The organism is Hydrogenophaga sp. PML113, from assembly GCF_001777155.1.
Classification (GTDB): Bacteria; Pseudomonadota; Gammaproteobacteria; order Burkholderiales; family Burkholderiaceae_C; genus Hydrogenophaga; species Hydrogenophaga borbori.
In genome coordinates this window covers 147501-204368 of the sequence record NZ_MIYM01000009.1, presented here as the reverse complement: position 1 = coordinate 204368, position 56868 = coordinate 147501, and the positions used below count along the sequence as shown (strand labels likewise).

At 71.5% G+C, this 56868-nt stretch carries 46 protein-coding genes and 1 tRNA gene (2 of these 47 running past the window's edge); 19 read left to right on the top strand and 28 right to left on the bottom strand.

Annotated elements, in window-relative coordinates; genetic code table 11:
• The 9 genes from rpoC to BHU06_RS17520 form a co-directional block, all read left to right on the top strand.
• Positions 1-3930 carry the 3' portion of a DNA-directed RNA polymerase subunit beta' gene (rpoC, locus tag BHU06_RS17560; RefSeq protein ID WP_070400494.1) on the top strand. Its footprint begins 282 nt before the window's first position, so 3930 of the gene's 4212 nt are visible here — the last part of the coding sequence; the start codon falls outside the window, past its left edge; the stop codon is at positions 3928-3930.
• 130 nt (positions 3931-4060) lie between these two features.
• Complete coding sequence (locus BHU06_RS17555) at positions 4061-4654, top strand: LemA family protein (RefSeq protein WP_070400493.1); 594 nt, start codon at positions 4061-4063, stop codon at positions 4652-4654.
• Positions 4655-4777: 123 nt separating this feature from the next.
• Complete coding sequence (locus tag BHU06_RS17550; RefSeq protein ID WP_070400492.1) at positions 4778-5803, top strand: M48 family metalloprotease; 1026 nt, start codon at positions 4778-4780, stop codon at positions 5801-5803.
• Complete coding sequence (gene rsmB, locus BHU06_RS17545) at positions 5800-7155, top strand: 16S rRNA (cytosine(967)-C(5))-methyltransferase RsmB (RefSeq protein ID WP_070400491.1); 1356 nt, start codon at positions 5800-5802, stop codon at positions 7153-7155. Before BHU06_RS17550 ends, rsmB begins: the two co-directional genes overlap by 4 nt.
• Before the next feature lie 91 nt (positions 7156-7246).
• Positions 7247-7864: a DUF4390 domain-containing protein gene (locus tag BHU06_RS17540; RefSeq protein ID WP_070400490.1), complete on the top strand. Its 618-nt coding sequence runs from the start codon at positions 7247-7249 to the stop codon at positions 7862-7864.
• Positions 7865-7898: 34 nt separating this feature from the next.
• Positions 7899-10145, top strand: coding sequence for an ATP-binding protein (locus BHU06_RS17535; RefSeq protein ID WP_070400489.1), 2247 nt, complete (start codon positions 7899-7901; stop codon positions 10143-10145).
• Positions 10146-10173: 28 nt separating this feature from the next.
• Entirely contained in the window at positions 10174-10896 is a 723-nt protein-coding gene (locus BHU06_RS17530; RefSeq protein ID WP_070400488.1) for a response regulator, read from the top strand.
• A 38-nt stretch (positions 10897-10934) separates the two neighbouring features.
• Positions 10935-11010 (top strand) — tRNA-Phe (locus tag BHU06_RS17525).
• Between the two features lie 68 nt (positions 11011-11078).
• Positions 11079-12128: an acyltransferase gene (locus tag BHU06_RS17520; RefSeq protein ID WP_070400487.1), complete on the top strand. Its 1050-nt coding sequence runs from the start codon at positions 11079-11081 to the stop codon at positions 12126-12128.
• 44 nt (positions 12129-12172) lie between these two features.
• On the opposite strand, the gene BHU06_RS17515 is transcribed toward BHU06_RS17520, so the two are convergent.
• The 14 genes from BHU06_RS17515 to BHU06_RS17450 form a co-directional block, all read right to left on the bottom strand.
• A complete protein-coding gene (locus BHU06_RS17515) occupies positions 12173-12628 on the bottom strand; it encodes a RidA family protein (protein ID WP_070400486.1) in 456 nt (151 codons plus the stop codon).
• A gap of 14 nt (positions 12629-12642) precedes the next feature.
• Entirely contained in the window at positions 12643-13992 is a 1350-nt protein-coding gene (locus tag BHU06_RS17510) for an FAD-binding oxidoreductase (protein WP_070400485.1), read from the bottom strand.
• A 109-nt stretch (positions 13993-14101) separates the two neighbouring features.
• A complete protein-coding gene (locus BHU06_RS17505) occupies positions 14102-14911 on the bottom strand; it encodes an ABC transporter permease (protein WP_070400484.1) in 810 nt (269 codons plus the stop codon).
• Positions 14908-15735, bottom strand: coding sequence for an ABC transporter ATP-binding protein (locus BHU06_RS17500; RefSeq protein ID WP_070400483.1), 828 nt, complete (start codon positions 15733-15735; stop codon positions 14908-14910). Before BHU06_RS17500 ends, BHU06_RS17505 begins: the two co-directional genes overlap by 4 nt.
• A 74-nt stretch (positions 15736-15809) precedes the next feature.
• Entirely contained in the window at positions 15810-16808 is a 999-nt protein-coding gene (locus tag BHU06_RS17495) for an ABC transporter substrate-binding protein (RefSeq protein ID WP_070400482.1), read from the bottom strand.
• Positions 16809-16858: 50 nt separating this feature from the next.
• Positions 16859-17719 (bottom strand): creatininase family protein, encoded by an 861-nt coding sequence (locus BHU06_RS17490; protein WP_070400481.1) that lies wholly within the window; start codon positions 17717-17719, stop codon positions 16859-16861.
• A gap of 29 nt (positions 17720-17748) precedes the next feature.
• Positions 17749-19071: an amidohydrolase family protein gene (locus tag BHU06_RS17485; RefSeq protein ID WP_070400480.1), complete on the bottom strand. Its 1323-nt coding sequence runs from the start codon at positions 19069-19071 to the stop codon at positions 17749-17751.
• 21 nt (positions 19072-19092) lie between these two features.
• Positions 19093-20100, bottom strand: a complete 1008-nt coding sequence (locus tag BHU06_RS17480) for a PDR/VanB family oxidoreductase (RefSeq protein WP_083293292.1) — start codon at positions 20098-20100, stop codon at positions 19093-19095.
• A gap of 107 nt (positions 20101-20207) precedes the next feature.
• A complete protein-coding gene (locus BHU06_RS17475; RefSeq protein ID WP_070400479.1) occupies positions 20208-20849 on the bottom strand; it encodes a TetR family transcriptional regulator C-terminal domain-containing protein in 642 nt (213 codons plus the stop codon).
• Between the two features lie 45 nt (positions 20850-20894).
• Positions 20895-21296, bottom strand: a complete 402-nt coding sequence (locus BHU06_RS17470) for a RidA family protein (protein ID WP_070400478.1) — start codon at positions 21294-21296, stop codon at positions 20895-20897.
• 13 nt (positions 21297-21309) lie between these two features.
• Positions 21310-22314: a tripartite tricarboxylate transporter substrate binding protein gene (locus BHU06_RS17465; RefSeq protein WP_070400477.1), complete on the bottom strand. Its 1005-nt coding sequence runs from the start codon at positions 22312-22314 to the stop codon at positions 21310-21312.
• Positions 22315-22342: 28 nt separating this feature from the next.
• Entirely contained in the window at positions 22343-23923 is a 1581-nt protein-coding gene (locus BHU06_RS17460; RefSeq protein ID WP_070400476.1) for a hydantoinase B/oxoprolinase family protein, read from the bottom strand.
• Entirely contained in the window at positions 23920-25875 is a 1956-nt protein-coding gene (locus BHU06_RS17455) for a hydantoinase/oxoprolinase family protein (protein ID WP_070400475.1), read from the bottom strand. Before BHU06_RS17455 ends, BHU06_RS17460 begins: the two co-directional genes overlap by 4 nt.
• A gap of 8 nt (positions 25876-25883) precedes the next feature.
• On the bottom strand, positions 25884-27122 hold the full coding sequence (locus BHU06_RS17450; protein WP_070400474.1) for an FAD-binding oxidoreductase: 1239 nt from the start codon (positions 27120-27122) through the stop codon (positions 25884-25886).
• 161 nt (positions 27123-27283) lie between these two features.
• Between BHU06_RS17450 and BHU06_RS17445 the strand changes: the two genes are divergently transcribed.
• Both BHU06_RS17445 and gdhA read left to right on the top strand, forming a co-directional pair.
• Positions 27284-28195 carry a LysR family transcriptional regulator gene (locus BHU06_RS17445; RefSeq protein ID WP_070400473.1) on the top strand — a complete coding sequence of 304 codons (912 nt, stop codon included), beginning with the start codon at positions 27284-27286 and terminating at the stop codon, positions 28193-28195.
• A gap of 176 nt (positions 28196-28371) precedes the next feature.
• Positions 28372-29715, top strand: coding sequence for an NADP-specific glutamate dehydrogenase (gene gdhA / locus BHU06_RS17440; RefSeq protein WP_070400472.1), 1344 nt, complete (start codon positions 28372-28374; stop codon positions 29713-29715).
• A gap of 31 nt (positions 29716-29746) precedes the next feature.
• On the opposite strand, the gene BHU06_RS17435 is transcribed toward gdhA, so the two are convergent.
• Positions 29747-30211 carry a hypothetical protein gene (locus tag BHU06_RS17435; RefSeq protein WP_070400471.1) on the bottom strand — a complete coding sequence of 155 codons (465 nt, stop codon included), beginning with the start codon at positions 30209-30211 and terminating at the stop codon, positions 29747-29749.
• Positions 30211-32271, bottom strand: a complete 2061-nt coding sequence (locus BHU06_RS17430) for an ATP-dependent helicase (RefSeq protein WP_070400470.1) — start codon at positions 32269-32271, stop codon at positions 30211-30213. Before BHU06_RS17430 ends, BHU06_RS17435 begins: the two co-directional genes overlap by 1 nt.
• Positions 32272-32371: 100 nt before the next feature.
• Between BHU06_RS17430 and BHU06_RS17425 the strand changes: the two genes are divergently transcribed.
• The 4 genes from BHU06_RS17425 to BHU06_RS17410 all read left to right on the top strand — a co-directional run bounded on the left by BHU06_RS17425 (position 32372) and on the right by BHU06_RS17410 (position 36888).
• Positions 32372-33334 carry an AEC family transporter gene (locus BHU06_RS17425; protein WP_070400469.1) on the top strand — a complete coding sequence of 321 codons (963 nt, stop codon included), beginning with the start codon at positions 32372-32374 and terminating at the stop codon, positions 33332-33334.
• A gap of 315 nt (positions 33335-33649) precedes the next feature.
• Entirely contained in the window at positions 33650-35809 is a 2160-nt protein-coding gene (gene katG / locus BHU06_RS17420) for a catalase/peroxidase HPI (RefSeq protein ID WP_070400468.1), read from the top strand.
• A 168-nt stretch (positions 35810-35977) separates the two neighbouring features.
• A complete protein-coding gene (locus tag BHU06_RS17415) occupies positions 35978-36478 on the top strand; it encodes a GAF domain-containing protein (protein WP_070400467.1) in 501 nt (166 codons plus the stop codon).
• Positions 36475-36888, top strand: a complete 414-nt coding sequence (locus BHU06_RS17410) for a response regulator (RefSeq protein ID WP_070400466.1) — start codon at positions 36475-36477, stop codon at positions 36886-36888. The genes BHU06_RS17415 and BHU06_RS17410 overlap by 4 nt, the downstream gene beginning before the upstream one ends.
• Before the next feature lie 59 nt (positions 36889-36947).
• Here the strand turns inward: BHU06_RS17410 and priA are convergent, their stop codons facing one another.
• The 3 genes from priA to BHU06_RS17395 form a co-directional block, all read right to left on the bottom strand.
• Positions 36948-39011, bottom strand: a complete 2064-nt coding sequence (priA, locus tag BHU06_RS17405) for a primosomal protein N' (protein ID WP_070400465.1) — start codon at positions 39009-39011, stop codon at positions 36948-36950.
• 403 nt (positions 39012-39414) lie between these two features.
• Entirely contained in the window at positions 39415-40518 is a 1104-nt protein-coding gene (gene hemE, locus BHU06_RS17400) for a uroporphyrinogen decarboxylase (RefSeq protein WP_070400464.1), read from the bottom strand.
• Positions 40519-41211: 693 nt separating this feature from the next.
• Positions 41212-43449 carry a protein-disulfide reductase DsbD gene (locus tag BHU06_RS17395; RefSeq protein WP_070400463.1) on the bottom strand — a complete coding sequence of 746 codons (2238 nt, stop codon included), beginning with the start codon at positions 43447-43449 and terminating at the stop codon, positions 41212-41214.
• A 199-nt stretch (positions 43450-43648) separates the two neighbouring features.
• On the opposite strand from BHU06_RS17395, the gene BHU06_RS17390 reads away from it, so the two are divergent.
• Both BHU06_RS17390 and BHU06_RS17385 read left to right on the top strand, forming a co-directional pair.
• Positions 43649-44866 (top strand): cyclopropane-fatty-acyl-phospholipid synthase family protein, encoded by a 1218-nt coding sequence (locus BHU06_RS17390; protein ID WP_139147097.1) that lies wholly within the window; start codon positions 43649-43651, stop codon positions 44864-44866.
• A 35-nt stretch (positions 44867-44901) separates the two neighbouring features.
• On the top strand, positions 44902-45744 hold the full coding sequence (locus BHU06_RS17385; RefSeq protein WP_070400461.1) for a creatininase family protein: 843 nt from the start codon (positions 44902-44904) through the stop codon (positions 45742-45744).
• A gap of 271 nt (positions 45745-46015) precedes the next feature.
• Here the strand turns inward: BHU06_RS17385 and BHU06_RS17380 are convergent, their stop codons facing one another.
• Positions 46016-46687, bottom strand: coding sequence for a histidine phosphatase family protein (locus tag BHU06_RS17380; protein WP_070400460.1), 672 nt, complete (start codon positions 46685-46687; stop codon positions 46016-46018).
• A gap of 232 nt (positions 46688-46919) precedes the next feature.
• Here BHU06_RS17380 and BHU06_RS17375 point away from each other — a divergent pair, with 232 nt between their 5' ends.
• Positions 46920-49232: an ATP-binding protein gene (locus tag BHU06_RS17375; RefSeq protein ID WP_070400459.1), complete on the top strand. Its 2313-nt coding sequence runs from the start codon at positions 46920-46922 to the stop codon at positions 49230-49232.
• Here BHU06_RS17375 and BHU06_RS17370 read toward each other — a convergent pair.
• The 7 genes from BHU06_RS17370 to BHU06_RS17340 are packed head-to-tail and all read right to left on the bottom strand — an operon-like array spanning position 49216 to position 55168.
• On the bottom strand, positions 49216-50187 hold the full coding sequence (locus BHU06_RS17370; RefSeq protein ID WP_070400458.1) for a threonine dehydratase: 972 nt from the start codon (positions 50185-50187) through the stop codon (positions 49216-49218). The two genes, BHU06_RS17375 and BHU06_RS17370, sit on opposite strands and share 17 nt — an antisense overlap.
• Positions 50188-50197: 10 nt before the next feature.
• Positions 50198-50872, bottom strand: a complete 675-nt coding sequence (locus BHU06_RS17365; RefSeq protein WP_070400457.1) for a VOC family protein — start codon at positions 50870-50872, stop codon at positions 50198-50200.
• Positions 50869-51735 (bottom strand): PhzF family phenazine biosynthesis protein, encoded by an 867-nt coding sequence (locus BHU06_RS17360; RefSeq protein ID WP_070400456.1) that lies wholly within the window; start codon positions 51733-51735, stop codon positions 50869-50871. The genes BHU06_RS17365 and BHU06_RS17360 overlap by 4 nt, the downstream gene beginning before the upstream one ends.
• A gap of 4 nt (positions 51736-51739) precedes the next feature.
• Positions 51740-52369: a glutathione S-transferase family protein gene (locus BHU06_RS17355; RefSeq protein WP_254668198.1), complete on the bottom strand. Its 630-nt coding sequence runs from the start codon at positions 52367-52369 to the stop codon at positions 51740-51742.
• Between the two features lie 59 nt (positions 52370-52428).
• Positions 52429-53628, bottom strand: a complete 1200-nt coding sequence (locus tag BHU06_RS17350; RefSeq protein WP_070400455.1) for a PLP-dependent aminotransferase family protein — start codon at positions 53626-53628, stop codon at positions 52429-52431.
• Positions 53625-54557, bottom strand: a complete 933-nt coding sequence (locus tag BHU06_RS17345; RefSeq protein ID WP_070400454.1) for a DMT family transporter — start codon at positions 54555-54557, stop codon at positions 53625-53627. The genes BHU06_RS17350 and BHU06_RS17345 overlap by 4 nt, the downstream gene beginning before the upstream one ends.
• Positions 54554-55168 carry a LysE family translocator gene (locus tag BHU06_RS17340; RefSeq protein WP_070400453.1) on the bottom strand — a complete coding sequence of 205 codons (615 nt, stop codon included), beginning with the start codon at positions 55166-55168 and terminating at the stop codon, positions 54554-54556. The genes BHU06_RS17345 and BHU06_RS17340 overlap by 4 nt, the downstream gene beginning before the upstream one ends.
• 146 nt (positions 55169-55314) lie before the next feature.
• Between BHU06_RS17340 and BHU06_RS17335 the strand changes: the two genes are divergently transcribed.
• Positions 55315-56727: a PLP-dependent aminotransferase family protein gene (locus BHU06_RS17335; protein ID WP_070400452.1), complete on the top strand. Its 1413-nt coding sequence runs from the start codon at positions 55315-55317 to the stop codon at positions 56725-56727.
• Between the two features lie 30 nt (positions 56728-56757).
• Here the strand turns inward: BHU06_RS17335 and BHU06_RS17330 are convergent, their stop codons facing one another.
• On the bottom strand, positions 56758-56868 hold the 3' portion of the coding sequence (locus BHU06_RS17330) for an ATP-binding cassette domain-containing protein (protein WP_070400451.1). The gene runs 1764 nt beyond the window's last position; only the last 111 of its 1875 coding nucleotides appear in the window; its start codon lies beyond the right edge, outside the window — the gene reads right to left on this strand; its stop codon occupies positions 56758-56760.

The window sequence follows — 56868 nt, the reverse complement described above, 5'->3', positions numbered from 1 at the left end:
ACCAAGGTGCGCCGCGAGCGCATGGGCCACATCGACCTGGCCGCGCCCTGCGCGCACATCTGGTTCCTGAAGTCGCTGCCGTCGCGCCTGGGCCTGGTGCTCGACATGACGCTGCGCGACATTGAGCGCGTGCTGTACTTCGAGGCCTACGTGGTGACCGACCCCGGCATGACCCCGCTGAAGAAGTTCGGCATCATGTCCGAGGACGACTTCGACGCCAAGCGCAAGGAGTACGGTGACGAGTTCGTCGCCAAGATGGGCGCCGAGGGCATCAAGGAGCTGCTGGAGAACATCGACCTCGACATCGAGATCGAGAAGCTGCGCAACGACCTGACCGGCTCGGAACTCAAGATCAAGAAGAACGCCAAGCGCCTGAAGGTGCTCGAGGCCTTCAAGCGCTCGGGCATCAAGCCCGAGTGGATGGTGCTCGACGTGCTGCCCGTGCTGCCGCCGGACCTGCGTCCGCTGGTGCCGCTGGACGGCGGCCGCTTCGCGACCTCCGACCTCAACGACCTGTACCGCCGCGTCATCAACCGCAACAGCCGCCTCAAGCGCCTGCTCGAACTCAAGGCGCCCGAGATCATCGCGCGCAACGAGAAGCGCATGCTGCAGGAAGCCGTGGACAGCCTGCTGGACAACGGCCGCCGCGGCAAGGCCATGACGGGCGCCAACAAGCGCGCGCTCAAGTCCCTGGCCGACATGATCAAGGGCAAGAGCGGCCGCTTCCGCCAGAACCTGCTGGGCAAGCGCGTCGACTACTCGGGCCGTTCGGTCATCGTGGTGGGCCCGACGCTCAAGCTGCACCAGTGCGGCCTGCCCAAGCTGATGGCGCTGGAGCTGTTCAAGCCCTTCATCTTCTCGCGCCTGGAAGCCATGGGCATCGCGACCACCATCAAGGCCGCGAAGAAGGAAGTGGAAGCCGGCACCCCCGTGGTGTGGGACATCCTCGAAGAGGTCATCAAGGAGCACCCGGTTCTGCTGAACCGCGCGCCCACGCTGCACCGCCTGGGCATCCAGGCCTTCGAGCCCATCCTGATCGAGGGCAAGGCGATCCAGCTGCACCCGCTGGTCTGCGCGGCCTTCAACGCCGACTTCGACGGTGACCAGATGGCCGTTCACGTGCCGCTGTCCGTGGAAGCCCAGCTGGAAGCCCGCACCCTGATGCTGGCCTCCAACAACGTGCTGTTCCCGGCCAACGGCGAACCCTCCATCGTGCCCTCGCAGGACGTGGTGCTGGGCCTGTACTACGCCACGCGCGAGAAGATCAACGGCAAGGGCGAAGGCATGATCTTCGCGGACCTGCCCGAGCTGCAGCGCGCGCTGGACAACGGCGTGGTGGAACTCACCGCGCGCGTGAGCGTGCGCCTGGTCGAGTGGACCAAGGACAAGGCCAGCGGCGAGTTCGTCGCGGGCCTCAAGCTGGTCGACACCACCGTGGGCCGCGCGCTGCTGTCCGAGATCCTGCCCAAGGGCCTGCCCTTCTCGGTGCTGGACAAGCCGCTCAAGAAGAAGGAAATTTCGCGCCTCATCAACGCGAGCTTCCGCAAGTGCGGCCTGAAGGAGACCGTGGTCTTCGCCGACAAGCTGCTGCAGAACGGCTTCCGCCTGGCCACGCGCGCGGGCATCTCGATCGCCGTCGACGACATGCTGGTGCCCAAGGAGAAGAGCGGCATCATCGAGCGCGCCGAGTCCGAGGTGAAGGAGATCGCCCAGCAGTACGCCTCCGGTCTGGTGACCGCCGGCGAGCGCTACAACAAGGTGGTCGACATCTGGGGCAAGGCCGGTGACGAGATCTCCAAGGTCATGATGGCCCAGCTGGCCAAGCAGAAGACCACGGACCGCAGCGGCAAGGAAGTGGACCAGGAGTCGTTCAACTCCATCTACATGATGGCCGACTCGGGCGCCCGCGGTTCCGCGGCGCAGATCCGCCAGCTGGCCGGCATGCGCGGCCTGATGGCCAAGCCCGACGGCTCCATCATCGAGACCCCCATCACGGCGAACTTCCGTGAAGGCCTCAACGTGCTGCAGTACTTCATCTCCACGCACGGCGCCCGCAAGGGCCTGGCCGACACGGCGCTGAAGACCGCGAACTCGGGTTACCTGACGCGCCGCCTGGTGGACGTGACGCAGGACCTGGTGGTCACCCACCAGGACTGCGGCACCTCCAACGGCACGCTGATGCGCGCCATCGTCGAGGGCGGTGAGGTCATCGAGTCGCTGCGCGACCGCATCCTGGGCCGCACCACGGCCGAGGAAGTGATCCATCCCGAGACGCGCCAGCAGCTCGTGCCCGCGGGCGAAATGCTCGACGAGGACACCCTCGACCTGCTCGAGGCCGCCGGCGTCGACGAGGTCAAGGTGCGCACCGCGCTCACCTGCGAGACCCGCTACGGCCTGTGCGCCAAGTGCTACGGCCGCGACCTCGGCCGCGGTGGCCTGGCCAACATCGGTGAGGCGGTGGGCGTGATCGCCGCGCAGTCGATCGGCGAGCCCGGCACGCAGCTGACCATGCGCACCTTCCACATCGGCGGTGCGGCCTCGCGCGCGGCGGTGGCCTCCAGCGTGGAAGCCAAGTCCAGCGGCGTGATCGGCTTCAACGCCACCATGCGCTACGTGACCAACTCCAAGGGCGAGCTGGTGGTGATCGCGCGTTCGGGCGAGATCATCATCCAGGACGAACACGGCCGCGAGCGCGAGCGCCACAAGGTGCCCTACGGCGCCATCCTGGCGATCAAGCCCGACCAGCAGATCAAGGCCGGCACCATCCTGGCCAACTGGGACCCGCTGACCCGACCCATCATCACGGAATTCGCCGGCACGGTGAAGTTCGAAAACGTGGAAGAGGGCCTCACGGTCGCCAAGCAGGTCGACGACGTGACCGGTCTGTCCACGCTGGTGGTGATCGATCCCAAGCGCCGCGGCGCCACGAAAGTGGTGCGCCCGCAGGTCAAGCTGATCGACGCGTCCGGCAGCGAGGTGAAGATCCCCGGCACCGACCACGCCGTGACCATCGGCTTCCAGGTCGGCGCCCTGATCCAGGTGCGCGATGGCCAGGACGTGGGCCCCGGCGAGGTGCTGGCCCGCATCCCGGTCGAAGGCCAGAAGACCCGCGACATCACGGGTGGTCTGCCGCGCGTGGCCGAGCTGTTCGAGGCGCGTTCGCCCAAGGACGCCGGCATCCTCGCCGAGATGACCGGTACCGTGTCCTTCGGCAAGGAGACCAAGGGCAAGATCCGCCTGCAGATCACCGACCCCGAGGGCAAGGTCTGGGAAGAGCTCATCCCGAAAGAGAAGAACATCCTGGTGCACGAAGGCCAGGTGGTCAACAAGGGCGAGAGCATCGTCGACGGCCCGGCCGACCCGCAGGACATCCTGCGCCTGCTGGGCATGGAAGAGCTCGCGCGCTACATCGTCGATGAGGTGCAGGACGTCTACCGACTGCAGGGCGTGAAGATCAACGACAAGCACATCGAGGTGATCGTTCGCCAGATGCTGCGCCGCGTCGTGGTCGAGAACCCCGGCGATTCGTCCTACATCGGCGGCGAGCAGGTGGAGCGCTCGGAGATCCTCAACACCAACGACGCCCTGCGCGCCGACGGCAAGATCCCCGCGACCTACAGCAACGTGCTGCTCGGTATCACCAAGGCCTCGCTGTCGACCGACTCGTTCATCTCCGCGGCCTCCTTCCAGGAGACCACGCGCGTGCTGACCGAAGCGGCCATCATGGGCAAGCGCGACGAGCTGCGTGGCCTCAAGGAGAACGTCATCGTCGGCCGCCTGATCCCCGCGGGCACCGGCATGGCCTACCACGAGGCGCGCAAGGTCAAGGAGAAGATGGACGACGAAGAGCGCCGCGCCATCGCCGAGGCCGACGCCCTGTCGCTGGCGGCCGACCAGGCCGACGCGGCGGCTGGCGAGTCCGCCGAGTAAGCGGTCCGACGCCCGTCACCGCCGACAAGCCCCCGGTCGACAGGCCGGGGGCTTTTTCTTTGGGCGCGCATACCCCGCGCGCTATAGTCCCCCGCCCGCGAATCACGGGTGAGCGAGGAGGAAACACACAATGGGTGTTCTGCAATGGGCGCTGCTGCTGGTGGCGCTGGTGGTGTTCTTCTGGGCGGTCGGGGCCTACAACCGGCTCGTGCGCCTGCGCAACGGCATCGCCAATGCGTTCGCGCAGATCGACGTGCAGCTCAAGCGCCGGCACGACCTGATCCCCAACCTGGTTGAAGTGGCCCGCAAGTACCTCGAGCACGAGGCGCAGACGCTGGAGGCCGTGATCGCCGCGCGCAACCAGGCGCGCAGCGCCGAGCAGGCCGCCGCCAGCGCGCCGCTGGCGCCGGGCGTCATGGGCACCCTGTCGGGCGCGGAGCAACTGCTGGGTGGCGCGCTTGGCCGCCTCATGGCGGTGGTGGAGAACTACCCCGAGCTCAAGGCCGACCAGAACATGCGCGAGCTCAGCGAAGAGCTGGCCAGCACCGAGAACCGCATCGGCTTCGCGCGCCAGGCCTACAACGACCAGGCCAACGACTTCAACGACGCCGCGCAGCAGTTCCCCACGCTCATCGTCGCGCGCCTGTTCAACTTCCAGCCCCAGGCCATGCTGGAAGCGACCACCAGCGAGGCCGAGCGCGAGCCGGTCAAGGTGCGGTTCTGAAGCTCACCCCCACCGCGCTTCGCGCGACCCCCTTCATGGGGGCGGCACCAACGGCCCGGCAGAGCCGATTCCGTGGTACCACTCGGTTCGACCGGGGCGCGCCAGCATCCTCACCCGACAGCCATGCGTTTTATTGACTCCCAGCGCGACGCGCGGGCCCAAAGCCGGCGCCTGGTGGTGGCCTTCGGCCTCACCGTGCTGTTGCTGGTGCTGGCCGTCAACGCGGCCCTCGCCGTGGGCTGGCTGCTGTCGGGGCCGCTTTGGCTGACGGGCGGGTGGTACTTCCCGCGCCACTTCTGGGCCGTGAACACCGGCGTGACCCTGCTCTTCGTGCTGGGCGGCTGGTGGCTCGAAACCTCGCAGCTGAAACACCAGGGGGGCGTGCGGCTGGCCGAGCGCATGGGCGCGCGCGCGGCGCGGCCCTCGGGCCAACTCGACGAGCAGCGCTTCGTCAACATCGTCGACGAGCTGTCCATCGCCTCGGGCCTGCCGCGCCCCACCGCCATGGTGGTGGCGCGCGACCAGGCCATCAACGCCTTCGCCACCGGCTGGACGCCGCAGGACGCGGTGGTGGCCGTCACCCAGGGCGCGCTCGACCACCTCACGCGGGAGGAGCTGCAAGGCCTGGTCGCGCATGAACTGGGCCACATCGGCGAAGGCGACACGCGCCTGAACCTGCGGCTGGCGGGCATGGTGTTCGGGCTGGAGATGGTCTATCGCCTGGGCCAGCGCCTGGCCGAACCGGGCGAGGACGGCCGCCGCTTCATGGGCGCGCTGATGGGCCTGTGCCTCATGGGCGTGGGCTGGCTCGGCTGGGTCGCGGGCCATGCGCTGCAGGCGGCGGTGTCGCGCCAGCGCGAGTACCTGGCCGACGCGCGCGCCGTGCAGTGGACGCGCAGCCGCGACGGCCTGGGCGGCGTGCTGCGCAAGGTCATGACGCAGCAGCGCGAGGGCCTGCCACCGCGCGCGGTGGGCCCCTCGCTGCAGCACCTGCTGCTGGTGGGCCACGGGCACGGCGCGCTCGCGCGCCGCTTCGACTCGCACCCGCCGCTGGCCGAGCGGGTGCGCCGCATCTACGGCCGGCACATGGGCCCCTTGCCCCTGCCGGCGCAGCGCCCGGTGGGCGACCCCACCGTGGTGCACGCATGAACACGGGCTCCCACGCGCGACCGCCGCGCGGGTCGCTGCCGGCCCCCGCGCTCAGCGAGCAGCTCGCGCTGGCGGCCCAGGCGGTGCTCGCGGTGCGCCAGGGCCGCTCGCTGGGCGACGCGCTCGCGGCCGTGCCCGCGCCGCTGCGCCCGGGCGTGCAGGCGCTGGCTTTTCACAGCCTGCGCCAGCTCGGCAGCTGCGAGGCGCTGGTGGCCCGCCTGGCCGACCGCGCGCCGCCGCCGCCGCTGCGCGCGCTCATGTGCGTGGCGCTGGCGCTGCTGCTGGTGCCCGACGCCCCCGGCGCCAGCTACTCCGCGCACACCGTGGTCGACCAGGCCGTGCGCGCGGCCCAGAAGGACAAGCGCTGGCAGCGCCAGGCCGGTTTCCTCAACGCCTGCCTGCGCCGCTACCTGCGCGAGGCCGCTTCGCTGCAGGCCCCGCTGGCCCAGGACCCGGTGGCGCGCTGGAACCACCCGGCCTGGTGGATCGAACGCCTGCGGCGCGACCACCCGGCGGACTGGGAGCGCCTGCTGCTGGCCAACAACCGGCCCGGGCCCATGACGCTGCGGGTCAACCGCCGCCGTGCCGATCGCGAGGCCCTGGCCCGCGCGCTCGCCGAGCAGGGCGTGGCCAGCCGGCCCGTGGGCGAGGACGGGCTGGAGCTGGCGCGCCCGCTGCCGGTCGACCAGATCCCCGGTTTCGCCGAGGGTCACTGCTCGGTGCAGGACGAGGCCGCGCAACTGGCAGCGCCCTTGCTGCTCGACGGGCTCGCCGCGCGCCCGCGCGTGCTGGACGCCTGCGCCGCGCCCGGCGGCAAGACCGCCCACCTGCTGGAGCGCGCCGATGCCGAGCTGCTGGCGCTGGACGTCGACGCCGAGCGCTGCACCCGCATCAGCGACAACCTGCACCGCCTGGGCATGGTGGCCGAGGTGCGCCACGCCGACGCCGCCCGCCCCGCCGACTGGTGGGACGGCCGGCCCTTCGACGCCATCCTGCTCGACGCCCCCTGCACGGCCTCGGGCATCGTGCGCCGCCACCCGGACGTGCGCTGGCTGCGCCGCGACAGCGACGTGGCGGCCCTGGCGGGCACCCAGCGGGCCCTGCTCGACGCCCTGTGGCCGCTGCTGCGGCCCGGTGGGCGCCTGCTTTACGCCACCTGCTCGGTGTTCCGCGCCGAGGGCAGCGAACAGGCCGAGGCGTTTCTTCAGCGCCACACCGACGCCCGGGCAGGCGCCGCTCCCGGCCATCTGTTCCCCGGTACACCCGGGGGTGCCGGGCAGTTCAACGACAATGCCCCGGGTGGACCGGACGGCTTTTTCTACGCACGCTTCGACAAGGCCCGCGGCGTCTGATCGGGTCCGAGGCCTTCTTCGCCCCCGGCATTGGCTGCTGCTGGCGCTGGCCGTCCTGGCCCTTGCGCTGGCCCGCGCCCAGCCGCCCCAGGTGCAGCAGCTTGCCCTGCAGCGCACCTCCGACGGCTTGTTCCTGAGCGCTCGCTTCGAGCTCAGCCCGCATGGCGCCGTGCAGGACGCCCTGATCAAGGGCGTGCCGTTGTACTTTGTCTGGCAGGCCGACGTGCTGCGCGAACGCTGGTACTGGACCAACAAGCGCGTGGCCGGCGCCACCCGCACCCTGCGCCTGGCCTACCAGCCGCTGACCCGCCGCTGGCGCGTCAGCATCTCCACCGAGGCCGGTGGCGGCACCGGCGGCGGCGCCGGCCTGCCCTACGCCCTGCACCAGAACCACGACACCCTGGAGGAGGCCCTGGCCGCGGTGGGCCGCGTCTCGCGCTGGCGGCTGGCCGACGCCGGGCAGCTGGAGCCGGGCGCCTCCCACCTGGTGGAGTTCGGCTTCCGCCTCGACCTGAGCCTGCTGCCACGCCCCTTCCAGATCGGCCTGGGCAACCAGGAGGAATGGTCCATGGCGCTGGAGCGCGAGCTGGGCGTGCCCGAGGCCGCCACGCCCGAGCTGCCCGCGCCGGCCGAGCCGCGCGCCACGTCCCCCGCCGCCGAGGCCAAGGCCGGCGGCGAGGCGCCCGCCGCCGAATCCCCGTCCCGCTGAGCCCCGTGCCGCCGCCCCGCACGCCCTCCGTGCCGTGAACACCCTCACCCCGCCCCACTCGCGCAAGCCCGCCGCCACCCGCTGGGCGGTGGTCGCCGGCCTGATCTTCATGACCGGCCTGGGCATGGTGCTGCTGTTCCTGCTCACCCTGGGCACGCGCAACAGCGTCTTCTACGAACGCAACTTCGAGCTGCTGGTCGGCATCAACGTGGCCGCCGCCGTGGGCCTGGGCCTGGTCATCCTGTGGCTGGGCGCGCGGCTGTTCATGCGCCTCAAGCGTGGCAAGTTCGGCAGCCAGCTGCTGGTCAAGCTCGCCGCCATCATCGGCCTGGTGGGCATCCTGCCCGGGCTGCTCATCTACACGGTGTCCTACCAGTTCGTCTCGCGCTCCATCGAAAGCTGGTTCGACGTGCGCGTGGAGTCCGCGCTGGGCGCGGGCCTGAACCTGGGCCGCACCACGCTCGACACACTGGTGGCCGACCTGTCGAACAAGACCCGCCTGGCCGCCGACGGCCTGGCCCGCCAGAGCAACAGCGGCGCCGTGCTCGCGCTCGACCGCGTGCGCGAGCAGCTCGACGCCAGCGACGTGGTGCTGTTCGGCGCCACCGGCCAGCTCCTGGGCAGCTCGGGCAGCTCGCGCTTCGACCTCGCGCCCGAGCGGCCCAGCCCCGCCACCCTGCGCAACGCGCGCGCCAACCGCGTGCTGGCGCAGGTCGAGGGCCTGGAAGAGGGCGAAGGCGGTGACCTACACGCCGCGCTGGCCGCGGGCCAGGCGCGCATCAAGGTGCTGGCGCTGGTGAACCCGCCCAGCTTCGCCGTCAACGCCGAGCCGCGCTACCTGCAGGTCTCGGCGGCCTTGCCCTCGGCGCTGATCGTGGACGCGCTGGCCGTGCAGGTGGCCAACCGCGAGTACCAGGAGCGCGCGCTGGCGCGCGACGGCCTGCGCCGCATGTACATCGGCACGCTCACGCTGGCGCTGTTCCTGGCCGTGTTCGGCGCGGTGCTGCTGGCGGTGCTGCTGGGCAACCAGCTGATCCGTCCGCTCATCGTGCTGGCCGAGGGCATGCGCGAGGTGGCGGCCGGCAACCTCGCGCCCAAGGCCGCGCTGCCCTCGCGCGACGAGCTCGCGGGCCTCACGCGCACCTTCGCCCTCATGACGCAGGACCTGTCCGACGCGCGCGAAGCGGTGCAGCACAGCATGGAGCAGGTGGACGCCGCGCGCGAGAACCTGCAGACCATCCTGGACAACCTCACCGCTGGCGTGCTGGTGTTCGACGAGCGGGGCCACCTGCTCAGCGCCAACCCCGGCGCGGCGCGCATCCTGCACGCCGCGCTGAACGCCCACATCGGCCAGCCGTTGGACCAGGTGCCCGGCCTGGAGCAGATCGCTGGCGGCGTGCTGCAGCAGTTCGAGCGCTTCCTGGCCGAGGACTCGCCGCACGAGGGCGGCTACTGGCAGGAGTCTTTCGAGCTCAGTGCGAGCGAGGGTTCGCCCTTCGAGCAGGGCATCACCCTCATCGCGCGCGGCGCCCTGCTGCCCGACAACCAGCGCCTGCTGGTTTTCGACGACGTGTCCGAGGTCGTCTCGGCCCAGCGCGCCAAGGCCTGGGGCGAGGTGGCGCGCCGCCTGGCGCACGAGATCAAGAACCCGCTCACGCCCATCCAGCTCTCGGCCGAGCGCCTGGCCATGAAGCTGGACGGCAAGCTGCAGCCCCCCGAACAGGCCCTGCTCGACAAGTCGGTGCGCACCATCGGCGACCAGGTCGAGGCCATGAAGCGCCTCGTCAACGAATTCCGCGACTACGCCCGCCTGCCCGCGGCCCAGCTCGCGCCGCTGGACCTCAACGCCGCCGTGCGCGACATCCTCAGCCTCTACGACAACGCCGCCGTGCCCGTGCGCTGCGAGCTCGCCGACGGCCTGCCCAAGGTGCGCGCCGACGCGCAGCAGGTGCGCCAGATCGTCCACAACCTGGTGCAGAACGCCCAGGACGCCATGGGCGGCATGGCCGGCGCCGAGGTGCTGCTGCGCACCCGCCGCTCGGACAGCGGCCAATGGGTGCGCCTGGTGGTGTCCGACAGCGGGCCCGGTTTTGGCGAGAACATCCTCAAACGCGCCTTCGAGCCCTACGTCACCACCAAGGCCAAGGGCACCGGCCTGGGCTTGGCCGTGGTCAAGAAGATCATGGACGAACACGGCGGCCGCGTGGACTTGTCGAACCGCGTGACGGAAGGGCGCGTCATCGGCGCGCAAGTGTCGTTATCATTCGCAGTTGCAAATTGACAACAGGTACCGAGGGACTCCGCACGCAATGGCAACGATTCTGGTCGTAGACGACGAACTGGGCATACGGGACCTGCTGTCCGAAATCCTCAACGACGAAGGCCACGCCGTCGAACTGGCGGCCAATGCGGCCGAGGCGCGTTCGCTGCGCCAGCAGATGCGGCCCGACCTGGTGCTGCTCGACATCTGGATGCCCGACACCGATGGCGTGACCCTGCTCAAGGAGTGGAGCAGCACCGGCCTGCTGACCATGCCGGTGATCATGATGAGCGGCCACGCCACCATCGACACCGCCGTCGAGGCCACGCGCATCGGCGCCTCGGCCTTCCTTGAAAAGCCGATCACGCTGCAGAAGCTGCTCAAGGCCGTGGACCAGGGCCTGAACAAGGTGCCCAAGGCCGCGCCCGGCGGCGCCGCGTTGGTGCCGCCGCGCCTGGTGGGCCTGGAGGTCACGGTCGAAGAGGCCATGACCCACCACCACGTCAACGGGGTGGCCCCGGTGAACGGCAACGGCCTCATGCCCACGCTGCCCATGGGCCCGCAGGCCCAGCAGACCTTCAACCTCGACAGCCCGCTGCGCGAGGCGCGCGACGAGTTCGAGAAGGCCTACTTCGAGTACCACCTGGTCAAGGAGTCCGGCTCCATGACCCGCGTGGCCGAGAAGACCGGCCTGGAGCGCACCCACCTCTACCGCAAGCTCAAGCAGCTGGGCGTGGACCTGGCCCGCGCCAAGCGCAGCGGTTTGGGCTGAGGGCCACCGCCAAGCTGCTATACTCCTAGGCTTTCCAAGGCCCGGTAGCTCAGTTGGTAGAGCAGCGGATTGAAAATCCGCGTGTCGGTGGTTCGATTCCGCCCCAGGCCACCAAGATTCGACGCCCAACCCTTCCGGTTGGGCGTTTTGCTTTCCAGGGCCCTCCCGCAGCACGCAGCCACATGAACCGCTCCGCGTTGATCGACGGCATCAAGGCCCTGGCCTCGCAGCTCATCGTGCTGCACCACCTCTCGCTCTACGCGCCCATGACCGACTGGATCGCGGACGCCTGGCCGCGGTTGGTCGCTTTCCTGTACGACGACGGCCGCTACGCGGTGCAGCCCTTCCTCGTGATCGGCGGCTTCCTCACGGCGCAGTCGCTCGGCAAGCGGCGCGGCCTCGCCCCGGTGCCCTTGATCTGGCAACGCTACCTGCGCCTGGTGCCCCAGTTCCTCGTCGCCCTGGCGCTGGTGGTGGCCGCCACGCGGTGGCTGGGCCAGGAGCTGGCGCAGCAGGACTGGGTCTCGCCGCTGCCCTCGGTGGGCCAGTTCCTCGCGCACCTGTTCTTCCTGCAGGACGTGCTGGGCGTGCCGTCGCTGTCGGCCGGCGCCTGGTACGTGGCCATCGATCTGCAGCTGTTCGGGCTGTTCGCCGTGCTGGCCTGTTTCGCTGCGCGCTCGGCCAAGCCCTTGGCCGATTCCTTCGTGCCCTTGGTGGTGGCCATCGCCACGGTGGCGTCCATCGAGGTGTTCAGCCGCCAGCCGGCGCTCGACGTCTGGGCCATCTACTTCCTCTCGGCCTACGGCCTGGGCGCGCTGGCGGCCTGGTCGCGCGGCAGCGCGCGGGCGGCCCTGTGCTGGTGGCTGACGGCCGCGCTGCTGGCGCTGGACTGGCTGCAGGACCCCCGGGCCCGGCCCATCCTGGCCCTGGCCACCGCGCTGGCCCTGTACGCCGGCTCGCACCTCACCTGGCGTTCCGTGCTGAGTCCTCTGCGCCGCGCGGTGGAGCACCTCAGCGACGTGTCCTACAGCGTTTTCGTCTGCCACTTCGCCGTGATCATCGTGGCCAGCGGCCTGTGGGAGCGGCTGGACCTCGGCGGCCTCGGCCAGGCCTGGCTGTGGACGGCCCTGGCCTGGGCCGCGGTGCTGCTGCTGGGCACGGCGGTGCAGCGGTTGTGCGACCGCTGGGTGCCGGTGTTGGTGCGCACGCTGCCCCTGGCGCGGGGCGCTTAGGGCGAACGGGCGTTCACCGCGCGGTTCGTGAACGCCCGCCGCGCTCAGCGTGGCAGGTACATCGTGGCCTCCACCTCCACCAGCACCTCGTCGCCCGGTAGGAAGCGCGAGACCTCCACCACGGTGCTCACCGGCGGCTCGTCCGGGTAGAACAGGCCGCGCACGCGGTTGTAGGGCGCGTAGTCGCGCAGGTGGCGGAAGTACTGCACCAGCTTGACCACGTCGGCCATGCGCCCGCCGTGCTCCTCGGCGAGCTGGCGGATGCGGTCGAGCACCAGCCAGCTCTGCGCCACGATGGGCGCCTCGAAGAGGTCCACCGACATCTGCCCGGTGTCGTAGCCCAGCGCGCGCAGCGCCGCGCGCGCGGCCTCGGGCAGGTCCTCGTAGCGCCGCACGGCTTCCCGCGTCGCGGGGTTCACGGCGACCACGCCGCTCATGAAGACGAAGTCGCCCACGCGCCGCGCGGCGGCGTAGCGGGCCATGGGTTGACCGGTGCTCATGTCGCCTCTTTCCTTCAGTTGGGCAAACCCCAGGCGCGCATCTTCCCGGGGTTCAGCAGGCCCGCGGGGTCGAAGCGCTTCTTCATGTCGATCACGCTCTGCGGCAGGTCACCGCCCACCTTGCCCTCTTCGATGATGTAGGTGTGCGGGTTGTTCACGCGGATGCCGTTGTCGCGGAAGGTCTGGATGATCTGGTTCAGGCGCTCCTCGGTGCTGAAGCGCACCAGCGGCAGCGAGGTGCAGGTGGTGAAGCCGTCCATGCTGCGCAGGAACTCCACGTGCATCAGCACCTCGTCGCCGAACAGCGATTGGATGGTGCGCACCTGGTCCAGGTGCTGGCCGGGCGTGAAGGTGGTCTGCAGGTAGGTCAGGCCCTTGTCGGCCTTCAGCGCGTTCAGCGTGGTGTGGTTCCAGCAGTACTCCAGCAGCGTGTGGTGCTGGGCCTGCACCTCATCGGCGGTGCGGCGGTAGGTGATGCGCCCGCCGTGCGCGGCCACCAGCTGCAGCGCCGCGGCCTCCGAGAACTCGGCCACCAGCAGCAGCGCGGCGTGGCAGCCCTGGGGCAGGTGCTCGGCCAGCGGCGCCATGTAGCCCGGGATCGGGTCGGCCAGCAGGGCGATGTTCTTCTTCACGATGCCCGGCGCGTGCGCGAGCGCGTTGCCGAAATTCAGCGCGCGGTCCATGTCGTCGAAGGCGACGATCATCTCCAGCCAGGGATGCGCCGGCGCCAGGGCCATTTCCACTTCCAGCACCAGGCCGTTGGTGCCCCACAGGTGGTGCAGCAGCAGGGCCTCGGGGCCGCGCAGCTCCACCACCTGGGGCTCGGCCTCGACGCTCATGGCGCGCACGCCGAGGATGTTGCCGGGCGCGCCGATGGGGCCGTAGTTGATGGAGCCCGCGCCGCCAAAGCCGCCGCTGAACAGGCCGCCGAGCGAGGCCGTGCGGAAGGTGGAGGGGATGCAGCGCAGCTCCCAGCCGCTCGGGCGCGCGGCGGCGTCGAAGTCGCCGATGCGGATGCCGGCCTGCGCGCGGCCCACGCCGGGGCGCGCCCACAGGAACTGGCTGTAGCCGCTCATGTCGAGCAGCACGCCGCCGTGCAGCGGCACGCACTGGCCGTAGTTGCCGGTGCCGCTGCCCCGCGGCGTGAGCGGCACGCCCAGGCGCGCGCAGGCCGAGGCCAGGCGGCGCAGCTCGTCCTCGGTGCGCGGGCGCACGGCGATGTCGCCGCGCTTGCCCAGCAGCTGGCGCTTGAGCACGGGGCTGAACCAGGAGAAGTCCTGCGACAGCCGGCCGACCTTGATGGGGTCGGTGATCCAGTCGAGATCGGGCAGCTCCTGCTGGAGCGATTGGATGGAAGCGTTCATTCAGATTCCTTGCGTCAGCCGTGCCTCGTCGAGGGCACCGCGGAACCGGCTCTGCCGGGCCGCAGGTGCAGCCCCCTTGAGGGGGTCGCGCGAAGCGCGGCGGGGGTGTTCAATCCTGCGCGATCTCGCTGGCGTGCCAGGAGCCGAGCGCGAGCTTGGTGAGCCAGGCCATGAGCACGAACAGGAACACGCCCGCCAGCGAGATGAGCAGCAGGGCGGCGAACATGCGCGGGATGTCGAGCTGGTAGCCGGCCATCAGGATCTGGTAGGCCAGGCCGGTGTTGGTGCCGCCGGTGCCGGCGACGAACTCGGCCACCACGGCCCCGATCAGCGCCAGGCCCGAGGAGATGCGCAGTCCGCCGAAGAAATAGGGCAGGGCACTGGGGATGCGCAGGCGCCAGAGCATCTGCATGCGCGAGGCGCGGTTCATCTTGAAGTAGGCCTGCAGGTCGGGGTCGACGCTGCGCAGGCCCAGGGTGGTGTTCGAGATGATGGGGAACAGCGCGACCAGCGTGGCGCAGACCACCAGCGAGGCCGTCGGCTGCTTGACCCAGATGATGATCAGGGGGGCGATGGCCACGATGGGCGTGACCTGCAGCAGCACCGCGTAGGGGAACAGCGCGGTCTCGATCAGCCGGCTCTGCACGAACAGGAAGGAGATCAGCACGCCGACCACCACCGCGACGATGAAGGACAGCACCGTGATCTTCATGGTGATCATCAGCGAGTCGAACAGCGTGCCCCAGTCGCCGATCAGGGTCTGCATCATCAGCAGCGGCGAAGGGATCAGGTAGGGCGGCAACTCCAGGCCGACCACCAGCGCCTGCCACAGCGCGATCAGCACCACAGCGACCAGCGAGGGGTAGAGCACGCGCTGCACGCGCGGTTGGGAGAGCAGGGGGGGATGGATCGCGTTCATGCGCGCACCTCTTCGGCGGTTTCCTGGGTGTCGCGGCTGGCGCGGTGCAGGCTGTCCTGCAGGTTCTTGGCGTGGTGGCTGAAGTCGGTGCTGACCATGAACTCGGGGCGGCGGGGATAGGGTTCGTCGATGCGGAATTCCTCCACGATGCGGCCCGGGCGCGCGGCCATCATCACCACGCGGCTGGAGAGGAACACCGATTCGTGGATGGAGTGGGTGACGAAGACGACGGTGAGGTTCTTCTTCTGCCAGAGCTCCAGCAGGTCGGCGTCGAGCTTGTGGCGCGTGATCTCGTCGAGCGCGCCGAAGGGCTCGTCCATGAGCAGCAGCGTGGGCTCCACCACCAGGCCGCGCGCGATGGACACGCGCATCTGCATGCCGCCCGAGAGCGAGCGCGGCAGCACCTTGGCGAACTTGGACAGGCCCACCAGCGCGAGCGCGTCGGCCACGCGCGCGTCGGCCTCGGCGCGCGGCACGCCGGCCAGGTCCAGCGGCAGGCGCACGTTGGTCTGCACGTTGGCCCAGGGCATGAGCGTGGGCGCCTGGAAGACGAAGGACAGGCGGTGGCCCGAGCGTTCGAGCTGGTTCACGCCCTCGCCCCAGAGCTTGAGGCTGCCGCTGCTGGGCTCCAGCAGGCCCGCGATCATCTTGAGCAGCGTGCTCTTGCCGCAGCCCGAGGGGCCGAGCAGGGTGACGAACTCACCCTCGCGCACGCTCAGGTCCACCGGCTGCAGGGCCACGGTGCCGTTGGGGTAGGTTTTCTGGACTTGTCGGATGTCGATGGCCACGGGGGGCGCAGCGGCAGGCGAGGGCGGGCTGGTCATCGTGAGGTGGGGGTTGTGTTGGCGGGGGAAAAAAACAAGGCCCGCGCCGGGGCGCGGCGCGGGCCAGGGGCGGTTCAGGGCAGGACCTTGATGTCGCGGACCAGGTCGAAGTCGTAGGCCTGGTCGAGGTTGACCTTGGCCGGGTCGATGAGCTGGTTCTCCACCAGGAAGGCGTGGGTCTTGAGCAGGCGCTCGCGGGTGATGGTGCCGATGCCCTGCTTCTGCGCGTCGCCGCTGGTGATGATCCCCATTTCCTTGAGCTTGCCGATGCCGTAGGCGAGCTGCTCGTCGGTCATGTTGGGGTTGTCCTTCTTGATGAGCGCGTTGCCGGCGCTGGGGTCGGCGAGGTAGGCCTTCCAGCCCTCGGCGCTGGCGCGCACGAAGGCGGTCACGGCCTGGCGGCGCTCCTTCACGGTCTTGTCCATGCAGGAGATGGTGTTGGCGTACGGGGGGTAGCCGTGGTCGGCGAGCAGGAAGGTGTTGGCCTTGATGCCCTGCTTCTGGATGGCGAAGGGCTCGGACGAGAGATAGCCCATCTGCACGATGTTCTTGTCGGCCACGAAGGGCTGGATGTTGTAGGTGTAGGGCCGCACCTGCGAATCCTTGAAGCCGTACTTGCCCTTGAGCCAGGACCAGTAGCCGCGCATGGCGGTGGGCGCGATCAGGATGGTCTTGTCCTTCATGTCCTCGAAGGACTTCACCTGCTCGTGCGCGATCAGCACCTGCGGGTCCTTCTGGAAGACCGCGGCCACGGTGACGATGGGCAGGCCGTTGTTGCGCGCGACCATCATCTGCGTGTCGGTGGCGCCCATGATGCAGTCGGTCTGGCCCGCGCCCATGATCTGCAGGATGTTCACCTGCGGGCCGCCCATGCGCAGGCTCACGTCCAGGCCGTGCTTCTTGTAGAGCCCGGTGGCCAGGGCCTGGTAGAAGCCGCCGTGCTCGGCCTGCGCGTACCAGTTGGTCATGAAGGTGAACTTCTCCTGGGCCTGCGCGCTGGCGGCGAGGCCCAGCAGGCCGAGGGCGGTGGCGCCGAGCGCGCGGCGCAGGCGGAACAGGGGGCGAGAGGTCATGGCGGGCCTTTCTGGCTGGGGGGTGGTGGGGACGGGATCGGTGGGTGGCCTCAGTCGGCCAGGGTCTGCTGGATGTGGCCCGTGTGGTGGCCGCGCTCCCAGGTGGTTTGTTCGCGCACGACCCATTGCATGGCGTGCAGCTCGGTGATGGCCTGGACCCAGCTGTTGGCCAGGCTGTCGAGGATGGCCTCGCCCTGCTCGCGCGTGGCCGTGGTGGGATCGCCGATCACGCCGCTGGGGCCGAAGTCGCGCGCCACCCAGGCGCAGGCGGGGCGGCCGTCGGCCGACAGGATCTTGGAGGGGAAGACCGGCGGGAAGGCGGCCTCGGCGCGCTCCATGTGCACGGTGTCGGGCGCCAGCGCGAGCATGAGCGCGGTCTCGGAATGGCCCGCGTGCATGGACTGCTTGCGCTCCTGGTCGCTGATGAACTGCCCGGACACGTTGGGTACGCGCGAAACGCCGAAGGGCACGATGACGAAGTCGCCGTGGCGCAGGCGCAGCTCGCGCGCGGCCATCTCCAGCACCTGGGGCTGGCCGCCGTGGCCGTTGGCGAAGACCAGCTTGCGAAAGCCCGAGCGGTAGACCGACTCGCCGAGTTCGATCATGGTGGAGAGCAGCGTGGTGCCGCTCAGCGTCATGGTGCCGGCGAAGTGCAGGTGCTCCTCGGACTTGCCGTAGCTGATGGGCGGCAGGCCGAAGGCGCGCACCTCGGCGGGCAGGCGCTCGAAGGCCTTGCCGATCACGCCGGCGGCGATCACGGTGTCGACCGAGCAGGGCAGGTGCGGGCCGTGCTGCTCGGTAGCGCCGACGGGCAGCACGATGACGGTGTTCTCGCGGTCGGGCAGGGCGGTGATCTCGGTCCAGCTCAGGTAGGGCAGGAAGCGGTGCGGGGGGAAGTAGCCGTGCAGCATGGGTGGGGTTCTCTGGGGGGGGGGCGGGGTCAGCGCGCGGGGGCGCCGCTGTCGTTGGTGTCGGTGCTCGTGTCGGTGTCGATGGCGCGGCCGCCGCGCAGCACGCGGCGCCGCGCGGCGCGCGAGGGCCAGGCCGTGGCCTCGGCGCGGTCGAAGATCACCAGGTCGGCGGGCCGGCCTTCGAGGCCGGGCGCGGCGGCCGCTGCCTCGCGGCCCAGCCAGTCGGCGCGGCACAGGGCCATCGACCAGTGGTCAAAGGCCCCGTCGAGCTGGCCCGCGAGCACCGCGGCCTGCATGGCCTCGACCGGGTCCAGGCTGCCCACGCGGCAGAACGGGTCCTGCACGTTGTCGCTGCCGATCAGCAGCGGGATGCCGCGCGCGCGCGCTTCCTTGACCAGGGTGAGGCCGCGCTGGCGCGGCGTGCGGCCGGTGGCGGCGTCCTGCAGCAGCAGGTTGGTGATGGGCAGGGACACCAGGGTGATGGGCGCGCGCGCCACCGCGTCCAGCGTGGCGAGTGCGCGCGATTCCGGCTGGGCCGCCAGCGCGCAGGTGTGGCCGCAGACCACGCGGCCGTCGAAGCGCGTGGCGCGCAGGTTGCGGGCGAGCCAGGCCAGGCCCTCGGCCTCGGGGTTGAGCTCTTCGTCCACGTGCAGGTCGAGGTCCAGGCCCTCGTCCTGCGCGGCGCGCAGCAGCTCGCGCAGCGCGCCGGGGTTCCACTGGCTGCTGTGCACGAAGCCGCCCAGCAGGGCGCCCGGTCCGTCGCCGGCGATGCGCCTGGCCAGCGCCTGCGCCACGGCGCGGTCCTCGCAGGGGCCGAGCTTGACCAGCGCGACGCGCTCGATCGCCAGGCGATCGCGCCATTCGTGCGCAAGCTCGCCCATCACCTCCCAGGCCAGCGGCGTGGCCTGCGGGTCCCACCAGTCGATGTGCGTGCGCAGCCGCGTGGTGCCGGCCTGCCAGGCCCAGTGAAGGCCGCGCCGCATGCGCGATCGCAGGTCCTCGCGCGTCCAGCGCTCGCGGTCGGCGATCATCGCCTCGATGGCGCCGAGCAGGCCTGGGCGCACCGCGCCCAGGCGCGGGCCGATGAAGGCCTTGTCGAGGTGGGCGTGCGCTTCCACGAAGCCGGGCAGCACCGGCGCGCCGTGCAGGTCCCAGCGCGCCTGGCCCGCGGGCCCCTCGGCGGCGGGCAGCGGGCGCACGCGGGCGATGCGGCCGTCGGCCAGTTCGAGGCGCGCGAGCGCGGGCCGGCCCTCGTGCGTCGGCCAGTCGGCGGGCAGCAGCCAGCGCGGCAGGCGCGCGCCATGCAGCGCGGCGGGCGTGTCGGTGTCGGGCACGGGGGGCTGGGGGGTCATGCGGGGCTCGTTCGCGCCGGCTCAGATGTCCAGCGTGAGGGTGGGCGTGAGCGCGCGCGCGCAGCACACCGCCACGTGCGTGGCGCGCTCCTCGTCGGTGAGGCAGCTGTCCTGGTGGTCGGGCGTGCCGTCGAGATAGGGCGTGATGCAGGACGCGCAGATGCCCTGCTCGCAGACCGTGTCCACCGCAATGCCCGCGCCGTGCAGCACCATCGCGATGCTCTTGCCCGCGGGCACGTGCAGGCGCTGCTGGCGCCGCGCCAGGATCAGCTCGAAGCCGGCGTCGGCGCCGGGCACGGCCTCTTTCGGGGGCGCGCCGAAGTGCTCGAAATGCACGCGCTCGGCCGGCCAGTCGCGGCTGGCCTCGCGCAGGGCGGCCATGAAGCCTTCGGGGCCGCAGTAGTAGAGGTGCGCGCCGGCCGGGGCCTGGGCCACCAGGGCGGCGGGGTCGGTGCGGGTGGCGGGCGCGTCGTCGCGGTGCACCGTCACGCGCCCGCGCCAGGGCGCGGCGTCCAGCGCGGCGCGCAGCGGCAGGTGCTCGGCGCTGCGCACAAAGACGTGCAGGTCGAAGGCCGCGCCGCGCGCGTGCAGGGCGTGCGCCATGGCCACCAGCGGCGTCACGCCGATGCCGCCGCCCAGCAGGCGGTGGTGCGGCGCCTGGGGCGCCAGCGGGAACAGGCAGCGCGGGCGGCCGATGCGCAGCAGCCGGCCTTCGCGCAGGTGCTCGTGCACCGCGCGCGAGCCGCCGCGGCCGGCGTCCTCGCGCTTGACCGCGATCTCATAGCCTTCGGCGCTCAGCGCCGGCTCGCCGCAGAGCGAGTAGCTGCGCGCCAGGCCGCCGGGCAGGTAGAGGTCGATGTGGGCGCCGGCCTCGGCGGCGGGCAAGGCCTGGCCGTCGCAGCGCTCCAGGCGGTAGCCGCTCACCTCGGCGGTGTGGCGCTGCACCCGGGCCACGCGCACGGTGAATTCGCCCCGGGTGGGGTCGGCGGAAAGGGTGGCCGATGGGGCCAGGGTGTCGGGGGCGTTCAATTTTGACCGAATACTTTGACCAATTGGTCAGTATATGGAGGAGAAAGGGCTTGCACAGGCGGGATTACCCGGGGACGGTGGGGTGGGGGGCGCCGGCCGCGCGCGGCTCAGGCCGGCAGCAGGCCGCAGCCGCGCAGCACGAAGGGGATCAGCTCGTTGGCCACGGCCTCGCGGTCCAGCGGCGCCTGCTGGCCCTGGCCGCAGATCTCGCGCACCTGCAGCGCGAAGTCGGCGTGGTGCTGCGTCATGGCCCAGATGTGCATGAGCAGCAGGTGGGCGTTCATGGGCCGCATCAGGCCGCGCGCCATCCAGCCGTTGAGGATGGCCACCTCTTCTTCGACCCAGATCCGCGCCTTGGGCCAGTAGCGGTCGAGGTTGTGGCCACCGTCCAGGATCTCGCGCGTGAAGATGCGCGAGACGGTGGGCTGGTCGAAGGCGTGGTCGAGCTTCAGTCGGATGTAGTGGGCCAGGATCTCGGCCGGCTCGGTCATGCCCGGCGGCGCGAACGGGATCTTCCAGGCCATCATCACCGAGTCGAGCAGCTCGGCGTAGAGCTCCTCCTTGCCGGCGATGTAGTAGTGCAGTTGGGGCTTGGTGAGGCCCGCCCGCTCGGCGATGGCCTGGGTGGACGTGCCCTTGAGGCCGTGCAGGCTGAACTCCTGGATCGCCGCTTCGCGGATGGCGGCGAGGATGCGCTGGCGGCTTTCGCGCGCGGGGCGTCGCGCCGGGGGAGGGGCTGCTGCGGTCATGGCGGGCGGGCATGATAGCGCGCCCGCCCCAAGGTCGCGTGCGACTCAGGCCCGCGGCTTGAGCGCCACCGCCTCGATCTCCACGCGCACCGGCGCGATCAGGCCCGCGATCACGGTCGAGCGCGCCGGCGCGGTGGCGGCCGGGAAGCGCTCGGCGTAGGCCGCGTTGAAGCCGGGGTAGTCCTGGCCGTCGACCAGCCACACGGTGGTCTTCACCACGTCGGCCAGCGTGCAGCCGGCGCGGCGCAGGATGTCCTCGATCAGGTCGATCGTGTAGTGCGTCTGGCTCACGATGTCCTCGCCCGCGGGCTGGCCGTTGCGCATGGGCACCTGGCCGGCGACGAAGACCAGCCGCTGATCGGCCACCACGGCGGGCGAGATCGGTTGCACCACGCCGGCCCGCTGAACCGGCGGGCCGACGTGGAGGATGTCCGGGTTGTTCGGCATCGCTGGGCGGGACTCAGTCGGGCTTCACGCCGGCGGTCTTCACGATGGTGGCCCACTTCTTGTTCTCGGCCTCGATGAAGGCCTTGTACTCAGACGCGCCGCTGCCGCCGAGCTTGAAGCCGCGCGAGACGAAGTACTCCTGGATGTCGGGGCTGGCGAGCGCGGCGTTCACGTCCTTGTTGAGCTTGTCGACGATGGCCGCGGGCGTGCCGGGCGGCGCGAACAGGCCTTGCCACGACAGCGCCTCGAAGCCCGGGTAGCCGCTCTCGGCCACGGTGGGCACGTTGGGGAACATGGGGTGGCGCTCCTTGGAGGTGACGGCGATCGGCGTCACCTTCTTGGCCTCGATCTGCGGCATCACCACCAGGATGTCGCCGAACATCAGGTCGATCTGGCCGCCCATGAGGTCGGTCAGCGCGCCGGCGCTGCCGCGGTAGGGGATGTGCAGCAGCGCGGTCTTGGTCGCCAGCTCGAACATCTCGCCCGTGAGGTGCATGGACGTGCCCGTGCCCGGCGAGCCGTAGGTGATGGAGCCCGGCTTGGCCTTGGCGGCGGCCACCAGCTCAGCCAGCGTCTTGGCGGCCACGCGCTCGCCCTTGACCAGCAGCAGCGGCGCGGTCACCACGGCCGTCACGGGCGTGAAGCCCTTCACCGGGTCGTAGGGCAGGTTGGGGTACAGCGAGCCGGCGATGCCGTTGCTGCCGGTCACGCCCAGCAGCAGCGTGTAGCCGTCGGGGGCCGACTTGGACACGTGGTCCGCGCCCACCGTGCCGCCCGCGCCGGGGCGGTTGTCCACGATGACGGTCTGCTTCCATTGCGCGGCGAGCTTCTCGCCGAGCTTGCGCGCCAGCAGGTCGGTGCTGCCGCCGGGCGGGAAGGGCACGACGATGCGCACGACCTTGCTCGGGTAGGTGTCCTGCGCGGCCGCGGCCAGCGGGGTGAGCGCGGCCAGGCCCAGGGTGGTGCCCGCGGCCAGCGCGCTGACCAGGGTTCTGCGGTTGAGGGCGAAACGTTTCATCGGGGATCTCTCTTTCAAGTGGGTGGGTTCATTGGCGTGGCATGGCCTCGCCCCATGCGCCTCCTCCGGCCGTTTCTATGACGAGCCTGTCTCCCGCGGACCAGTCGACGCGCGCCCTCGCGGGCAGCACGTCGACGCGTCCATCGGTTCTTTCGATGCGCGCGGCCGAGGGCGCGCCGTCGCCGCCCCCTTCGCTGCCGCGCGCACGGCTGACATGGCGCTCGCCCCGGTAGGAGACGCTGCCATGGCCTTCCAGCAATTCATACACCCGGCGCACGCCATGGCCGCCGCAGAAGCGGCCCGCGCCGCCCGATCCCTCGCGGACCGCGTAGCAGTGCACGCGCACGGGCGCTTCCGACTCGATCACCTCGAGCGGCGTGTTGCGCGCGTTGCCCACGTCGGTGGACACGCCGCTGGTGCCGTCGCCGCGCGCACTGGCGCCGGCGCCGCTGGCGATGATCTCGGTGAACAGCCAGCGCTGACCGTCGGCGCGCGCGCCGCCGAGCGAGAGCACCGTGGCCACGCCGGCGTTGGCGGCCATGGGCTCGCGCGCCGCGCCCGAGGACCAGGCGCCGAGCAGGGCGTTGCAGGCCAGCTTGAGCGTGGCGGTGCGCGCGTTCACCGCGGCTGGCAGGCGCGGGTTGACCACGCTGCCCTCGGGCAGCACCCAGCTGGCTGGCACCAGGCAGCCGGCATTGTTGGGCGCCTGCGGCGCCAGCGAGCGCATGAAGAACAGGATGGCCGACACCATGCTGGAGGGCGAGGCGTTCACCGGCCCGCGCGTCTGTGGCGAGGAGCCGGTGAAGTCGATGTGCAGGGTGTCGCCCCGCTTGCGCAGGGCGACCGCGATGCGCACCGGCGTGTCGCTGATGCCGTCGCCGTCGAGCTGGTCCCGCCAGTGCCATTCGCCATCGGGCGCGGCGCGCAGGGCCTCGCGCGTCAGGCGCTCGGACTGCGCGAGCAGGGCCTCGCACACGGCCTCGAAGGCCGCGCCGGTGCGCGCGCGCAGCGCGGCGGTTTCCTCGGCGCCCAGGCTCACGGCCGACCACTGCGCGTTCAGGTCGCCCAGCAGGTTGCCGGGCGTGCGGCTGTTGGCGCTGAGCAGGGCCTCGATGTGCGGGTCGGGCGCGCCGGCCACGCGCCAGCGCACCGGCGGTATGCGCAGGCCTTCCTGGTAGATCTCGGTCGCGTCGGGCGGGATGGAGCCGGCCGCCACGCCGCCCACGTCCTGGTGGTGCAGGATGGCCGCGGCCAGCGCGACCACCGCGCCGCCGCCGAACACCGGCCGCACCACGATCAGGTCGGGCAGGTGCGTGCCGCCCGACCAGGGGTCGTTCATCAGCCAGGCGTCGCCGTCGGCCATGGCCTCGACGGGGCAGCGCCGGAGCAGGCCCGCGACCGCCGGAATGAGCGAGCCCAGCAGCAGCGGCAGCGAGCGCGCCTGCGCGAGCAGGCGGCCGTCGGGCAGGAAGACCGCGGCCGCGCAGTCGCCGCCCTCGCGCGCGATGGAGGAATAGGCCGCGCGCATCATGCGGCTCTGCATGCGGTCGGCGATGCCCTGCAGCGCCAGCCGAACGGGCTCCATGAGGATCAGGTGCTCGTGGTTCATGCCCTGGGCTCCCGGGCCCCGTCGCGCGACAGCAGCAGCGCGCCGTCGGCCACCAGCGCCCAGCGCCAGCCCGCGGGCACCCACACCGTGGTGGTGGCGGCGAACAGCGCGCGCGGGCCCAGGCCCTCGGCCGGGCAGCCGGCCCACAGCGCGGGATCGGGGCGCAGGTGCCGGGCGCTCACGCCGGGCTGGGGCAGGGTTTGTTCAAACACGCCGCGCAGCAGCAGGGCTTGCACCTCGAAGCGCGCAGGCAGCTGGCCGCGCAGGGACTCGTAGCGCTCGGCGAAGCGCGCGCGCAGCGTGGCCAGGTCGTCGCCGGTGTCCCAGGGCACTTCCACCGGGTTGCCCTGGCCCACGATCAGCAGCTCCAGGCTCCAGCACGGTGTGCCCTCGCGCACCGAGCGGTGCAGCGCCTCGCGGCGTTCGCTCAGCGCGCCGAGGCCCTCGTGGTCGAGCGCCAGCGCGCAGGACCATTCCAGCGTGCGCGTGGGCGGCGAGGCCAGCAGGCCCAGCGCGGCGATCACGCCGGCGTGGGGGATCACGCGCACGCGCGGCACGCCCGCGAGCTCGGCCACCTCGGCCACGTGCTGGGCGCCGCCGCCGCCGGCGGCCACCAGCTCGCAGTCGGCGGGGTGGATGTCGCGCTGGAAGGCGCGCATCTTCACGCTCTCGGCCATGGCGGTGGCGGCGGTGGCGACGATGGCGCGCGCGGCGTCCTGCGCGTCCAGGCCCAGTGGCGCGGCCACGTCCTTCTGAATCGCGGCGCGCGCGCGCGCCGCGTCCAGCGCCACGCCGCCCGACAGCCGCTCGGGCAGGCGGCCCAGCAGCACCAGGGCGTCGGTCAGCGTGGCCTCGGTGCCGCCCAGGCCGTAGGCCGCGGGGCCGGGCGAGGCGCCCTGGGAGCGCGGGCCCAGCCGCAGGCCACCGCCCGCGTTCACCGTGGCCAGGCTGCCGCCGCCGATGGGCAGGGACTCCACGTCGGCGCAGCGCAGGCGCAGCGTGAGATCGCCGCACAGCAGCGCATCGCTGAACAGCGGCCGGCCGCCGTCGAGCAGGCCGATGTCGGTGCTGGTGCCGCCCACGTCCACGGACATCACCACGCGCGGTTCGTCGGCGGGCAGGCTCGCGGCCACGCCTTGCAGGGCCGCGCAGGGGCCCGACATGGCCAGGCCGATGGGGCGCGAGGCGGCCTCGGGCCAGGGCGCGATGCCGCCCTCCGAGCGCATCAGCGCGGGCTCGGGCAGGCCGCGCTCGCGCAGCGCCTCGCCCAGCGTGCGCAGGTAGCGCTGCACCAGGGGCTTGCTGTAGGCGTCGAAGGCCGTGACCAGGAAACGTTCGAACTCGCGCGGCTTGGGGTCGACCTCGCTGGAGACCGAGACCAGCAGGTCGGGCTCGGCCTGCAGCAGCCAGTCGCGCACCTGCTGTTCGTGCACGGGCCGCAGGTGGGCGAACAACAGGCACACCGCCACCGAGGCGATGCCGCGCGCGCGCAGCTGGTGCGCGATCGCCATCACCTGCTCGCGGTCCGGCGCCTCGACCTCTTCGCCGCGCGCGCCGATGCGGCCGCGGATCTCGAAGCGCAGCTCGGTGGGGAACAGCCGGCGCTCGGGCGTGGGCGGCGCCACCACCGGGGTGTAGAGGTCGCGGCGGTCCTGGCGCGCGAGCGCGAGCACGTCGCGCAGGCCGGCGTTGGTGAGCACGGCCACCGGGCCGGCGTCCTGTTCGAGCAGCAGGTTGGTGACCACGGTGGAGCCGTGCACCAGGCGCGCCACCTGCGCGGGCGCGATCTTCTGTTCGTCCAGCAGGCGCTGCACCGCGCCCAGGATGGGCTGAACCAGCTCACCCGCTTCGCGCGGGTGCTTGAGCGCGCGCAGCTCGCCGTCGCTGGAGCAGGCGACCACGTCGATGAAGGTGCCCCCCATGTCCACGCCGATGGCCCACTGCGTGTTCATGGCCGTCCTCAACGGAAGCGGGACGCGCGAAAGGGCGCCAGGTCCACCTGCGTGGCGCGGCCGGCCACCAGGTGCGCGACTTCGCGGCCGGTGGTGGCGCCCATGCACATGCCCATGTGGCCATGGCCGAAGGCCATCCAGGCGTTGTCCGCGCCGCGGCTGCGGTCGATCACCGGCAGGCTGTCGGGCATGCAGGGGCGGTGGCCCATCCACTGCGTCACCTCGGAGGTGTCGAGGTGAGGGAACAGGCGCAGGCCCTGGCGCAGCAGGGCCTGCGCGCGTTCGTAGTTGGGCGCGGGTTTTAGGCCGGCGAACTCCACCGTGCCGGCCAGGCGCAGGCCCATGGCCATGGGGTTGATCATGAGGTTGGCTTCGGAGGCCATTACCGTGTGGCGCAGCTTCAGGTTGGAGCTGCGCACCGTGACGTGGTAGCCGCGCTGGGTCTCCAGCGGCACGCGGTCGCCGAGCTGCGCCGCGAGCGCGCCGGACCAGGCGCCGGCCGCAATCACCACGCCGTCCACCGCCAGCGGCTCGCCGCTGTCCAAGCGCAGGCCGGTCACGCGCCGGCCCTCGCGCTCGAAGCCAATGACCGAGCGGTGGTCGTGGCGCGCGCCGTCGCGCAGGGCCTGGCGGACCAGCGCCTTCACCAGCTGCGAGGGGTCCAGCGTGGAGCCGTTGTCGGGCGCCAGGATGCCGAAGCGGAACTGGCCTTTCAGGTCGGGCTCGAGCTCTTCGAGTTCCTCGCGTTCCACGTCGACCAGGTTCACGCCCAGCGAGCGGCGCAGGTCCATGCCCCATTTCCACTGCGCCGCGGCCTCGCGCGAGGAGTAGACGTAGAGGCAGCCGGTGCGGCGCACCAGTTCGTTGGCGTGCGCGTGGTCCAGCAGCGGGCCGTAGCAATCGAAGATGGGGCGCAGCAGGGTCTGCAGCGCGGTGGCGATGCGCGTGACCTCCTGCGGCGTGGAGTGGCGCAGCATCTGCACCAGCCAGGGCAGCACGCGCGGCAGGTAGCCGGTGCGCACGGTCAGCGGGCCCAGCGGGTCGAGCAGCCACTTGGGCACCTTGCGCCACATGCCCGGCATGCCCACGGGCAGGCAGGCGCTGGGCGAGAGCGAGCCCGCGTTGCCGAAGGAGCAGGCCTCGCCCGGCTCGAGCGGGTCGACGAAGGTGATCTGGTGGCCGTCGCGCTGCAGCCAGGCAGCGCTGCAAGCGCCCACGATGCCGGTGCCTATGACGGCGATGTGCATGGAATCAGGGGAGAAGAATCGACAGGGAGATGGGACGGTGCCGGGCATTCTAGGAACGGGCTTACCATCAACCAAGCGAATTGTTTTGATAGATCAATCATGAAACCTGATGGTGGTGCACGCGCGCGGCGGATGCACCGGCATCGATCGCGGGGCACGCCATGAACATCAGCCTGCGCCAGATGCGCGCCTTCGCCGCCGTCACGCACAGCGGCAGCTTCACCGGCGCGGCGCGCCAGCTCAACCTCACGCAGTCGGCGGTGAGCATGCTGGTGCAGCAGCTCGAACAGGAACTGCACCTGCAGCTGTTCGACCGGGGCCGCACGGCCATCACGCTCACCGAGGCGGGGCGCAACCTGCTGCCGCTGGCGCAGCGCATCCTGGAAGACGTGCGCCAGGTGGTGGACGGCGCCTCCGAGATCCGCGCGCTGCGGCGCGGTTTCCTGCGCGTGGCCACCTCGCAGATGATGGCCTGCACCTGGGTCGCCTCCATCCTCGGCGAGTTTGGCGAGCAGCACCCGCAGATCAGCGTGCGCCTGAAGGACGCGGTGGCCGACGACGTGGTGGACACCGTGCGCCACGGCGCGGTGGAGCTGGGCATCGGCCCCGACCGCCCGAGCGGCGACGACGTGACGCGCAGCTTCCTCATGAACGTGCCGCTGCGCTTCGTCTGTCCCCAGGGGCACCCGGCCTACGGGCGCGCGAGCGTGCCGTGGAAGGATCTGCGCGAGGAGCGCTGGATCGGCTATTCCAACGAGTTCAACCGCTACCTGGAGCGCCGGCTGCACGCGCACGGCCACGACTTCGCGCTCAACACGGTGAGCGACGTCGGCTTTCTCACCACCGCGCTGGCGCTGGCCGGGCACGGCCGGGGCGTGCTGGTGGCGCCCGAGTACGCGCGCTCCTTCGCCGACAACTTCGGCGTGCGCTTCGTGCCGCTGCGCGGACCGGCGGTGCAGCGCGAGTACTTCGTCTACCAGCGCAAGGGGCAGTCGCTGTCTCCAGCGGGGGCGGCTTTCCTGGCGCTGCTGCGCCAGCGCGGTGGGGCGCCCCGGCGGGCGCCGGCGAGGTAGCCGCCGGCTGCCTGTTGGGTGGGCAAGGGGGCTGGCCCGCTGGCCCGCCAAGGGGGGTGAATGCACCAGATTCGGCGCCTCTGGTGCCCTCCCGGGGGCTTGGCCCCTCCGGGCGGGGGGCGCAGCCAATGCAAAATGGTGCGTTTTTCTATCCAACGCACCATTTTGGAATCACCGTGAAGTACACGTCCGCCGAGCAGTTCCTGCACACCGTCGCCGAGCGCAACCCTGGCCAGCCTGAGTTCCTTCAGGCCGTGACCGAGGTGATGGAGAGCCTATGGCCCTTCATCGCCCAGCACCCCAAATACGCCGAGCACAGCTTGCTGGAACGCCTGGTGGAGCCCGAGCGGGTGGTGATGTTTCGCGTGTCCTGGGTCGACGACCACGGCCAGGTGCAGGTCAACCGCGGCTACCGCATCCAGCACAGCATGGCCATTGGCCCGTACAAGGGTGGCCTGCGCTTCCACCCCTCGGTCAACCTGTCGGTGCTGAAGTTCCTGGCCTTCGAGCAGACCTTCAAGAACGCGCTCACCACCCTGCCCATGGGCGGCGGCAAGGGCGGCTCCGACTTCGATCCCAAGGGCCGCAGCCCGGGCGAGGTGATGCGCTTCTGCCAGGCCTTCGTGAGCGAGCTGTTCCGCCACGTCGGCTCGGACACCGACGTGCCCGCCGGCGACATCGGCGTGGGCGGGCGCGAGGTGGGCTTCATGGCCGGCATGGCCAAGAAGCTCAGCAACCGCGCCGACTGCGTGTTCACCGGCAAGGGCCTGAGCTACGGCGGCTCGCTGATCCGCCCCGAGGCCACGGGCTACGGCACGGTGTACTTCGCCGAGGAAATGCTCAAGACCAAGGGCATGTCCTTCCAGGGCATGCGCGTGTCGGTGTCGGGCTCGGGCAACGTGGCCCAGTACGCGGTGGAGAAGGCCATGGCCCTGGGCGCCAAGGTGGTCACCGTGTCCGACTCCAGCGGCACCATCGTCGACGAGGACGGCTTCTCGCCCGACAAGCTGGCCGTGCTGATGGACGTGAAGAACCACCACTTCGGCCGCGTCAGCGACTACGCCGAGCGCACCGGCGCGCACTTCGAGGCCGGCAAGCGCCCCTGGCACGTGCCGGTGGACGTGGCCCTGCCCTGCGCCACGCAGAACGAGCTGGACGAGCACGACGCCGCCACGCTGATCGCCAACGGCGTGAAGTGCGTGGCCGAGGGCGCCAACATGCCCTCGACCATCGCCGCGGCCACCGCCTTCGAGGCCGCGGGCGTGCTGTTCGCGCCGGGCAAGGCCAGCAACGCGGGTGGCGTGGCCACCTCGGGCCTGGAGATGAGCCAGAACGCGCTGCGCCTGTCCTGGCCGCGCGAGGAGGTCGACGGCCGCCTGCTGCAGATCATGCAGGGCATCCACACGGCCTGCGTGCGGCACGGCCGCCGCGCCGATGGCCGCGTGAGCTACATCGACGGCGCCAACATCGCCGGCTTCGTGAAGGTGGCCGACGCCATGCTGGCGCAGGGCGTGGTCTGATGTGGCGGGCCGCCTGAGGCGGCCCGACGCATCAGCGCCAGCCTGGGGCCTTTTCCAGCCGGAACCGCAGCGCCGGCTCGGGCGCGCGGGCGGTCTCGCTGGGGCGGCGCGTGCCGGTGATGATGAGGCGTCCGCCGCAGTCCTCGGCCACGCCGCTCCACACCGCCGCCATGCCGACGCCGTCGTCGGACTCGTCGAAGTGGAACTCGCCGTCGGTGACGTCGCCCGACACGATGGAGCGGCGCACCCGCTCGCCGGTGCCGCGCCGCAGCTCCCCGCGCACGCTGCCTGCGTATTCGGGGTGGCGCTCCAGGTGCAGCACGCCGCTGTCGCGCGGGCGCTCGGGCGATCCGCCCTCGTCCCAGAAGTGGGCGCTCCACTCGCCGCTCAGGCGCGCCGGCGGCAACTGGTCGGGCACGGTGCAGGTGGCCGGGGCCTGCGCGGTCGCCCAGGCCGGCAGCAGGCCCAGCGCGAGGGTGGTCAGCGCGCGCCGCATCAGGCCGTCGCCTTCTGTTCGGCGCTGCCGTCCTGCGCGCGCTTGGCGAACTCCGCGCGCAGGGCCTTGAGCTTTTCGCGCGGGTCTTCCTTCACGGTGGCCTTGTCCAGCGCCATCTCGGCGATGAAGCGGCTGGCCGCGCCGGGCACGCTCTCGCGGCCCTTCTTGCGGCGCTTGAGCCAGCTCACGGCCAGCGTGCGCTGCGCGCGCGTGATGCCCACGTACATCAGCCGGCGCTCCTCCTGGATGCGCTGCTGCTGCACCTCGCCGCTCAGCTCGTCGTCGTCCACCTTGAAGGGCAGCAGGCCTTCGTTCACGCCGGCCAGCGTCACGTGCGGCCATTCCAGGCCCTTGGACGCGTGCAGGGTGGACAGCGTCACCACGTTCTGGTCCTGCTCGCGCTCGGACAGGGTGGAGATCAGGGCGATGGTCTGCACGACCTCGAGCAGGGTCTTGCGTTCGGTCTCGGTGGTGGCGCCGGCCTCGTCCTCGACCTTTCCGCCGCAGCGCCCGGCCACCCAGTCGCAGAACTCCATCACGTTGGTCCAGCGCGCGGCGGCCACCTTCTCGTTGTCCTCGTTGTCGTACAGGTGCTGCTCGTAGCCGATGTCCTTGAGCCATTCGGTGAGGAAGGCCTTGGCGGCCTCGTGCCCGACGGTGTGCCGCGCGCGGTACTCCAGGTCGTTCACCTGGCGGCCGAACTCGTGCAGCGCGCCGATGGCGCGGTTGGACACCGCGCTGGGCAGCGAGTGCGAGAACAGGGCCTCGAACAGGCTCAGCTTGTACTGCGTGGCGAAGTTGCCCAGCTGCTGCAGCGTGGTGTGGCCGATGCCGCGCTTGGGCGTGGTGGCCGAGCGCAGGAAGGCCGGGTCGTCGTTGTTGTTGGTGAGCAGGCGCAGCCAGGCGCAGAGGTCGCGGATCTCGGCCTTGTCGAAGAAGCTCTGGCCGCCCGACACCTTGTAGGGGATCTGCGCCTTGCGCAATGACTGCTCGAAGGTGCGCGCCTGGTGGTTGGCGCGGTAGAGGATGGCGAAGTCGCGCCACTCCTTGTGGGGGGAGTTGGCGCGCAGGCTCTGGATGCGCGCCACCGCGCGCTCGGCCTCGTGCTCCTCGTTGTCGGCGTCCACCACGCGCACCGGCTCGCCCTCGCCCAGTTCGCTCCACAGCGTCTTGGGGAAGAGCTTGGGGTTGGGGCCGATGACGTTGTTGGCCGCGCGCAGGATGGCGCTGGTGGAGCGGTAGTTCTGCTCCAGCTTGATGACCTTGAGCTCGGGGAAGTCCTGCGGCAGGCGCTTGAGGTTGTCCAGCGTGGCGCCGCGCCAGCCGTAGATGGACTGGTCGTCGTCGCCCACGGCGGTGAAGCGCGCGCGCTCGCCCACCAGCAGCTTGAGCAGCTCGTACTGCGTGGCGTTGGTGTCCTGGTACTCGTCCACCAGCACGTGGCCCATCTTCTTCTGCCACTTCTCGCGCACCTCGGCGTGCTCGCCCAGCAGCTTGAGCGGCAGGGCGATGAGGTCGTCGAAGTCCACCGCCTGGTAGGCCACCAGGCGCTCCTCGTAGCGCTGCATGATCAGCGCCGTGGTGCGCTCGTGCTCGTCGCGCGCCTGGGCCAGCGCGGCGGCGCCGTTCAGGCCGGCGCTCTTCCAGGCGCTGATGGTCCACTGCCACTGGCGCGCGGTGGCGGCGTCGGTGGTGGTGCCGCAGTCCTTGAGCAGGCTGGTGATGTCGTCGGTGTCGAGGATGCTGAACTGCTTCTTCAGGCCCAGCACCTCGCCGTCCTCGCGCAGCAGGCGCACGCCCAGGGCGTGGAAGGTGCACACCAGCACCTTCTTGGCCTCGCGCCCCACCAGGTGGCCGGCGCGCTCGCGCATCTCGGCCGCGGCCTTGTTGGTGAAGGTGATGGCCGCGATGCGGTTGGCCTCCAGCCCGGCCTGGATCAGCCGCGCGATCTTGTGCGTGATCACGCGCGTCTTGCCCGACCCGGCCCCCGCCAGCACCAGACAGGGCCCGCCCAGGTGGTTCACGGCTTCAAGCTGGGCGAGGTTCAGACCGGCGGACATGGGAGGCAGCGAGGCAAAGCGGGGGATCATAGCGGCCGGGGGTGTCGCGCCCGGGTCAGCACCATCCGCGGCCCGCCGATGGGCTGACACAATCCCGCCCGTGCTGCACGTCCTGCTGGTCACCTTCCCCTTCTTCGCGCTCGTGCTCGCCGGCTACCTGGCCGCGCGGCGGCGCCTGCTGCCGCTGGAGGCCATTCCCGGGCTCAACGGCTTCGTGCTGTTCTTCGCGCTGCCCTGCATGCTGTACCGCTTCGGCTCCACCACGCCGATCGCGCAGCTGCTCGACGCCCGCGTCGCCGGCCTGTACCTGCTGTGCGGGCTGGTGGTGGTGGCGGCCACCATCGCCTTCACGCTGAACCCGCGCATCCGCTGGAACGACGCCGCCTTCGGCGCGCTGGTGGCGGCCTTTCCCAACTCGGGCTTCATGGGCGTGCCCCTCATCGTGGCCCTGCTGGGCGATACGGCCGCCGGCACGGTGATCCTCACCATGGTGGTGGACATGGTGGTCACCAGTTCGCTGTGCATCGCGCTGTCGCGCCTCGACGGGGCCGGCGGCAGCGGCCGCGCCGCCGTGTTCGGCGCCGCGCGCAAGGCGCTGCGCGGCGTGCTCACCAACCCCATGCCCTGGGCCATCGGCCTGGGCGGCGTGGCCTCGGCCTGGGCCTTCCGCCTGCCGGTGCCGGTGGAGAAGACCGTCTGGCTGCTGGCCGACGCGGCCTCGCCGGTGGCGCTGTTCACCATCGGCGCCGTGCTGGCGCGCGCGCAGATGACGGCCAATCACCCCATGCCCATCAGCGACTACCTGCCGGTGGCGGTGATGAAGCTCGTTGTGCACCCGCTGCTGGTGCTGGGCACGGGCCTGGTGGCGATCCGCCTGGGCCTGGGCCTGTCCACGGCCGCGCTCACGGTGATGGTGCTCACCGCGGCCCTGCCCAGCGCCAGCAACGTCTCGCTGCTGGCCGAGCGCTTCGGCGCCGACAACGGGCGCATCGCCCGCATCATCCTGGTCACCACCGCGGCGGCCTTCCTCACCTTCTCGGGCGCCGTCACGCTGCTGACCTGAAGCGGCGCTCACGGGACGCCCGCCGTGCTGCGCCCGGCGGGGCTGAGCGATTGGGGACCCGGCCTGGGGCATTCCGGGCGGGAGGTGCTTACCGATAGTCATGAGCTATCGATAACATTCAATCTATTGGGTGGACTTGGCCCGACGGCCTGACCAGAATGCGTCGGTCGCATCGAGGAGTTGCACCATGAGCACCACCCCTTCGCCAGGCAGCGCCTTCGCGCAATGGATCGAGCGCCTCGCCTGCCTCCCCCTGGCGCACTGAGCTCACCGCCGCCCCGCGCGACCCACACCAACCCCCACCAGGAGACCACGATGTCAGAAGCCAAGTGCCCCTTCCACCCCGCCGCTGGCGGCGGCACGTCCAACAAGGACTGGTGGCCCAACCAGCTGCGCCTGGACCTGCTGAACCAGCACTCCAACCGGTCCAACCCCTTGGGCGCCGCCTTCAACTACGCCGAGGAATTCAAGAAGCTCGACTACAAGGCCCTCAAGGCCGATCTCAACCAGCTGATGACGGACTCGCAGGACTGGTGGCCGGCCGACTTCGGCAACTACGCCGGCCTGATGGTGCGCATGGCCTGGCACGCCGCCGGCACCTACCGTGTGGGCGACGGCCGTGGCGGCGCCGGGCGCGGCCAGCAGCGCTTCGCGCCGCTGAACTCCTGGCCCGACAACGTCAGCCTGGACAAGGCCCGCCGCCTGCTGTGGCCCATCAAGCAGAAGTACGGCCAGAAGATCTCCTGGGGTGACCTGATGGTCCTGGCCGGCAACGTGGCTCTGGAGAACTCGGGTTTCCGCACCTTCGGTTTCGCCGCCGGCCGCGAGGACGTGTGGGAGCCCGATCAGGACGTGTACTGGGGCAAGGAGACCACCTGGCTGGCCGGCAGCAACACGCCCAACAGCCGCTACGCGCACAACAAGCCCGGCGAGCGCGACCTGGAGAACCCGCTGGGCGCCGTGCAGATGGGCCTGATCTACGTCAACCCCGAGGGCCCGGACGGTAACGGCGACCCGCTCGCGGCGGCCAAGGACATCCGCGAGACCTTCAAGCGCATGGCCATGGACGACGAGGAAACCGTGGCGCTGATCGCCGGCGGCCACACGCTGGGCAAGACCCACGGCGCGGGACCGGCCAGCAACGTCGGGCTCGAGCCCGAGGCCGCCGCGCTGGAGGCCCAGGGCTTCGGCTGGGAGAACAAGTTCGGCACCGGCAAGGGCAAGGACACCATCACCTCGGGGCTGGAGGTCACCTGGACCAGCACCCCGGTGCGCTGGAGCAACGACTTCTTCCAGTTCCTCTTCAAGTACGAGTGGGTGAAGACCAAGAGCCCGGCCGGCGCCATCCAGTGGGAGGCCAAGGACGCCGAGGCCATCATCCCCGGCCCCACGCCCGACTCGCCCAAGCGCAAGCCCACCATGCTGACGACCGACCTGTCGCTGCGCTTCGACCCGGCCTACGAGAAGATCTCGCGCAGGTTCCTCAACGACCCGCAGGCCTTCGCCGACGCCTACGCGCGCGCCTGGTTCAAGCTGACGCACCGTGACCTGGGACCGAAGTCGCGCTACCTGGGCCCCGAGGTGCCGAAGGAAGACCTGATCTGGCAGGACCCGCTGCCAGCGCCCACGCACAAGCCCACGGCGGCCGACATCGCCGACGCCAAGGCCAAGATCGCCGCCGCGGGCATTCCCGTGTCCGACCTGGTGGCCACGGCCTGGGCCTCGGCCTCCACCTTCCGCGGCGGTGACAAGCGCGGCGGCGCCAACGGCGCGCGCATCCGCCTGGCGCCGCAGAAGGACTGGGCCGTCAACGCCGTCGCGGCCAAGACCCTGCCCCGGCTGGAGGCCATCCAGAAAGCCAGCGGCAAGCTCTCGCTGGCCGACGTGATCGTGCTGGCCGGCGGCGTGGGCATCGAGCTGGCCGCCAAGGCCGCCGGCACCCCGCTGGAGGTGCCCTTCGCGCCGGGCCGGGTGGACGCCACGGCCGAGCAGACCGACGTCGAGTCTTTCTCGTACCTGGAGCCGTTCGCCGACGGCTTCCGCAACTACCTCAAGGCCCGCTCCGAGGTGCCGGCCGAGCACCTGCTGGTCGACAAGGCCCAGCTGCTCACGCTCACCGCGCCGGAGATGACGGCGCTGGTCGGCGGCCTGCGCGTGCTGGGCGCCAACTTCGACGGCGGCAAGCTCGGGGTGTTCACCGCCAGGCCGGGCACGCTGACGAACGACTTCTTCGTCAACCTGCTCGACATGGCCACGGCCTGGGGGCCGGCGGGTGAGCACTTCGAGGGCCGCGACCGCAAGACGGGCGCGGTGAAGTGGACCGGCAGCCGCGTCGACCTGGTGTTCGGCTCGCACTCGGTGCTGCGCGCCCTGGCCGAGGTCTACGCCAGCGCCGACGGCAAGGACAAGTTCGTCAAGGACTTCGTGGCCGCCTGGGTCAAGGTGATGAACCTGGACCGTTTCGACCTGGCCTGAGCGCGCGCCTGTCGGTGCGTTCCTGAAGCCCCGCGGGTGCCTGGCGCCCGCGGGGTTTCCTTCTTTCGGCTTACCTTTTCACAACGAAAGCATCAAAAGGAGGCTTCAGAAGGTAGGCATGCTGTCGATACAGAGGGCTCGGGCGACGGTTCGCCCAGGAGACCCCAGATGATCGCTGCGCCGGTTCCCGCCGACGAGGATGCGCGCCTGAAGGCCTTGCGCGAACTCCTCATTCTCGACACGCCGCCCGAAGAACGTTTTGACCGCATCACGCGCTTCGCCATGAGCGAGTTCGAGGTGCCGATGGCCAGCGTCTCGCTGGTCGATCGCGACCGGCAGTGGGCCAAGTCCAGCTTCGGCTTCGAGGCGGCCGAAACGCCGCGCGACCTCTCCTTCTGTGGCCACGCCATCCTGGAGCGGCAGACGCTGGTGGTGCCCGACGCGCTGAAAGACCCGCGCTTTCGCGACAACCCGATGGTGAACGGGCCACCCTGGGTGCGCTTCTATGCCGGCGCCGTGTTGCGCATGCCGTACGGCATGGCGCTGGGGGCGCTGTGCCTCATGGACCGCCGGCCGCGCCAGATCGACCGCGTGGGCCTGGCCATCCTGTGCTCGCTGCGCGACCTCGTGGTCGAAGAGCTGGTGCGCCGCGAGGAGGTCGCCTCATGACCGTCACCTCCGTGCAGGGCAACCTGCCGCAGCTGCTGCTGGTCGAGCCCGACAACATGGTGCGCAGCACCGTGGCCAGTGTCTGCCGCGGCCTGGACCTGGCGCAAGTGCACCAGGCCGCCAGCCTGGCCATCGGACAGCAGATGCTGCAGGCCCAGCGCATGGACGCGCTGCTGCTGTCGCTGGCCGAGGGCGAGGCCGCGGTGGCCCTGATCGAGCGGCTGCGCGAGGCGCGGCCGGAGATGCCCGTGTCCGTGATGACCGCCAGCGCCGACGCCGACACGGTGCGCCGCCTCAAGGCCCTGGGCATCCGCCGGCTGCTGCTGCAGCCGTTCAAGATCCGCGACGTGGTGATGACGGTGGAGGCCCTGTGCGCTATCGCGCCGCTGGAGGTCATCAGCGGCTCATAGGACGCCCCTGCGCGCCGCGCGCGCCGAGGCCGAGCGCCTTGGGAACGGCCCGGCGGCGCTCATAGGGACAGCGGGTCCACGTCCACCGCGAAGCGGATCAGGCCGCGTGCCTCGGGCAGGCCGCGGCATTGCAGCAGCACCGGTTGCCAGGCGGCCAGGAAGCGCTGCAGCGCGGCGCGCGACGGGCTTTCCACCAGCAGCTGCGCGCGCTCCACATTGGCCACGCGCTGGATGGTGAGCGGCACCGCCGGGAACAGGGTCACCGCCTCGCGGTGCGGCAGGTCCTGCGTGGCGGCGGCGGCCGCGTTCAGGAAGGCCTGCGCGGCCTCCTGCGTGCGCGCATCGGCGCGCAGCAGCGCCTGGTGCGCGAAGGGCGGCATGCCGGCCGCCTCGCGCTCGGCCAGCTCGCCGCTGGCGAAGGCGGCGAAGTCGTGCGTGCGCAGGTGCGCGAACAGCGGGTGTTCGGGGTTCCAGGTCTGCACCCAGAGCTCGGCCGCGCCGCTGTGCGCGGCGTCGCGCCCGGCGCGCCCGCCGGCCTGCATCAGCAGCGCGAACAGGCGCTCGGGCGCGCGGTGGTCGGCGGCGAACAGCGCGGCGTCGGGCTGCACGGCGGCCACCAGCGTGATGCGGCGGAAGTCGTGTCCCTTGGCGATCATCTGCGTGCCCACCAGCACGTCGACCTCGCCCGCGTGCAGGGCGGCCAGCTGCGCCTCCAGGCTGCCCTTGGCCTTGGTAGTGTCGGCGTCCATGCGAGCCACGCGCACCGGGCCGCCATCGGGGCGCTTCACGTCCGCCAGCAGGCCGGCGAGTTGCTCCTCCACCTGCTCGGTGCCGCGGCCCACGGGCTCGATGTCGAGGTTGCCGCAGTCCGGGCAGGCGCGCGGCACGCGCTGGGTGAAGCCGCAGTGGTGGCAGCGCAGGGTGCGGTCCAGCTTGTGGAAGACGCGGTAGGCGCTGCAGTGGGGGCAGCCGCTTTTCCAGCCGCAGGCGTGGCAGGCGAGCACGGGCGCGTAGCCGCGCCGGTTGATCAGCACCAGGCACTGCTCGCCGCGCACGATGCGCTCACCCATGGCCGCCAGCAGCGGCGGCGCGATCAGCGCGCCCTTGGGCTGGTGGTTCATGTCGACCAGGCGCAGGCGCGGCAGCGCGCCACCGCCGATGCGCGCGGCCATGGCCAGGCGCCGGTAGCGGCCCTGCTCGCTGGCGTGCCAGCTCTCCAGCGAGGGCGTGGCCGAGCCCAGCAGCACGCGCGCGTTCTGCAATTTGCCGCGGTAGATGGCGAGGTCGCGCGCCGAGTAGCGCGCGCCGTCCTGGCTCTTGTAGCTGGGGTCGTGCTCCTCGTCGACCACGACCAGCCGCAGGCCGGGCAGGCTGGCGAACACCGCCAGCCGCGTGCCCAGCACGATGCGCGCACGCCCGGTGTGCGCGGCGATCCAGGCCGCCAGGCGCTGCGCGGGTGTCATGCCACTGTGCAGGCAGACCACGGCCTCGTCGCCGAAGCGGGCGCGGAAACGCGCCTCCAGCTGGGGCGTGAGGTTGATCTCGGGCACCAGGATCAGGGCCTGGGCGTCGGCGTCCGCCGCCAGGGTGCGCGCGGTGGCCTGCAGGTAGACCTCGGTCTTGCCGCTGCCGGTGGCGCCGAACAGCAGGGCGGGGGCGGTGTCGGCGGCGGCCAGGGCCTCCAGCGCGGCGGCCTGCTCGGGCGTGAGCGTGCGGGCGCTGTCGGGGTCCACGGCGGCCGGCGCGGCGCGCGCGGGGCGCTTGAGCCGGCGCGCCAGCTGCGTGGGGTCCAGATCACGCAGCGGCGGCGGCAGCGCGGCCAGGGCCACCTCGCCCAGGGCCCGCTGGTAGTAGCGCGCCGCGAAGCCCACCAGGTCTCGCCAGGCGGCGTCCAGCGGGGGCAGGGCGTCCAGCACCTGGGCCACCTCGCGCGCCTGTCCCTCGGCGAGGCCCTCGGGCGGCGCGTCGTCGTTGCGCCACACGATGCCCAGGACCTCGCGCGCGCCCAGGGGCACGCGCACCAGCGTGCCGGGCGCCAGGGCGCGTTCGCTGCGGTAGCTCAGGGCGTCGCCCACCCCGCTGTGCGCGGGGGTGGCCACGACCACGGCGGGCCAGTGACACATGTTTAGCGGTAGTTCCTCACGTTCGTCGGCGAAATCGCCGCTAAGTGCTTGATGTGAAAGCCTTGGCGGACATATCCAACGCTTCTGTGGATAACTTTGTTGATAGTGTGCCCGTGTCGGCCCGCAGCCCTTGCAAATCAAGGCTTTGCTTAAACTGCCTCAAAAAAAGGCATCTGACAAAGCGCTTATGAATCAATAACTTACGGAGCAACCCCTGGGGTGGGCCGCTGGCCCACGGGCCCCGCGAGGGATGGCGCACCGCAGCACAAATTTTGTGCATAACTGGCGCCTGTCAAGCGCTTTTTGTGGCCTTTTTTGTGCTATGCGGGCCGCGGTGACGGGTTGATGACACGGGGCCGCCGGTCGTCGCACTCCTGAAATGGGAGCGTGTTCCGCCGCGCCATCAGGCCGTCTGGCGCAGCCGGCGCGAATGCGAATGCACGGTGTCGACCAGCGCGCTCACGTGCTCGGGCGGGGTGTGCTGGCTGATGCCGTGGCCCAGGTTGAAGATGTGCGTGGGGCCGGTGCCCGGGCCCGTGTGCGGGCGGCCGAAGCTCTCCAGCACCTTGACCACCTCGGCCTCGATGGCCGCGGGCGGGGCGAACAGCACGTTGGGGTCGATGTTGCCTTGCAGGGCCTTGGCCCCGGGGCCTTCGCCCACCTGCGCGCGCGCGCGGGCCAGCGAGACGGTCCAGTCCAGGCCCAGCACCTCGCAGTCGAGCAACTTCATGTCGTCCAGCCACAGCCCGCCGCCTTTGGTGAAGACGATGCGCGGGATGGTGGCGCCTTCGTGCTCGCGCTTCAATTGCGAGAGCACGCGTTTCGTGTAGGCGAGGCTGAAGGCCTGGAAGGCGCCGTCGGCGAGCACGCCGCCCCAGCTGTCGAAGATCATCACCGCCTGCGCGCCGGCCTCGATTTGCGCGTTCAGGTAGACGGCCACGGCGTCGGCGTTGGTGGCGAGGATGCGGTGCATCAGGTCGGGCCGCGAGTACATGAGCGACTTGACCAGGCGGTAGTCGTCGGAGCCGCCGCCTTCGACCATGTAGCAGGCCAGGGTCCAGGGGCTGCCGGAAAAGCCGATCAGGGGCACGCGGCCGTCCAGGGCCGTGCGGATGGAGGTGACGGCGTCGAAGACGTAGCGCAGCTTGTCCATGTCGGGCACGGCCAGCGCGGCGACGTCGGCCTCGGTGCGCACGGTTTTTTCGAACTTGGGGCCTTCGCCGATCGCGAAGGACAGGCCCAGGCCCATGGCGTCGGGCACGGTGAGGATGTCGGAGAAGAGGATGGCGGCGTCGAGCGGGTAGCGTTCCAGCGGCTGCAGGGTGACCTCGGTGGCGTGGTCGACGTTGGTGGCCAGGCCCATGAAGCTGCCGGCCTGGGCGCGCGTGGCGCGGTACTCGGGCAGGTAGCGGCCGGCCTGGCGCATGAGCCACACGGGGGTGTGGTCGGTGGACTGGCGCAGGCAGGCGCGCAGGAAGCTGTCGTTCTTCAGGGGGGCAAAGGGCATGGGGTCTCTGGATGCCGGGCGGGGGTATGTAAGGGCCGGGGGATTATCCCCTTGGGGGCGTGGTGGCCGAGGGGCCGGTGTTCTTGCCCCTTGCCCCTCGTTTTATTGCTTCTTTGCTTCGTGCTTCTGCTTCTGCTTCTGCTTCTGCTTCTGCTTCTGCTTCTGCTTCTGCTTCTGCTTCTGCTTCTGCTTCGCATGGGCCGCCGGTGTGGGTGCCCGTTCTCCGGCCCACGCTCGCGGTCCACCACCTGGGTAGGCCTGCGTTGTTTCATCAACACCGCTTCGGCGCTCAGCTTCTGTGGCAGCCGCGAATGGGGCCTGCGCCCGGGCACCCACACCGCCGTCCCCGAAACGCGCGGGCCGGCCAAAGAAGACCGGACACCCTTCGAGCGTTGATCGCTGGCCAAATGGAATCTGACCCCGATTTCGCTGACCCCGATGTCCTTGGCCTGCTCGGGTGTCACTCTCGACGGATGGTGGGGTTCGCGGGCGCAGGCCCCATTCGCGGCTGCCACAGAGGCTGAGCGCCGGCACGGTGTTGATGAAGCAACGCAGGCCTACCGATGTATGCGCCCGCGAGCGTGGGCCGGAGAACGCGGACCACGCCAGCCGTCAGTGCGAGGTCGACGAGCGAAACCGCTGAGCACGCCGGCAAGGCTAGCGCCGGGGCACAAAAATGGCTGTCCGCCGCGCTCAGAGCGCCGCCAGCGCCGCGCGGACCTCGTCCACGCTCAGCACCTCGGTCAGCACCTGCACCGGCTGGCCGGTTTTGTGGAGCGCGTACACCGGCACGCCGTTGCGGCCCAGCGCGGCCAGGGCCTGCGTCACCGTGGGGTCGCGGCGCGTCCAATCGGCGCGCAGCAGCGCCACGTTCTTGCCGGCGGCGTCGCCCAATACGCGCGCATCGGCCAGCGTGGTGCGCTTGTTGTACTGGCAGGTGACGCACCAGGCCGCCGTGAAGTCCACGAACACCGGACGGCCCTGCGCCAGCAGCTCGGCCTGGCGCTGCGGGCTCCAGGCCTCCCAGGCCAGGCCGGCCACTCCGGTGTCGGTGCGCGCGGCGGCGGCTTCCTCGGGTGCGCGCAGCACGCTGGGGCCAATGCCCACGGCCAGCGCCAGCAGCGCCGCCAGCGACAGGCCGCCCATCACCACCCGCCCCCGGCCGCTCAGGCCCAGGGACCAGATGGCCAGCGCCAGCGCCACCAGCAGCATGAGCAGCGCGGCCGCGCCGTCGATGCCGCTCTGCTGGCCCAGCACCCACAGCAGCCAGACCACGGTGGCGAACATGGGGAAGGCCATGAACTGCTTGAAGCGCTGCATCCAGGGCCCCGGGCGCGGCAGGGCGCGCGCCACGGCGGGCACGGCGCTGGCCAGCAGGTAGGGCAGGGCCATGCCCAGGCCCAGCACACCGAAGATCGCCAGGGCCTGCGGCGCCGGCAGGGCGATGGCCAGGCCCAGCGAGGCGCCCATGAACGGCGCGGTGCAGGGCGAGGCCACGGCGGTGGCCAGCACGCCGGTGAGGAAGGCGTCGGCCGTGGGGTGGCGGGCCTGCAGCGTGGCCAAGCGGCTGGGCAGCACGTTGCCGAACTCGAACAGGCCCGCGAGGTTCAGGCCGATGAGGGTGAACAGCGTGGCCAGCGCGGCCACCACGGCCGGGCTCTGCAGCTGGAAACCCCAGCCGAGCTGTTCGCCCGCCGCGCGCAGGGCCAGCAGCAGGCCGCCCAGCGCCAGGAAGGACAGCACCACGCCCGCCGTGTAGGCCAGGCCATGGGCGCGGTGGGCGCGCGCGTCGCCACCGTGTTGGGCGAAGCCCGTCACCTTGATGGCCAGCACCGGGAACACGCAAGGCATGAGGTTGAGGATGAGGCCGCCGATGAGCGCGCCCAGCAGGGCCGCGCCCAGGGTCAGCGCGCTGGCCGGCGTGGCGCCACCGGGCGGGACCGCCGAGGCGCGCGCGGCATTGGCGTCCAGCGCGGCCTGCAGGGCGTCGGGCACGGTGGCCGTGGGCAGCGGGGCGGCGGCGGGCCAGCTGCCGTGCACCGGCACGGCGGCCAGGCGCGCGCCGGGCTCGCCCGGGCCCTCGCCGACGGGCCGGGCCGGTGCCACCACCAGGTCCATGCTGGCCGGGCTGTCGAAGCGCTGCGGCGAGAGCGGTACGCGCGCCGTCCAGCGCGCGCCATCCCAGGCCTGGGTCCAGGCCGCGCCGGGTTCGATCACGCCGCCCAGCTCGGGGAAGAACTCCAGGTCGCGGCCGCGCCAGGCGGCGGGCAGGCCGTCGAGCGCCACGCGCAGGAAGCCGTCCTCGGGCACGAGCTGGCTGGCGCCGGCGGGCTGCTCACGCGGCCGGGCCTCGCGCATGGCCGCGAACAGATCGCCGTGCCCGGCGCTGCCGCCCTGGACCGGCAGGCTCAGGGAGAAGCTGGCCTCTTCGGGGATGCATTCCTGGCGGCAGACCAGCCAGCTCGCCTGCAGCTTGACGTCCAGGGCATTGCCGCTGAAGTTGTCGCTCACCTTCAGCGGGACGGGCAGCACCACCGTGCCGTCGTATCCGTAGTTGGCCAGGGTGCCGATGGGGAATTTGCGCGGCGTGGGCCAGTGGATCTCGCCCGCGCTCACGCCCTCGGGCAGGGTCCAGCGCAGCTCGGTGGGCAGGCCCGAGTCGCCGGGGTTCTTCCAGTAGGTGTGCCAGTGCGGGGCGTGGTCCAGGCGCAGGCCCAGCCAGACGGTGCGTCCGGGGCCGGCGCCGTCGGGCGCGTGGGCCAGCAACTCGGCCCGTGTTTGATCCGATTGGAATACGCCGGCCGGGGCCGCGCTCATGATGGCGCCGAGGGTCTGGGCCGGCACGGCGGCGGGCAGGCCCAGGGCCAGGCCACCCAGGGCGGCGAACAGGAGGCGCCGCGCGCGCGCGGCCAGGGACAGGAGCAGGGTCATGACGGGAGGGATTGTCGGGCGCTTGCGCGCGCCGGGTAGGAGCGGGTGGCGGCGCCCGAGTTCCGCCGGGGCCTTTGCCGGGCACGGCCTTTGCCCACCCGCGACCGGTGTCGATTTGTCATCGGTGGTTCACGGTGCCGGTTTTTTCGGTAAAACCGGGACTGGCTTGACGTCAATACCACCATTGGAGGGGTCCTGCATGGGAGCAATCGTGGAAATGGCGCTGATGCCCTGGGCACGGCGCATGCAAGACAAGGTCAACCTGCCGGTGCGGCTGTACTGGCGCGACGGCGGCGAGCCGATCGACCTGGGCCGCTTCGAGCGCCCCCAGGTCACCATTCGCGTGAAGGACGCGAGCGGCCTGCCGCTGCTGATCGACCCCAACCTCGACACCCTGGGCCGCGCCTATGTCGAGGGCCTGATCGACGTCGATGGCTCGCTGGGCGACGTGCTGGCGGCGGCGCACGGCCTGGCCAACCACGCCCAGCCCGAGAGCGGCCTGATGGGACGCATCAAGCGCAGCTTCCGGCACACGCGCGAGACCGATTCCGAGGCCATCCAGTACCACTACGACGTCTCCAACGCCTTCTATGGCGAGTGGCTGGACCACAACATGGTCTATTCCTGCGCCTACTTCGAGAACGGCGACGAAAGCCTGGACGAGGCGCAGGAGAAGAAGATCGACCACATCCTGCGCAAGGTCCAGTTGCGACCGGGCCAGCGCCTGCTCGACATCGGCTGCGGCTGGGGCGCGCTGGTGCTGCGCGCGGCCGAACGCTTCGGCGCGCACTGCGTGGGCGTGACGCTGTCGAAGAACCAGTTCGAGCTGGCCACCGAGCGCGTGCGCCGCGCCGGCCTGCAGGACCGCATCGACATCCGCCTGCAGGACTACCGCGACATCAACGACGGCCCCTTCGACCGCATCACCAGCGTGGGCATGTTCGAGCACGTGGGCCTGGAGCACCTGGTGCCGTACTTCCAGCAGATCCGAAAGCTGCTCAAGCCCGATGGCTGGGCCATGAACCATGGCATCACCAGCACCGACGCCAACGACGGCGAGACGGCCAACGGCGGCGGCAGTTTCATCGAGCGCTACGTGTTTCCTCACGGCGAACTGCCGCACATCGCCACCGTGCTGCGCACCCTGCAGGAGGGTGGCCTGGAGGCCTTCGACATCGAGAACCTGCGCCGCCACTACGCGCGCACCTGCGGGCTGTGGAGCGAGCGCTTCGAGGCCAAGGCCGCCGCGCTGCGCGCCATGGTGGACGAAAAGACCTGGCGCATCTGGCGCGTCTACCTCGCGGGCTGTGCCTGGGCCTTCGAGCACGATCAGATCGCGCTGTTCCAGGTGCTGTGCCGTCCCTCGGGCCGGCTGGCGGCGGAGCTGCCGTGGTCGCGCCGCTGGCTCTACCGCTGAGCCGCGGGCGGCGGCGGCGCCCGTAAGATCGGGCGATGTCCGCCGCCACCCCCTCCTCGCGTTACTGGCAAGACCTCGGCAGCGCCGAGTTCGCCGCGCTCGACCGCGGGCGCGCCATCGCCGTGCTGCCCGTGGCCGCCACCGAGCAGCACGGGCCGCACCTGCCGCTGTCGGTGGACGCCGACATCGCGCGCGGCGTGATCGAGGCCGCTCAGGGGCACCTGCCGGCCGATCTGCCCGCGCTGTTCCTGCCGCTGCAGGCCGTGGGCTTCTCGCCCGAGCACGCGGCCTTCGCGGGCACGCTCACGCTCAAGGCCGACACGCTGATGCGTCTGTGGACCGAGCTGGCCGAGTGCGTGGCCGATGCGGGCGTGAAGAAGCTGCTGATCTTCAATACGCACGGCGGCCAGGTGGGCCTGCTGGACCCGGTGGCGCGCGACCTGCGCGCGCGCCGCGGCCTGCTGGTCGTGAGCACGAGCTGGTTCCAGCTGCCGCTGCTCGACGCCCATGGCCAGGACGTGAACGCGCGTTTTTCCGCGCACGAGCAGCGCTTCGGCGCGCACGCGGGCGAGGTCGAGACCGCGCTCATGCGGGTGCTCAATCCGGGCCGGGTGCGCATGGAACTGGCGCGCAACTTCGTGTCCAGCAGCGAGCAGCGCGCCGAGCGCTTCGAGATTCTGGGCAATGGCCGCAGCGCGAAGTTCGCCTGGCAGGCACAGGACCTCAACCCGGCGGGCGCGGCGGGCAACGCGGCCGCAGCCACGGCGGAGAACGGCCGTGCGCTGCTCGACGCGGCGGGGCGGGCGTTGGCGAAGCTGCTGGTGGAGATGGACCGGTTGCCGGCGGACACGCTGCGGCAGGGCGGATCGGCGGGCTGATCTGGGCGGGTGGGCGATGCGCCGCTGAGCTGGTCGCTGCTGTGCGCTGAGGCTTCGGGGCGCTGTTTCTCGGCAATGTTCCTCGTCGCGGCTTCGCATGGGCCGCCGGTGTGGGTGCCCGTTCTCCGGCCCACGCTCGCGGTCCACCGGGGTATGCGCCCGCGAGCGTGGGCCGGAGAACGCGGACCCCGCCAGCCGTCAGCGCGAAGCCGGCGAGCGAAACAGACGAGCGAAACAGACGCGTGAAACAGGCAGAGAGCCGACAGAACGCTCAGGCGTACGTGACCCAGTCCTTGTGGTCCGGCCCGTCCAGGTGCGGCAGCGTGTTGTAGGTCAGCAGGCTGTGCCGCTTGGGCGTGAACTGGAACTCGGTCACGGCGCTGTTGCGGATGCGCAGGTTCAGCTCGATGCTCGCCTCCGGGCTCAGCCCCAGCACCTGGCCCACGGCGGTGGCGATGGGCCCCCCGCTGGACACGATCAGCACGTTCTTCCCATGGTGCGTGCCGCGCACGTGCGCCAGCGCCTCGGCCACGCCGCGCGCGAAGCCGTCGTAGCTGGGCATGCCCTGCGGGCTCACGGTGCCCGCCATCCACTGCGTCAGGCCGTCGCGCAGCAGGCGGAAATGCTGGCGGTACTGCTCGGGCGTGTCGGGCTTGGCCAGCGGCTGCGGGTGCACGCAGCGGATCACCGCATCGGCGTCGTACTCGTTCAGGCCCGCCATCACCAGCGGCTGCAGCGCGAGCCCGGCGCCTTCGGCGATGCCGGCCCAGGTCTGCTGGTGGCGCCGCAGCGAACCGGTGATCACGGCGTCAAAGCCCAGCCCGCGCTCGGCCCAGTAACGGCCCAGGCGCAGCGACTGGCGCCGGCCCAGCTCGCTGAGCTGGTCGTAGTCGGCGGCGCCGAACGAGGCCTGGCCGTGTCGCACGAGGTAAAGCGTTCCCATGGCGCGATTCTGGGTCGCGGGCCGCGGCGGCTTTTGTCCCGGCAGCGACTGAACCCGGCCCTGGCTGTCACCTGTGCGAAAGCGCACCATTCGCCGGGCCGCCCGCGCTGGGGGAGCGGTTTGCACCGTTTTCGTGCCGCTTATCCGGGCGCCGTGTGCGGGAGCGCGTGCTGCAATCGGTCATTCTTCCCAAAGGCGTCGCCGGCGCCCGGTCCGCGTTCCCCCTCTTTCGATGGCCACCGGTATCCCCGAACTCATGTGGTTTCACCTGCCCACGCTGCTGGCGGTGTGGACAGGCATCGACGTTGTCATCGGTCTGGCCTTCTGGGCCCAGCACCGGCGCCTGCGCCACGTGGGCGGCCTGGGCTGGTGGGCGCTGGCCTGCCTCACGCACACCTGCGCCGCGGCGGCCATGATGGTGCGCCCGCTGCTGCCCGGCTGGGTGGGCATGCCGCTGAGCAACCTGCTGTTCTCGCTCACCTTCGCGCTGCTGTGGGTGGGCTTCCGGGCCTACCTGGGCCTGTCGGTGCGCCGCGTGATGACCGGCGTGTTGCTGCTGCTGCTCGTGCAATGGCCGGTGAACGTGTTCTTCATCGAGGTCATCGACAGCCTGCCCGCGCGCCAGTTGCTGTGGCTGGGCACCAACGTCGCCCTGCTGCTGCTCATGATCGGCGACGCGCGCGCCCACCGTCCCTGGCCGGCGCCGACGGAGTTCCGCGCCCTGGAAAGCGTGCTGTGGCTGCAGGTGGCCCTGCTGCTGGGCTATGCGCTGATCGCGGTGGTGCTGCGCTGGCCTTTCCTGCCCGCGGTGGCGCTGCTCACCTTCTGCTTCCTGATCGCCTACCTGCTGTGCGTGCTGGCCTTCCAGTGCCTGTTGATGCTGCGCCTGCGCGACGAGGCCCAGGCCGCGCGCGCCGTGCAGCGCCAGCGCGAGGCCGACCTGCAGCGCCTGGTGGACAACCTGGACGCCGGCGTGATGGTCTTTCACCCCGACCACACGCTGTGGCGCATGAACACCGCGGCGCGGCGCTTCCTCACCTGGAGCGCGGTGGGCGCGGACGGCGTGGTGCCCGAGCCGAGCTACGAGAGCTGGCTCATGCTCGACGAGAACGGCCAGCCGCTGCGCCGCCACGACCGGCCCTTCGAGCGCGTGCTCATCACCGGCCAGCCGGTGCGCGACGTGGTGGTAGGCCTGCCGATCGATGGCGGCGCGCGCCTGCGCTGGGCGCTGTGCAGCGGCTATCCCGAAAACGATTCGCAGGGTGGCCTGCGCCGCGTGGTGCTGACCTTCATCGACATCACCGCCATGAAGGACGCGCAGTCGGAGCAGAAGGCGCTGGAGGCGCGCCTGTCGCAGTCGCAGAAGATGCAGGCCCTGGGCACGCTGGCCGGGGGCGTGGCGCACGACTTCAACAACATCCTGACCGCGATCCTGGGCAACGCCGACCTCGCGCGCGAGGACTTGCCGGCCCAGGCGCCGGCGCACGAAAGCCTGGGCGAGATCAGCACCGCCGCGCGGCGCGGACGCGAGCTGGTGCGCCAGATCCTGACCTTCAGCCGCCAGCAGCCGCTGGCGCGCGCGCGCGTGCCGCTGGCCGCGGTGGTGGTGGAGTCCTGCGCGCTGCTGCGCGCGGCGCTGCCCTCGCAGGTGCAGCTGGTGCAGACCATCGTGCCGCCGCTGCCCGAGGTCTCGGGCGACGCCACCCAGCTGCAGCAGGTGCTGGTGAACCTGGGCACCAACGCGCTGCACGCCCTGCCCGCGGCCGGCGGACGCATCGAGGTCGCGCTGGACAGCGTGCCGGTGTCGCAGGCGCAGCTGCCCCCCGCGCTGGCCCAGGCCTGCCGGGCGGCGGGCCTGCCCGTGCTGCGGCTGCGCGTGATCGACGACGGCTGCGGCATGGACGAGCGGGTGCAGCGCCGCATGTTCGAGCCCTTCTTCACCACCAAGCCCGTGGGCCAGGGCACCGGCCTGGGCCTGTCCGTGGTGCTGGGCCTCGTGGAGGCGCACGGTGGCCATATCGAGGTGTGCAGCACGCCCCAGAAGGGCACCACCATCACGCTGTGGCTGCCACCCTTGCCCGCCGACGAAGCGACAGCCGAAGACAAACCCGTCACAATGCCCGCCGTGGAAAATCCCCAGCCCCGACCCGACGCCCCGGCCTCGCCGGAGGCCGCCCCTCACATCCTCTACCTCGACGACGACGACACGCTCGTCTTCCTGGTGCGACGCCTGCTGGAGCGGCGCGGCTACCGCGTGACGGCCCTGTCGGTGCAGGCCGACGCCCTGGCCGCCCTGCGCGACAAGCCTGGCGAGTTCGCCCTGCTGCTCACCGACTACAACATGCCCGGCATGTCGGGCCTGGAGGTCGCGCGCGAGGCGCTGAGCATCGAGCCACGGCTGACGGTGGCCGTGGCCTCGGGCTACATCACCGACGAGCTGCAGGCCGAGGCGCGCGCCGCCGGTGTGCGCGAGGTGGTCTTCAAGACCGACGCCGTCGAGCAGTTCTGCGAGATCGTGGCGCGGCTGGTCAAGTCGAGCGACTGAGCACGCGGGCGAAGGCCTCGCTGTCCACGTTGCCGCCGCTGAGCACGGCGCCCACCGCCTGGCCGCGCAGGTGCTCGCGCTCCTGCCAGGCCGCCGCGAAGGCCGCGGCGCCGGCGCCCTCGGCCACGTTGTGCGTGTCGGCGAACAGCGCGCGCATGGCCTCGGCCACGGTCTCGTCGCTCACCCGCACCACGTGGTCCAGGCCGTCGGCCAGCAGGGGCAGCGCGTCGGCCTCGGCCACGCGGCAGGCCATGCCGTCGGCCAGCACCGTGCTCACCGGCGCCGGCACCACGCGGCCCGCGGCCAGCGAGTCGGCGTAGGTGGTGGCGCCGCTGCTCACCACGCCCACGATGCGCACGCGGTGGCCCAGCGCGCGCTTGGCGGCGATGGCCGAGCACGCGCCCGAGCCCAGGCCGATGGGCACGTAGGCGACGTCGAGTTCGGGCACGGCGCGCAGGAACTCCCACCAGGCGGTCGCCACGCCGCTCAGCAGGTCGGCGTGGAAGCTCGGCACCATGTGCGCGCCGCGCTCGGCCGCCAGCGCGCCGGCGTGCTCGCGCGCGGCCTGGAACTCGTCGCCGTGCTCGATCAGCGTGGCGCCCAGGCTGCGCATGGCGGCGTTCTTCTCGACCGAGTTGCCGTGCGGCACGACGATGGTGCAGGCCACGCCGTGCGCGCGCGCGGCCCAGGCCACGCTCTGGCCGTGGTTGCCGCGCGTGGCGGAGATGACCTCGCGCGGCAGCGCGCCGCGCCGCGCGAGGTGCTCGAAGTAGGTGAGGCCGCCGCGGATTTTGAAGGCGCCCACGGGGGTGTGGTTCTCGTGCTTGATCCAGCAGGCGGTGCCCAGGCGCGCGCTCAGCGTGGCCCAGCGGTACTGCGGCGTGGCGGCGAAGGAGCGGTAGACCGTGGTGGCGGCTTTTTCGATGCAGGCAAGGGTAGGTAGGACGATGCTCATGGACGGAGGTTTAGGGCTTGGCCAGCAGGTCCAGGTCCTGCTGGCCGTCGTGCAGGTGGGCGCTGATCAGGGCCTCGCCCTCGCGCACGCGAAGGCGCATGCCGATGGCGTCCAGGGCCGTGTTCAGTGCCGCCGCACGCGGATGGGCCAGTTGCAGCCCGCGCAATTGCAGGCCGCTGGCGGGCAGGGTGGCAACCGGGTGGATGCCGCCCCACTGGATCAGGGTGGGCAACAGGCCGTCGAAGCCGCGCGCGCCGTCGTCGCGCACGGTGATGCGCCATTGCAGCAGGCCGCGCGGCGTTTCGCGCGAGGCGGTGAGCACCGGGCCGGGGTCGATGCCCTGCGCCAGCCAGGCGGCGCGCGCGGCTTCGATGTCGTCGACGCGCGCGACCCAGTGGATGGGCTGCGGGCCGTGGGCGCGCAGGCGCTCGCGCAGCGCGGAGTCGTCCAGGTCGAACCAGCGCCGCAGGGGTGCTGCGCGCGTGGGCGTGGCCGCCGGGTTGATGGCCAGCAGCTCGAGGTAGGCGCGCTCGGCGCCGTCGAGCCGCAGCAGGCGGTTGTGGGTGCCGAACAGCGCGTGCGCGCCGCCCGGCGCGGGCGTGCGGCCCAGGGCGCTTTCGCACCAGTCCACGCCCTCGGCCAGCGTGGCGGCCGCGACCACGAGGTGGTCGAACGTGGCGTTCACAGCAGCACCGTGCCCTGCACGCAGCTGACCGATTCGCCGCCGACCCAGATGGTGCCGTCGGCGGCGCGCTGAATATGCACGCGCCCGGCGCGGCGCAGCGCGGTGCCCTGGCTGGCCACGTAGCGCTCGGGCGCCAGGCCAGCGCCGATCAGCCACTGCGCCAGCGCGGCGTTCAGGCTGCCGGTCACCGGGTCTTCGGCGATGCCGTTGTTGCCGGGGAAGAAGGCCCGCACCTCGAACGCCAGCTCGGGGTCGGATGGGCGTTGCCCCACCACGCCCACCTTGCCGCGCGGCCCGACCACACCGATGTCGAGGCCGCCGAGCACGGCGGCGTCGGGCCTCACCGCCAGCACCTGCTCGGCGCTGCGCAGCAGGACGGCGCGCCAGCCCGGGCCGTTGTCGCACCAGCTGTGCGCCAGCACGTCCTCGCGCGCGATGCCCAGGCCACGCGCGATCAGCGCCACGTCGGCCTCGTCCAGCGGGCCCTCGCGGCGCCGCGGCGGGGCCGCGAAGGCCAGGCGCGCGCCGTCGCGGCGGATGCGCACCAGGCCCACGCCGCATTCCTGCACGATGTCATCGCCCCGGGGCCGCCCGCCCGCGCTGAGCCAGGCGTGCGCCGTGCCCAGGGTTGGGTGGCCGGCGAAGGGCAGCTCGCGCCCCGGGCAGAAGATGCGCACGCGGTAGTCGGCGCCGGCCTGCGTGGGCGGCAGCACGAAGGTGCATTCCGACAGGTTGGTCCAGTCGGTGAAGGTCTGCATCTGTTCGGTGCTCAGGCCCTCGCCGTCGAGCACCACGGCGAGCGGGTTGCCCAGGCAGGGGGTGGCGGTGAAGACGTCGACTTGCTGGAAGGGGCGGGTGTTCATGGGCTCAGGCCAGGGGAAGGTCCAGCACGCCGCGGCTGCAGGGCATGGCCAGCCAGCCGGCGTACCAGCGCTCGAGGTGCGGCCAGGCCGGCCGCGGCTGCGGCAGGCCGAACCAGCGGTGGATTTCGCAGGCGATGGGGAAGTCGGCCGCGGTGAGCTCGTCGCCGGCCATCCAGGGGCGCTGCGCGAGGTGGCCGTCGAGCCGCTCGAACAGCGGCTCGGCGGCGCGCACCGAGGCCTCGATGGCGGCCAGGTCGCGCCGCTCGGCCGGGGTGCGGATCCATTGCGTGAACGCCGGGCTGCCCGCGCGGTTGAGCGTGGTCTGCTGCCAGTCGAGCCAGCGGTTGGTGTCGGCGCGGGTGCGCAGGTCGGCGGGCATGCCGCGGCCCTGGCGCTCGCACAGGTAGCGCAGGATGGCGTTGCTTTCCCAGAGGGTGAAGTCGCCGTCGCGCAGCAGCGGCACCAGGCCATTGGGGTTCAGGGCGCGGTAGGCCGGCGTGTCCACCACGCCGTGGCTCAGGCCGGCGTCGGTGCGCGGCAGATCCAGGCCGAGCCACTGCGCGCACAGCACCACCTTGCGCACGTTGATGGAGCTCAGGCGGCCCCAGAGGTGCAGTCCCTGAGCGGCGCTCACCGGGGGAACCTCCGTGCTGCGCCCGCCGGTGCGAGCGCCTTCGGGCGGCCGTGCGGCGCTCATGCGGTCGCGGCGGCCCGGCGGGGCAGGTGTTCGCGCACCGCCTGCGCCAGCGCGGCGATGCCGCGATCGATCTGCTCGACCGTGGCGGTGACGAAGGACAGGCGCAGCGAGCGGATGTCGGGCGCGTCGGTGAAGAAGGGCGCGCCGGGCACGAAGGCCACGCCGCGCGCCACCGCCTGCGGCAGCAGCGCGGTGGCGTCCATGCCCTCGGGCAGGCGCACCCACAGGAACATGCCGCCGTCGGGGGTGTTCCATTGCACGCCCAGGCCGGCCATTTCGCGCTCTAGCGCGGCCAGCATGGCGCGGCACTGCGAGGCGTAGAGCGCGCGGATGGTGGGCACGTGGCGTTCGAGGAAGCCCTCCTTGAGCACCGCGCTCACCAGGCGCTGGTTGAAGCTGGGGCTGTGCAGGTCGGCCGCCTGCTTGGCCTGCAGCAGCTTGGGGTAGACGGCCGTGGGCGCGACGATGTAGCCCAGGCGCAGGCCCGGCGCCAGGATCTTGGAAAAGGAGCCGAGGTAGAGGCCGCCCTCGGGGTTCCGCGCCGTCAGGGGCGCGGGCGGCGGGGCGTCGAACCACAGGTCGCCATAGGGGTTGTCTTCCACGATGGGCAGGCCGGTCTCGGCGGCGGCGCGCACCAGCGCGGCGCGGCGCGCTTCGCTCATGCTGCGGCCCGTGGGGTTCTGGAAGTTGGGCAGCGCGTAGAGGAAGCGCGCGCCGCTCGCCTGGCGGCGCAGGTCGTCGACGTCGAGGCCTTCGGCGTCGCTGGCCACACCCACGAACTGCGGCTCCATGGGCGTGAAGGCCTGCAGCGCACCCAGGTAGGTGGGCGTTTCCACCAGCACGCGGCTGCCGGTGTCGATCAGCACCTTGGCCACCAGGTCCAGGCCCTGCTGGCTGCCGGTGGTGATGAGCACCTGCGCCGGGTCCACGGCCCAGGGCAGCTGGCGCGCCACCCATTCGCGCAGTTGCGCGTGCCCCTCGCTGGACGCGTACTGCAGCGCCGCGCGGCCGTCGTTGCGCAGCACCTCGGCGCAGGCCTCGGCGAAGGCGCTCACGGGGAAGGTCTGCGGCGAGGGCAGGCCGCCGGCGAAGCTGATGATCCCGGGCTTCTCGGTGACCTTGAGGATCTCGCGGATCACCGAGGGGTTCATGCGTTCGGCGCGGCGGGCCAGGGTCCAGGGGGTGGCGGAGCTCATGTGGGGGCCTTGTGGATGGACGGGGAGGGGACGGGCGGCGCGGCGCCGAAGCGCCGGCCGGCGAACACGCTGGCCACCACGGCCAGCGCGAACACCAGGGTGAGCGCGTCCAGGCGCTCGCCCAGCAGGGGCACCGCAGCGGCGATGCTGATGAAGGGCTGCAGCAATTGCAACTGGCTCACGCGCAGCGGCCCACCCAGCGAGAGCCCGCGGAACCAGGCGAAGAAGCCGGCCCACATGGAGAACACCGCCACGTAGGCCAGGCCGAGCCAGGCGCTGAGGTTCACGCCGCGCTCGGGCCAGGTGAGCAGCGCGGCCGGCAGGGTGATCGGCAGCGCGATCGCACAGACCCAGCTGATGACGCGCTCGGCGCCCAGGGCGGGCGTGACCTGCGTGCCACCCACGTAGCCCAGCGCCGCAGCCAGCACGGCGCCGACCAGCAGCGTGTCGGCCCAGCCCAGGCCGAAGCCGTGCCCCGCCTGGTGCGCGCGCAGCAGGCTGTAGGCCACCACCAGCGCGCTGCCCAGGCCGGCGAACAGCCAGAAACCCAGGCGCGCGCGCTGGTGCATCAACCAGGCCGCCATGGCCGCGGTGGCCAATGGCAGCAGGGCGGTGAACACGGCGGCGTGGCTGGCCGTCACGTGGCGCAGCGCCCAGCCCAGCAACAAGGGAAAACCGATCACGTTGCCCAGCACCGCCAGGGCCAGCGGGCGGCGGTGCTCGGGGCGGGGCATGGGCGCGCGCGTGACCCACAGCCAGGCCAGCGACAGCCCGCCGGCGATGGCCGCGCGCGCCCAGGTGACGAACCAGGGCGAGAGCTGCGGCGCGTCCAGGCTGCCCGTGGCCAGGCGCGTCATCGGCAGCGTCAGGCCGAAGACCGCCACGCCGAGCAGGCCCAGCAGCCAGCCGCGTCTTTCGTCGCGGCTCATACGGTGAGCATCCACAAGGCGGTGGCCACGAGCACGCCGGCCAGCACGCGGTTGAACCACAACAGGCGCTCGCCCTGCGCGAGCCAGTCGCGCAGCAGCGAGCCGATCAGGGCGTAGAGAAAGTTGCTGGTGAAGGCGAAGAACAGCATCACCCCGCAGACGATGAGCAGCCGCTCGCCTGGGTTGGGCGCGGGCGCGCCCGCGCTGCTGATCACCCAGCCCGCGCTGAGCGTGAGCGCGAGCATCCAGGCCTTGATGTTGATGAACTGCAGCCCCACGCCTTGCCAGAAGCCCACCTGCAGGCGGGCCGGGTCGGCCTGCGACAGGCGCGCCGTGCGCGCCAGCATCCAGGCCAGCCAGAGCATGTAGGCCACGCCCACCCCCTTCACGGCCCAGCGCAGCGCCGGCACGCCGGTGATCAGCGCGCCCATGCCCAGGCCGCTGGCCAGCATGAGCAGGATCCAGCCCGTGGGCACGGCCAGGCAGAAGCGCAGGGCGCGCCGCAGGCCGAAGTTGGCCGCCAAGGCGGTGGACAGCGTGGTGTTGGGCCCCGGCGAAAAGCTCATCGCGGTGCAGAAGATCAGCAGGGCGGTCAGTTCGGTCGCGGACATGGGGCGGGTCGGTCGGGCGGAAGGGAAGGGCTGGCGCTCGGCGAACGATCAATGTACCCTTTGCCATCAATACAGAGCCAATACAGTTTGCCCGTTCAGTTCGCACACTGTATGGGCCTGACGGGCAATACACACAAGGCCACCCCATGCTGCTGAAGACCGCGAACCAGTCGCTCACGGAGCAACTGGCCGAGCGCTACGCCGATCGCATCCGCCAGCGGCTGCTCGCGCCGGGCGCGCGCCTGCCCTCGGTGCGGGCCTGCGCCCGCCTGCACGGTGTCAGCCCGTCCACCGTGGTGGCGGCCTACGACCTCCTGCTCGCCCAGGGCCTGGTACAGGCGCAGCGCCAGCGCGGCTTCTTCGTGCGCGAGCCGCTCACGCCGCGCGCCGAGTCGCGCAGCGCTGCGCCGCTGCCGCCGGCGCAGAGCCCCATCAACGCGACGGCCCTCATCCGCGGCATGTTCCACCAGGTGAGCGACAAGCCGCAGCCCGGCATGGGGGTGTTCCCGCCCGACTGGCTGGAGTCGACTTTCATGCCGGCCGCCGTGCGCCGTGTGGCCTCGGTGCGCGCGCTCAACGAAACCTCGCTGAGCTACGGCGAGCCGCGTGGCGACGAGGGCCTGCGCCGCGTGCTGGCGCAAAAGCTGGCCGGCATCAACGTGCACGTCGACCCGGCGCAGGTCGTCACCACGGTGGGCGCGACGCACGCGCTCGACATCGTCAGCCGCACGCTGCTGCGACCCGGCGACCCGGTGATGGTGGAGGAGCCGGGCTGGGCGGTGGAGTTCGCGCGCCTGGCGGCGCTGGGCATGCGCGTGCTCACCGTGCCGCGCGGCCCCGACGGGCCCGACCTGGCGGTGATGGAGCGCCTGGCCGAGGCGCACCGGCCCAAGCTGTTCGTCAGCGTGAGCGTGCTGCACAACCCCACCGGCTACAGCCTGTCGCCTGGCGCGGCGCACCGCCTGCTGCAGCTCGCGCAGCGCCTGAATTTCCACATCGCCGAGGACGACACCTACAGCCACCTGGCGCCCGAGCACGCCACGCGCCTGAGCGCGCTCGACGGCCTGCAGCGCACCATCTACGTCAGCGGCTTCGCGAAGATTCTGGCGCCGAACTGGCGCATCGGCTTCCTGGCCGCGCCGCCCGGCCTGGTCGAGCCCCTGCTCGACACCAAGCTGTTGAGCACGCTGACCACGCCGGCTCTGCTGGAGAAGGCCCTGGCCTACTGCATCGAGCAAGGGCAGCTGCGCCGTCACGCCGAGCGCGTGCGCACCCGCCTGGACGCCGCCCGCACGCGCAGCGTGAAATTGGCACTGGGCGCGGGCTGCCGCTTCGCGGCCGAGCCGTCGGGCCTGTTCGGCTGGGTCGACACCGGGGTTGACACCGACGCGCTGGCCCAGCGCCTGCTGGACGATGGCTACCTGATCGCGCCCGGCGCCCTGTTCCACGCCGCGCGCACGCCCAGCACGCTCATGCGCATCAACTTCGCCACCACGCAGGACGCGGCGTTCTGGCGCACGTTCTCGCGCCGCGTGGCCTCGGCCAGGGCGGGCGCGTAAGGCGCGGGTGCGGCGCCTGCGCCGCTGGCGTCAGCGCGCGCCCAGCGCCTCCTGGCGCTCCAGCGCGGCCATCCACTCTTCTTCCACGGCCACCAGGCGCTGCGCCACCTCGGCTGCGCGCGCGGGGTTGGTGCCGTACAG

Excerpts from the sequence above, each read along its gene's own strand:
- BHU06_RS17555 (WP_070400493.1), top strand. The coding sequence starts at position 4,061 with ATGGGTGTTCTGCAATGGGCGCTGCTGCTGGTGGCGCTGGTGGTGTTC.
- BHU06_RS17550 (WP_070400492.1), top strand. The coding sequence starts at position 4,778 with ATGCGTTTTATTGACTCCCAGCGCGACGCGCGGGCCCAAAGCCGGCGC.
- rsmB (WP_070400491.1), top strand. The coding sequence starts at position 5,800 with ATGAACACGGGCTCCCACGCGCGACCGCCGCGCGGGTCGCTGCCGGCC.
- BHU06_RS17530 (WP_070400488.1), top strand. The coding sequence starts at position 10,174 with ATGGCAACGATTCTGGTCGTAGACGACGAACTGGGCATACGGGACCTG.
- BHU06_RS17520 (WP_070400487.1), top strand. The coding sequence starts at position 11,079 with ATGAACCGCTCCGCGTTGATCGACGGCATCAAGGCCCTGGCCTCGCAG.
- BHU06_RS17515 (WP_070400486.1), bottom strand. The coding sequence starts at position 12,628 with ATGAGCACCGGTCAACCCATGGCCCGCTACGCCGCCGCGCGGCGCGTG.
- BHU06_RS17510 (WP_070400485.1), bottom strand. The coding sequence starts at position 13,992 with ATGAACGCTTCCATCCAATCGCTCCAGCAGGAGCTGCCCGATCTCGAC.
- BHU06_RS17505 (WP_070400484.1), bottom strand. The coding sequence starts at position 14,911 with ATGAACGCGATCCATCCCCCCCTGCTCTCCCAACCGCGCGTGCAGCGC.
- BHU06_RS17500 (WP_070400483.1), bottom strand. The coding sequence starts at position 15,735 with ATGACCAGCCCGCCCTCGCCTGCCGCTGCGCCCCCCGTGGCCATCGAC.
- BHU06_RS17495 (WP_070400482.1), bottom strand. The coding sequence starts at position 16,808 with ATGACCTCTCGCCCCCTGTTCCGCCTGCGCCGCGCGCTCGGCGCCACC.
- BHU06_RS17490 (WP_070400481.1), bottom strand. The coding sequence starts at position 17,719 with ATGCTGCACGGCTACTTCCCCCCGCACCGCTTCCTGCCCTACCTGAGC.
- BHU06_RS17485 (WP_070400480.1), bottom strand. The coding sequence starts at position 19,071 with ATGACCCCCCAGCCCCCCGTGCCCGACACCGACACGCCCGCCGCGCTG.
- BHU06_RS17475 (WP_070400479.1), bottom strand. The coding sequence starts at position 20,849 with ATGACCGCAGCAGCCCCTCCCCCGGCGCGACGCCCCGCGCGCGAAAGC.
- BHU06_RS17470 (WP_070400478.1), bottom strand. The coding sequence starts at position 21,296 with ATGCCGAACAACCCGGACATCCTCCACGTCGGCCCGCCGGTTCAGCGG.
- BHU06_RS17465 (WP_070400477.1), bottom strand. The coding sequence starts at position 22,314 with ATGAAACGTTTCGCCCTCAACCGCAGAACCCTGGTCAGCGCGCTGGCC.
- BHU06_RS17460 (WP_070400476.1), bottom strand. The coding sequence starts at position 23,923 with ATGAACCACGAGCACCTGATCCTCATGGAGCCCGTTCGGCTGGCGCTG.
- BHU06_RS17455 (WP_070400475.1), bottom strand. The coding sequence starts at position 25,875 with ATGAACACGCAGTGGGCCATCGGCGTGGACATGGGGGGCACCTTCATC.
- BHU06_RS17450 (WP_070400474.1), bottom strand. The coding sequence starts at position 27,122 with ATGCACATCGCCGTCATAGGCACCGGCATCGTGGGCGCTTGCAGCGCT.
- BHU06_RS17445 (WP_070400473.1), top strand. The coding sequence starts at position 27,284 with ATGAACATCAGCCTGCGCCAGATGCGCGCCTTCGCCGCCGTCACGCAC.
- BHU06_RS17435 (WP_070400471.1), bottom strand. The coding sequence starts at position 30,211 with ATGCGGCGCGCGCTGACCACCCTCGCGCTGGGCCTGCTGCCGGCCTGG.
- BHU06_RS17430 (WP_070400470.1), bottom strand. The coding sequence starts at position 32,271 with ATGTCCGCCGGTCTGAACCTCGCCCAGCTTGAAGCCGTGAACCACCTG.
- katG (WP_070400468.1), top strand. The coding sequence starts at position 33,650 with ATGTCAGAAGCCAAGTGCCCCTTCCACCCCGCCGCTGGCGGCGGCACG.
- BHU06_RS17415 (WP_070400467.1), top strand. The coding sequence starts at position 35,978 with ATGATCGCTGCGCCGGTTCCCGCCGACGAGGATGCGCGCCTGAAGGCC.
- BHU06_RS17410 (WP_070400466.1), top strand. The coding sequence starts at position 36,475 with ATGACCGTCACCTCCGTGCAGGGCAACCTGCCGCAGCTGCTGCTGGTC.
- priA (WP_070400465.1), bottom strand. The coding sequence starts at position 39,011 with ATGTGTCACTGGCCCGCCGTGGTCGTGGCCACCCCCGCGCACAGCGGG.
- hemE (WP_070400464.1), bottom strand. The coding sequence starts at position 40,518 with ATGCCCTTTGCCCCCCTGAAGAACGACAGCTTCCTGCGCGCCTGCCTG.
- BHU06_RS17395 (WP_070400463.1), bottom strand. The coding sequence starts at position 43,449 with ATGACCCTGCTCCTGTCCCTGGCCGCGCGCGCGCGGCGCCTCCTGTTC.
- BHU06_RS17390 (WP_139147097.1), top strand. The coding sequence starts at position 43,649 with ATGGGAGCAATCGTGGAAATGGCGCTGATGCCCTGGGCACGGCGCATG.
- BHU06_RS17385 (WP_070400461.1), top strand. The coding sequence starts at position 44,902 with ATGTCCGCCGCCACCCCCTCCTCGCGTTACTGGCAAGACCTCGGCAGC.
- BHU06_RS17380 (WP_070400460.1), bottom strand. The coding sequence starts at position 46,687 with ATGGGAACGCTTTACCTCGTGCGACACGGCCAGGCCTCGTTCGGCGCC.
- BHU06_RS17375 (WP_070400459.1), top strand. The coding sequence starts at position 46,920 with ATGGCCACCGGTATCCCCGAACTCATGTGGTTTCACCTGCCCACGCTG.
- BHU06_RS17370 (WP_070400458.1), bottom strand. The coding sequence starts at position 50,187 with ATGAGCATCGTCCTACCTACCCTTGCCTGCATCGAAAAAGCCGCCACC.
- BHU06_RS17360 (WP_070400456.1), bottom strand. The coding sequence starts at position 51,735 with ATGAACACCCGCCCCTTCCAGCAAGTCGACGTCTTCACCGCCACCCCC.
- BHU06_RS17350 (WP_070400455.1), bottom strand. The coding sequence starts at position 53,628 with ATGAGCTCCGCCACCCCCTGGACCCTGGCCCGCCGCGCCGAACGCATG.
- BHU06_RS17345 (WP_070400454.1), bottom strand. The coding sequence starts at position 54,557 with ATGAGCCGCGACGAAAGACGCGGCTGGCTGCTGGGCCTGCTCGGCGTG.
- BHU06_RS17340 (WP_070400453.1), bottom strand. The coding sequence starts at position 55,168 with ATGTCCGCGACCGAACTGACCGCCCTGCTGATCTTCTGCACCGCGATG.
- BHU06_RS17335 (WP_070400452.1), top strand. The coding sequence starts at position 55,315 with ATGCTGCTGAAGACCGCGAACCAGTCGCTCACGGAGCAACTGGCCGAG.